The sequence below is a fragment of the Mycolicibacterium sp. P4_G11 genome (assembly GCF_056555145.1).
Genome location: NZ_JBFUJW010000001.1, coordinates 624,917 through 681,317, shown reverse-complemented (window position 1 = coordinate 681,317; position 56,401 = coordinate 624,917). Strand labels below are relative to the sequence as shown.

The 56,401-nt window shown below is 67.3% G+C and carries 57 protein-coding genes and 4 tRNA genes (1 of these 61 only partly in view); 23 read left to right on the top strand and 38 right to left on the bottom strand.

Annotated features, from left to right (window positions below; translation table 11 throughout):
- Position 1: 1 nt before the first annotated feature.
- Positions 2-703 carry an SDR family oxidoreductase gene (locus AC1U2B_RS03355; protein ID WP_480215644.1) on the bottom strand — a complete coding sequence of 234 codons (702 nt, stop codon included), beginning with the start codon at positions 701-703 and terminating at the stop codon, positions 2-4.
- A gap of 94 nt (positions 704-797) precedes the next feature.
- Between AC1U2B_RS03355 and AC1U2B_RS03350 the strand changes: the two genes are divergently transcribed.
- Positions 798-1,265 carry a winged helix-turn-helix transcriptional regulator gene (locus tag AC1U2B_RS03350; RefSeq protein WP_480215643.1) on the top strand — a complete coding sequence of 156 codons (468 nt, stop codon included), beginning with the start codon at positions 798-800 and terminating at the stop codon, positions 1,263-1,265.
- A 53-nt stretch (positions 1,266-1,318) separates the two neighbouring features.
- Positions 1,319-2,146 carry a thioesterase family protein gene (locus tag AC1U2B_RS03345; RefSeq protein WP_480215642.1) on the top strand — a complete coding sequence of 276 codons (828 nt, stop codon included), beginning with the start codon at positions 1,319-1,321 and terminating at the stop codon, positions 2,144-2,146.
- Between the two features lie 2 nt (positions 2,147-2,148).
- Here the strand turns inward: AC1U2B_RS03345 and AC1U2B_RS03340 are convergent, their stop codons facing one another.
- The 17 genes from AC1U2B_RS03340 to AC1U2B_RS03260 all read right to left on the bottom strand — a co-directional run bounded on the left by AC1U2B_RS03340 (position 2,149) and on the right by AC1U2B_RS03260 (position 21,544).
- Positions 2,149-3,189, bottom strand: a complete 1,041-nt coding sequence (locus tag AC1U2B_RS03340) for an EspK C-terminal domain-containing protein (RefSeq protein WP_480215641.1) — start codon at positions 3,187-3,189, stop codon at positions 2,149-2,151.
- Positions 3,190-4,614: 1,425 nt separating this feature from the next.
- Positions 4,615-5,595, bottom strand: a complete 981-nt coding sequence (locus AC1U2B_RS03335) for an ESX-1 system-associated protein (protein WP_480215640.1) — start codon at positions 5,593-5,595, stop codon at positions 4,615-4,617.
- Positions 5,596-5,816: 221 nt separating this feature from the next.
- Positions 5,817-6,575: a hypothetical protein gene (locus AC1U2B_RS03330; RefSeq protein WP_480215639.1), complete on the bottom strand. Its 759-nt coding sequence runs from the start codon at positions 6,573-6,575 to the stop codon at positions 5,817-5,819.
- Positions 6,576-6,696: 121 nt separating this feature from the next.
- Positions 6,697-8,982, bottom strand: coding sequence for a RelA/SpoT family protein (locus AC1U2B_RS03325; RefSeq protein ID WP_234711458.1), 2,286 nt, complete (start codon positions 8,980-8,982; stop codon positions 6,697-6,699).
- Positions 8,983-9,080: 98 nt separating this feature from the next.
- Positions 9,081-9,605: an adenine phosphoribosyltransferase gene (locus AC1U2B_RS03320; protein WP_043399167.1), complete on the bottom strand. Its 525-nt coding sequence runs from the start codon at positions 9,603-9,605 to the stop codon at positions 9,081-9,083.
- Positions 9,602-11,242 carry an ABC transporter substrate-binding protein gene (locus AC1U2B_RS03315; RefSeq protein ID WP_480215638.1) on the bottom strand — a complete coding sequence of 547 codons (1,641 nt, stop codon included), beginning with the start codon at positions 11,240-11,242 and terminating at the stop codon, positions 9,602-9,604. The genes AC1U2B_RS03320 and AC1U2B_RS03315 overlap by 4 nt, the downstream gene beginning before the upstream one ends.
- 6 nt (positions 11,243-11,248) lie before the next feature.
- Positions 11,249-12,502 carry a protein translocase subunit SecF gene (secF, locus tag AC1U2B_RS03310; protein ID WP_260939236.1) on the bottom strand — a complete coding sequence of 418 codons (1,254 nt, stop codon included), beginning with the start codon at positions 12,500-12,502 and terminating at the stop codon, positions 11,249-11,251.
- 7 nt (positions 12,503-12,509) lie between these two features.
- The gene (secD, locus tag AC1U2B_RS03305) at positions 12,510-14,417 is read right to left on the bottom strand and encodes a protein translocase subunit SecD (protein WP_480215637.1); all 1,908 of its coding nucleotides are present in this window, start codon (positions 14,415-14,417) and stop codon (positions 12,510-12,512) included.
- A 66-nt stretch (positions 14,418-14,483) separates the two neighbouring features.
- The gene (gene yajC, locus AC1U2B_RS03300; RefSeq protein ID WP_480215636.1) at positions 14,484-14,816 is read right to left on the bottom strand and encodes a preprotein translocase subunit YajC; all 333 of its coding nucleotides are present in this window, start codon (positions 14,814-14,816) and stop codon (positions 14,484-14,486) included.
- A gap of 150 nt (positions 14,817-14,966) precedes the next feature.
- On the bottom strand, positions 14,967-15,722 hold the full coding sequence (locus tag AC1U2B_RS03295; RefSeq protein WP_480215753.1) for a lytic transglycosylase domain-containing protein: 756 nt from the start codon (positions 15,720-15,722) through the stop codon (positions 14,967-14,969).
- A 32-nt stretch (positions 15,723-15,754) separates the two neighbouring features.
- Positions 15,755-16,141: a DUF1304 domain-containing protein gene (locus AC1U2B_RS03290; protein WP_260939240.1), complete on the bottom strand. Its 387-nt coding sequence runs from the start codon at positions 16,139-16,141 to the stop codon at positions 15,755-15,757.
- A 5-nt stretch (positions 16,142-16,146) separates the two neighbouring features.
- Positions 16,147-17,205 (bottom strand): Holliday junction branch migration DNA helicase RuvB, encoded by a 1,059-nt coding sequence (gene ruvB, locus AC1U2B_RS03285; protein ID WP_043399180.1) that lies wholly within the window; start codon positions 17,203-17,205, stop codon positions 16,147-16,149.
- Complete coding sequence (gene ruvA / locus AC1U2B_RS03280) at positions 17,202-17,789, bottom strand: Holliday junction branch migration protein RuvA (protein ID WP_480215635.1); 588 nt, start codon at positions 17,787-17,789, stop codon at positions 17,202-17,204. The genes ruvB and ruvA overlap by 4 nt, the downstream gene beginning before the upstream one ends.
- Complete coding sequence (ruvC, locus tag AC1U2B_RS03275; RefSeq protein WP_043399186.1) at positions 17,786-18,343, bottom strand: crossover junction endodeoxyribonuclease RuvC; 558 nt, start codon at positions 18,341-18,343, stop codon at positions 17,786-17,788. The genes ruvA and ruvC overlap by 4 nt, the downstream gene beginning before the upstream one ends.
- 77 nt (positions 18,344-18,420) lie before the next feature.
- Positions 18,421-18,738 carry a hypothetical protein gene (locus AC1U2B_RS03270; RefSeq protein WP_480215634.1) on the bottom strand — a complete coding sequence of 106 codons (318 nt, stop codon included), beginning with the start codon at positions 18,736-18,738 and terminating at the stop codon, positions 18,421-18,423.
- An 11-nt stretch (positions 18,739-18,749) separates the two neighbouring features.
- Positions 18,750-19,505: a YebC/PmpR family DNA-binding transcriptional regulator gene (locus AC1U2B_RS03265; protein WP_043399196.1), complete on the bottom strand. Its 756-nt coding sequence runs from the start codon at positions 19,503-19,505 to the stop codon at positions 18,750-18,752.
- Positions 19,506-19,600: 95 nt separating this feature from the next.
- The gene (locus AC1U2B_RS03260) at positions 19,601-21,544 is read right to left on the bottom strand and encodes an ArnT family glycosyltransferase (RefSeq protein WP_480215633.1); all 1,944 of its coding nucleotides are present in this window, start codon (positions 21,542-21,544) and stop codon (positions 19,601-19,603) included.
- A gap of 149 nt (positions 21,545-21,693) precedes the next feature.
- Here AC1U2B_RS03260 and AC1U2B_RS03255 point away from each other — a divergent pair, with 149 nt between their 5' ends.
- Positions 21,694-22,899, top strand: coding sequence for an esterase/lipase family protein (locus AC1U2B_RS03255; protein ID WP_480215632.1), 1,206 nt, complete (start codon positions 21,694-21,696; stop codon positions 22,897-22,899).
- A 51-nt stretch (positions 22,900-22,950) separates the two neighbouring features.
- Here AC1U2B_RS03255 and pdxT read toward each other — a convergent pair whose 3' ends face one another.
- The 10 genes from pdxT to AC1U2B_RS03205 all read right to left on the bottom strand — a co-directional run bounded on the left by pdxT (position 22,951) and on the right by AC1U2B_RS03205 (position 32,523).
- Positions 22,951-23,532, bottom strand: a complete 582-nt coding sequence (gene pdxT / locus AC1U2B_RS03250) for a pyridoxal 5'-phosphate synthase glutaminase subunit PdxT (protein ID WP_480215631.1) — start codon at positions 23,530-23,532, stop codon at positions 22,951-22,953.
- Positions 23,529-24,374 (bottom strand): acyl-CoA thioesterase II, encoded by an 846-nt coding sequence (gene tesB, locus AC1U2B_RS03245; RefSeq protein WP_480215630.1) that lies wholly within the window; start codon positions 24,372-24,374, stop codon positions 23,529-23,531. Before tesB ends, pdxT begins: the two co-directional genes overlap by 4 nt.
- Before the next feature lie 9 nt (positions 24,375-24,383).
- Positions 24,384-25,289 (bottom strand): pyridoxal 5'-phosphate synthase lyase subunit PdxS, encoded by a 906-nt coding sequence (gene pdxS / locus AC1U2B_RS03240; protein ID WP_260939250.1) that lies wholly within the window; start codon positions 25,287-25,289, stop codon positions 24,384-24,386.
- Positions 25,290-25,368: 79 nt separating this feature from the next.
- Positions 25,369-26,409, bottom strand: a complete 1,041-nt coding sequence (locus AC1U2B_RS03235) for an NUDIX hydrolase (protein ID WP_043986264.1) — start codon at positions 26,407-26,409, stop codon at positions 25,369-25,371.
- Between the two features lie 22 nt (positions 26,410-26,431).
- Complete coding sequence (locus tag AC1U2B_RS03230; RefSeq protein WP_260939254.1) at positions 26,432-27,562, bottom strand: glycosyltransferase family 4 protein; 1,131 nt, start codon at positions 27,560-27,562, stop codon at positions 26,432-26,434.
- Complete coding sequence (locus AC1U2B_RS03225; protein ID WP_260939255.1) at positions 27,562-28,515, bottom strand: phosphatidylinositol mannoside acyltransferase; 954 nt, start codon at positions 28,513-28,515, stop codon at positions 27,562-27,564. The genes AC1U2B_RS03230 and AC1U2B_RS03225 overlap by 1 nt, the downstream gene beginning before the upstream one ends.
- The gene (gene pgsA, locus AC1U2B_RS03220; protein ID WP_260939257.1) at positions 28,512-29,171 is read right to left on the bottom strand and encodes a phosphatidylinositol phosphate synthase; all 660 of its coding nucleotides are present in this window, start codon (positions 29,169-29,171) and stop codon (positions 28,512-28,514) included. Before pgsA ends, AC1U2B_RS03225 begins: the two co-directional genes overlap by 4 nt.
- Positions 29,168-29,776 (bottom strand): ATP adenylyltransferase, encoded by a 609-nt coding sequence (locus AC1U2B_RS03215; protein ID WP_043986261.1) that lies wholly within the window; start codon positions 29,774-29,776, stop codon positions 29,168-29,170. Before AC1U2B_RS03215 ends, pgsA begins: the two co-directional genes overlap by 4 nt.
- A complete protein-coding gene (gene thrS, locus AC1U2B_RS03210) occupies positions 29,773-31,833 on the bottom strand; it encodes a threonine--tRNA ligase (protein WP_480215629.1) in 2,061 nt (686 codons plus the stop codon). Before thrS ends, AC1U2B_RS03215 begins: the two co-directional genes overlap by 4 nt.
- A 78-nt stretch (positions 31,834-31,911) precedes the next feature.
- Positions 31,912-32,523: a PaaI family thioesterase gene (locus tag AC1U2B_RS03205; RefSeq protein ID WP_480215628.1), complete on the bottom strand. Its 612-nt coding sequence runs from the start codon at positions 32,521-32,523 to the stop codon at positions 31,912-31,914.
- A gap of 33 nt (positions 32,524-32,556) precedes the next feature.
- Between AC1U2B_RS03205 and AC1U2B_RS03200 the strand changes: the two genes are divergently transcribed.
- Positions 32,557-33,054 (top strand): DUF1990 domain-containing protein, encoded by a 498-nt coding sequence (locus tag AC1U2B_RS03200; RefSeq protein WP_480215627.1) that lies wholly within the window; start codon positions 32,557-32,559, stop codon positions 33,052-33,054.
- 54 nt (positions 33,055-33,108) lie between these two features.
- On the opposite strand, the gene AC1U2B_RS03195 is transcribed toward AC1U2B_RS03200, so the two are convergent.
- Entirely contained in the window at positions 33,109-34,347 is a 1,239-nt protein-coding gene (locus tag AC1U2B_RS03195; RefSeq protein WP_480215626.1) for an HNH endonuclease, read from the bottom strand.
- Positions 34,348-34,718: 371 nt separating this feature from the next.
- On the opposite strand from AC1U2B_RS03195, the gene stpK7 reads away from it, so the two are divergent.
- Positions 34,719-36,497, top strand: a complete 1,779-nt coding sequence (gene stpK7, locus AC1U2B_RS03190) for a serine/threonine protein kinase StpK7 (RefSeq protein WP_480215625.1) — start codon at positions 34,719-34,721, stop codon at positions 36,495-36,497.
- A 4-nt stretch (positions 36,498-36,501) separates the two neighbouring features.
- Here stpK7 and AC1U2B_RS03185 read toward each other — a convergent pair whose 3' ends face one another.
- Entirely contained in the window at positions 36,502-37,275 is a 774-nt protein-coding gene (locus tag AC1U2B_RS03185; protein WP_480215624.1) for a transporter substrate-binding domain-containing protein, read from the bottom strand.
- Between the two features lie 45 nt (positions 37,276-37,320).
- Between AC1U2B_RS03185 and AC1U2B_RS03180 the strand changes: the two genes are divergently transcribed.
- Positions 37,321-37,767, top strand: a complete 447-nt coding sequence (locus AC1U2B_RS03180; protein ID WP_480215623.1) for a hypothetical protein — start codon at positions 37,321-37,323, stop codon at positions 37,765-37,767.
- A 92-nt stretch (positions 37,768-37,859) separates the two neighbouring features.
- The gene (locus AC1U2B_RS03175; RefSeq protein ID WP_480215622.1) at positions 37,860-39,257 is read left to right on the top strand and encodes a type II NADH:quinone oxidoreductase NdhA; all 1,398 of its coding nucleotides are present in this window, start codon (positions 37,860-37,862) and stop codon (positions 39,255-39,257) included.
- Positions 39,258-39,332: 75 nt separating this feature from the next.
- Here the strand turns inward: AC1U2B_RS03175 and AC1U2B_RS03170 are convergent, their stop codons facing one another.
- Positions 39,333-40,835: a PPE family protein gene (locus AC1U2B_RS03170; RefSeq protein WP_480215621.1), complete on the bottom strand. Its 1,503-nt coding sequence runs from the start codon at positions 40,833-40,835 to the stop codon at positions 39,333-39,335.
- 153 nt (positions 40,836-40,988) lie between these two features.
- Between AC1U2B_RS03170 and AC1U2B_RS03165 the strand changes: the two genes are divergently transcribed.
- Positions 40,989-41,726 (top strand): GNAT family N-acetyltransferase, encoded by a 738-nt coding sequence (locus tag AC1U2B_RS03165; RefSeq protein WP_480215620.1) that lies wholly within the window; start codon positions 40,989-40,991, stop codon positions 41,724-41,726.
- Positions 41,727-41,747: 21 nt separating this feature from the next.
- On the opposite strand, the gene AC1U2B_RS03160 is transcribed toward AC1U2B_RS03165, so the two are convergent.
- Positions 41,748-41,822 (bottom strand) — tRNA-Val (locus tag AC1U2B_RS03160).
- Positions 41,823-42,111: 289 nt separating this feature from the next.
- Here AC1U2B_RS03160 and AC1U2B_RS03155 point away from each other — a divergent pair.
- From AC1U2B_RS03155 to AC1U2B_RS03140, 4 genes are all read left to right on the top strand, one after another.
- A tRNA-Gly gene (locus tag AC1U2B_RS03155) sits at positions 42,112-42,184 on the top strand.
- Positions 42,185-42,211: 27 nt separating this feature from the next.
- A tRNA-Cys gene (locus AC1U2B_RS03150) sits at positions 42,212-42,285 on the top strand.
- A 15-nt stretch (positions 42,286-42,300) separates the two neighbouring features.
- Positions 42,301-42,375: transfer RNA gene (locus AC1U2B_RS03145), tRNA-Val, on the top strand.
- Between the two features lie 212 nt (positions 42,376-42,587).
- Positions 42,588-42,779, top strand: coding sequence for an excalibur calcium-binding domain-containing protein (locus AC1U2B_RS03140; protein WP_020101794.1), 192 nt, complete (start codon positions 42,588-42,590; stop codon positions 42,777-42,779).
- 22 nt (positions 42,780-42,801) lie between these two features.
- Here the strand turns inward: AC1U2B_RS03140 and AC1U2B_RS03135 are convergent, their stop codons facing one another.
- From AC1U2B_RS03135 to AC1U2B_RS03125, 3 genes are read right to left on the bottom strand one after another with little or no spacing between them, the layout of a single operon-like run.
- The gene (locus AC1U2B_RS03135; protein ID WP_260939276.1) at positions 42,802-43,014 is read right to left on the bottom strand and encodes a three-helix bundle dimerization domain-containing protein; all 213 of its coding nucleotides are present in this window, start codon (positions 43,012-43,014) and stop codon (positions 42,802-42,804) included.
- Between the two features lie 58 nt (positions 43,015-43,072).
- A complete protein-coding gene (locus AC1U2B_RS03130) occupies positions 43,073-43,552 on the bottom strand; it encodes a DUF6653 family protein (protein WP_480215619.1) in 480 nt (159 codons plus the stop codon).
- Positions 43,549-44,145 carry a TetR/AcrR family transcriptional regulator gene (locus AC1U2B_RS03125; protein ID WP_480215618.1) on the bottom strand — a complete coding sequence of 199 codons (597 nt, stop codon included), beginning with the start codon at positions 44,143-44,145 and terminating at the stop codon, positions 43,549-43,551. Before AC1U2B_RS03125 ends, AC1U2B_RS03130 begins: the two co-directional genes overlap by 4 nt.
- A 531-nt stretch (positions 44,146-44,676) precedes the next feature.
- Between AC1U2B_RS03125 and AC1U2B_RS03120 the strand changes: the two genes are divergently transcribed.
- The 6 genes from AC1U2B_RS03120 (at position 44,677) to AC1U2B_RS03095 (ending at position 48,321) form a co-directional block, all read left to right on the top strand.
- Complete coding sequence (locus tag AC1U2B_RS03120; RefSeq protein ID WP_480215617.1) at positions 44,677-45,000, top strand: hypothetical protein; 324 nt, start codon at positions 44,677-44,679, stop codon at positions 44,998-45,000.
- A 24-nt stretch (positions 45,001-45,024) separates the two neighbouring features.
- On the top strand, positions 45,025-45,546 hold the full coding sequence (locus AC1U2B_RS03115) for an Rv1352/Rv1906c domain-containing protein (RefSeq protein ID WP_480215616.1): 522 nt from the start codon (positions 45,025-45,027) through the stop codon (positions 45,544-45,546).
- An 18-nt stretch (positions 45,547-45,564) separates the two neighbouring features.
- The gene (locus tag AC1U2B_RS03110; protein WP_043399255.1) at positions 45,565-46,218 is read left to right on the top strand and encodes a DedA family protein; all 654 of its coding nucleotides are present in this window, start codon (positions 45,565-45,567) and stop codon (positions 46,216-46,218) included.
- A 52-nt stretch (positions 46,219-46,270) separates the two neighbouring features.
- On the top strand, positions 46,271-47,041 hold the full coding sequence (locus AC1U2B_RS03105) for a Clp protease N-terminal domain-containing protein (RefSeq protein WP_480215615.1): 771 nt from the start codon (positions 46,271-46,273) through the stop codon (positions 47,039-47,041).
- Between the two features lie 123 nt (positions 47,042-47,164).
- Complete coding sequence (locus tag AC1U2B_RS03100; protein WP_480215614.1) at positions 47,165-47,713, top strand: hypothetical protein; 549 nt, start codon at positions 47,165-47,167, stop codon at positions 47,711-47,713.
- A 77-nt stretch (positions 47,714-47,790) separates the two neighbouring features.
- Complete coding sequence (locus AC1U2B_RS03095) at positions 47,791-48,321, top strand: GNAT family N-acetyltransferase (RefSeq protein WP_480215613.1); 531 nt, start codon at positions 47,791-47,793, stop codon at positions 48,319-48,321.
- A gap of 3 nt (positions 48,322-48,324) precedes the next feature.
- On the opposite strand, the gene zapE is transcribed toward AC1U2B_RS03095, so the two are convergent.
- Positions 48,325-49,368, bottom strand: a complete 1,044-nt coding sequence (zapE, locus tag AC1U2B_RS03090) for a cell division protein ZapE (RefSeq protein ID WP_043399266.1) — start codon at positions 49,366-49,368, stop codon at positions 48,325-48,327.
- Positions 49,369-49,393: 25 nt separating this feature from the next.
- On the opposite strand from zapE, the gene AC1U2B_RS03085 reads away from it, so the two are divergent.
- The 5 genes from AC1U2B_RS03085 to AC1U2B_RS03065 are packed head-to-tail and all read left to right on the top strand — an operon-like array spanning position 49,394 to position 54,626.
- A complete protein-coding gene (locus AC1U2B_RS03085; RefSeq protein ID WP_133761873.1) occupies positions 49,394-50,194 on the top strand; it encodes a pyrimidine reductase family protein in 801 nt (266 codons plus the stop codon).
- A 36-nt stretch (positions 50,195-50,230) separates the two neighbouring features.
- Positions 50,231-51,799 (top strand): alpha/beta fold hydrolase, encoded by a 1,569-nt coding sequence (locus AC1U2B_RS03080; protein ID WP_260939293.1) that lies wholly within the window; start codon positions 50,231-50,233, stop codon positions 51,797-51,799.
- Positions 51,800-51,834: 35 nt separating this feature from the next.
- Positions 51,835-53,130: an arabinofuranan 3-O-arabinosyltransferase gene (gene aftC, locus AC1U2B_RS03075; protein WP_480215612.1), complete on the top strand. Its 1,296-nt coding sequence runs from the start codon at positions 51,835-51,837 to the stop codon at positions 53,128-53,130.
- The gene (gene msrB, locus AC1U2B_RS03070) at positions 53,127-53,543 is read left to right on the top strand and encodes a peptide-methionine (R)-S-oxide reductase MsrB (RefSeq protein WP_480215611.1); all 417 of its coding nucleotides are present in this window, start codon (positions 53,127-53,129) and stop codon (positions 53,541-53,543) included. The genes aftC and msrB overlap by 4 nt, the downstream gene beginning before the upstream one ends.
- 3 nt (positions 53,544-53,546) lie before the next feature.
- Entirely contained in the window at positions 53,547-54,626 is a 1,080-nt protein-coding gene (locus AC1U2B_RS03065) for a VIT1/CCC1 transporter family protein (RefSeq protein ID WP_480215610.1), read from the top strand.
- Positions 54,627-54,629: 3 nt separating this feature from the next.
- Here the strand turns inward: AC1U2B_RS03065 and hemQ are convergent, their stop codons facing one another.
- Together hemQ and AC1U2B_RS03055 are read right to left on the bottom strand one after the other, a co-directional pair.
- Complete coding sequence (gene hemQ / locus AC1U2B_RS03060; protein WP_043399282.1) at positions 54,630-55,331, bottom strand: hydrogen peroxide-dependent heme synthase; 702 nt, start codon at positions 55,329-55,331, stop codon at positions 54,630-54,632.
- Positions 55,332-55,345: 14 nt separating this feature from the next.
- Positions 55,346-56,401, bottom strand: the 3' portion of a protein-coding gene (locus AC1U2B_RS03055) for a protoporphyrinogen oxidase (RefSeq protein ID WP_480215609.1). Its footprint extends 306 nt past the window's final position; 1,056 of the gene's 1,362 nt are visible here — the last part of the coding sequence; its start codon lies off the right edge, out of view — the gene reads right to left on this strand; its stop codon occupies positions 55,346-55,348.

Below are 56,401 nucleotides of genomic sequence, written 5' to 3'. Positions count from 1 at the left end.
TTCACACTGCCATCGCGAAGGTCAGGTTCTCGACCGGGCCCGACAATGCTGACTTGACACCCACCGAGACGTCGTCGGCCAAGACCTCGACCGCGCCGGATTCCAGGCCGTCGAGGATGCGCGTCGCGATGTCGACGGCGGTGGTCTTGGGTCCGGGGATATCCGCGGCCATGTCGGTCTCGATCAATCCGGCGTGAACGCCAACCACCTGCGTGCCTTGGCCGGCGAGCTCGCCACGCAGCGAGTTGGTGACCGACCAGATCGCCGCCTTGGAGGCGCCGTATGCCGCGCTACCCGCGACCCACGACAGCACCGAGTGCATGTTGACCAGGGCGCCGCCGCCATTGGCCGCCAGGATCGGCGCGAAGGCCCGAGCCACGCGCAGCGGCCCGAAGACGTTGATGTCGAAGGTGGCCTCGATATCGTCGAAACCACCGGTCAGCAGCGAGCCGGGCAACAGGATTCCGGCGTTGTTGAACACGATCTCGGCGTCCGATGCGATGTCCGCGAACGCGGCGACCGACGCCTCCGAACGCACTTCGAGTTCGACGGGGACCACCTCCGGTCGTTCGTCAGTGAACGACGACCGGCCGGTCGAGTAGACCTTGCGCGCCCCCCTGGCCAGCAGTTCGTCCACCAGGGCGGCTCCCAGACCACGCCGACCGCCGGTTACCACGACCACTTTGCCTGCCACTGCGACCACGTGAACCACTCTCCCTTGCTGAATAACGATGTCGTTACTAAGATGGAAGCACGGATATCTGAGTAACGCAAGCGTTATCCAAAAAGAGGGTGTGATGGAGTTCGAAGAACGACTGCGCGACCGCCAGTGGACGATCGGCGATGGCTGCTCGGTGGCCAAGCTGCTGGACTTGCTCAGCACCAAGACGGTGTTCCTCGCGGTCCGCGAGAGCCTTTTCGGCACAACACGATTCGAAGACTTCGTCGACCGGATCGGAACATCGGCGCCCGCGGTGTCCCGCGCTCTCAAGCAGTTGGAAGCTGCGCAGCTGATGGTCCGGGTGCCCTATCAGGAGCCCGGCAAGCGCGTCCGAGACGAGTACCGACTGACCGCGGCCGGAGAAGATCTGCTGCCGGTGTACCTCGCGATGAGCCAGTGGGGCGACAAATATCTGCAGAACGGCCGGGGGCCGCTGTGCTTCGTCGACCGCGAATCCGGAAACCGGGTTGGCGTGATCGTCACCGATGATCCAAATGCTGCCACCGTTTCCGCAGGTGACATCGAGATTCGGGCCAATCGGTAGCGATCTTTGCCTGTTCCGGAATCAGCAACCACCACGTCACCGTTGGAGATGAAATGACTGCGCGCCCGTTCACCGACCTCACCACCGTCACCGCGGTGGGCGATGGCATCTTCACCGCCACCATCGACCCGGTGTGGACCATCGGCCCGAAGGTGCACGGCGGCTGCATGATGGCGGTGTGTGCCGCGGCCGCGCAGCGGGCCATCGGCTCCGAGTCCGAACTGGCTCCGGTAGCCGTGTCAGCCAATTACCTGAATGCGCCTGATCCCGGCGAGGTGCAGCTGACCACGACGGTTCGCAAGCACGGGCGCCAGGTCGCCCTGGTCGACGTGCAGCTGTCGCAGGATGGTCGCGCGGCGGTCAGCTGTGCGGTGACCCTCGGGCCGCTCGACGCCAAGCCGCCGCGTCTGCAGGAATCGCTGGCGGTGTCGTACCTACCGGTCGAACCGCCGGCGGATGCGGTGCGGGTCACCGCGGGCCAGGTGGTCGGCGAACTGGTGCACGTGGCGCAGGGCTGCGAATTCTTCCTGGACGCAGCGACACCGTTCCTCTCCGGCGAAGAGGGCGACCCCGTCAACCGAATGTGGTTGCGGCCCTTCGCCGATGACGAGGCCAATCCCGACACCGCTCTGCTGTTCGCCCTGATGGCGGGCGACATCACTCCCCCGGTCACCATGAATCAGGGGCATTTCGGTTGGACCCCCACCGTGCAGCTCACCACCTACGTGCGCCGGCGGCCCGCACCGGGCTGGCTGCGGGTGCAGGCCAGCTCGACGGTGGTCGGCGAGACCTGGTTCGAGGAAGACCACGTCATCCTCGACTCCACCGGTCAGGTCGTCGTGCAGAGCCGCCAGCTGGCAATGCTGCCCAAGGGCATGTAGGGCTAGGCGCCCAGTTCCACGAGCTGGGCGTCGCCCTGAATCGTCGAGAACTGTTGCCACCACACCCAATCGGTGATCGCTGCCCGCAGGTCGGCCGCATACGGCGCGGTGTACGCGCGGTACAGTGCTGCGGCCTCCTGCAGCCGGCCATAGGCGGCCAGCTTCTCCAGGTGCGCCGTCCGGTAGGTCTCGCCCGTCGTCTGCATCAACGGCCGGATCGATTCCATCCACGCCTTGCCGATGGCCGCCGGGTCCGGCGGTACCAGCTGAACAGGCTGCGGCGGCAGGGCTTCGTGCAGTTGCGCGTCCGGCCATTCGGCGAGCTTCGCCGCCGCCTCGGGCGCGATGATCTCCAGACGGGTACGGCCCTTCATCAGTCCGTCGGTCGGAATATCCTCCGGCGGAATGACTTTCGTCTGCAGGCTACCGGCAAACGGCTGCACTTCCTGCTCGGTGCCGATGACCACCTTCAGCGTCTTCTCGTAGAACGTGCACCACGCCTGGAGCGCGACAAACGGCTCACGAACCCAGCGGCCGCGCTGACCCGCCGGGACATTCTCGTCGGCGCTGACAAAGATGACCTGCGACGGAAGGCACATCCCGTCCGGAATGAACGACACCCCATAGGAATTCGCGGCGATGATCTCTCCATTGGTCGTCACGCCGACCGCCCACACGAAGTTCCACGCCATTGGCGGGATCGACGGCGGAGCGTGCAATGCCGCAGCGATCCGCTCGGCGAACTGCACATCCGCGTCGCCCGCCGACTTGCGCACCAAACCGGCCCGCGCTGCGGCCGCCATCGCGTCGCGCTCGGCCCGCGCCGCCGTCACCGGGATCGGCGCCGCCGCAGCGGCGTTCTGCTGCTGGTTTGCCGACATCGGCGCGACACCTGGGCCACCCGGACCGCCGGCACCCGCACCCGGCTGAGCGACGGGTGCGGCCGGGGACGGCGTCGGAGCCGGACCCAGCGGCGCAGCCGGCGCCGCGCCGGCCGGCGTGCCTGTCGGAGCGGCTGCGGTACTGGCCGACGCTTGTGACACGGGTGCCGAACCTGCGCCGCTGGTGCCGGTAGCTGCACCACCAGTGGCGGCCGGAGTGCCTGACCCCGCGCCTGTCTGCGTCGCTTGCTCGGGAGCCGCGAGAGGAACGGCGTTCGCGGCCGCTGCAAGTGGTTGCGTCGGCAGCTGGCCGAACGGGTTCTTCGGCGTCTGCTGGCCCTGACCTTGCTGTCCGGCTTGCTGTCCAGTGCCTTGCCCTGGCCCCTGGCCTGTCGGGGATCCTGACGGGCTGCCGGAGGCTGAACTGGAAGCAGACGACGCAGAGGTCGCACTGGTCGACGTCGTTCCGGGCGACGGTGAACGCGAACCCGGTGACCCCACCGCCGGGTTGCCGCCAACGACGGAAGGTGCTGACCCACCTGGGGGAGGCGCGCCTGATGCAGCTTGCGCACCGTCCCCGGATTGGGGTGCGGGTATCTGGTTGCCCTGCTGCTTTATTTCAGTCCCAGTAGCCCCCTGACCAGCACCCGAACCGCTGGAATGCGGTTGATTTGGAACGGGATCGTTCTGCTGCTTTATTTCAGTCCCGGTAGCGCCCTGACCAGCACCCGAACCGCTGGAATTCGACTGATTCGACGCAGGATTCTGCTGCTGCACTATTTCGGTCCCGGTAGCCCCCTGACCGCCACCACCGCCCGGCAACTTCCCTGGTAATTGCCCAACCGGCAAACTACTGGGATCGCCAGAATTCCGCGGAGGCGGAGGCGGCATCTCACCTTTCGCGCCAGGAGTGCCAGGCGGGACTCCCAAATCCTGCGCCAACCCGGTGGCACACGCCGCGACCGCGCGAGTGTTTTCGGCGAGACCCGCAGCAGTCAACGCTTGGATCGACTTCATGAACGTTACGGCCGAGTTGAAGAACGTATTGGCCGCTGCCGCATCCCCTGACTGTGCAGCGACGCAACCAGCCGCGAGCATCTGAAGGGCCGCCTTCGCGAATATCTGGCAGAGATGCTCAGTGGTCTCCGCGGTCTGATTCACCGCATTCTTGGTTTGAACCACTGCAGATTCAGCGCGAAACACCTTCCGGGCCGCCGCATAAACAGCCTCGCACGCGTCACCATACGAACCAAGAACGCCTTTGGCCGCCGCCTCCGCAAGCCGACCGGCCTCACCTTCCCAGTCTGCCAACTGCATCCGCTGGTGGGCGTGGTGCGGAATCACCTCACCGTCGAGGCGATCCCCCAAAGACATGAGTCGCACGGCCATATCGTTCAGTGCATTCTCATCAACGTCCGGAAATGCAGGACCCTCGACCGTCTTCGGACCGAAATCACCTGGGTGATACCGCTCAATCGCCATGAATCACCACCATTTCACCGCATCCACCGAGGCAATCTTGCGCTGCGGTGCCCACCCAATCGATGCTCTGTGGGTGATCGGAAATTCGGCAGTTCTTCGAATCACTCATCCGGAAACGGCTCCACAAGCAGCCACCACTACCAAAGGTGATATCTGGCCTGCGAGGTAAATACTTGAATCGCTTGGTTGATATGTCGGCATTGCCTGAACGTAAGTTCGGCGGTATTGAACACCCAGCATGATGAAATCCTGAACGATAGGGTTCGTACTTCGCTGCGCGAGCTTCTCCAGAGCGTCCGCTGTGGATGTCATGACTGGCGCGACCGCATCATTAAGCGACTGCTGTTCAGGCGTCCAATCACTCACCGGAACCTTTGGGTCCGTATTCGCCCAGTTCTTAAAGGCGGTATTCGATAGCAATTGATTAAGCGTCGGTGTCAAATCAGAACAAACGACATCAGGAGTTCCAAATATCCGCTGAGGATTCGCCAAATCACCGATTGGAGCGACGGAATTCGGGGCAGCTAATACTGATGCCATCGGCGCTCTAGCGGCTGCAGAACCCGAAGAAATGGCATCACATACATAGGCAATGGCGCTTCCCGCACTTGATACAGCTTGAGCCAATTTGTCATCAATGGGCGTATATGTCGCGACATTTAAAATCTTGTCCGCGTATGCGCGACCAAATGCAATGAACTGTCCATACAGTTCACGCATCACGCGATGAGTGGTCATCTTCGAGAGGGGCACAGCCTGATCTGCGGCTTTCCGCATCGCTTTAGCCACAGCCTCGTACTGCGCCCGCACCTCTACCGTCCACGCCGACGACGGGAGTGAAGAGTCTCGCTTGCCCCAACCGTTGTCTTCGACGCCAGCGAGCATTACCTGTATCGGATGCCAGGGCGCACACGACGGGTCCTCTGTGATGATCCCAACCGGACCGGTGTCGTTGGCGCTCGCGACGTCCGACGGAGCGGCCGAAGTCTTGGTGCCGCCTCCGCCACCGCCGTTGCTGTCGCCGCTGTTCTTGGTGCACGACACGGCAACCGTGGCCGTCACTGCGATCACCGCGACCAATGACACCGCTCCGATAGCCCACTTAGCGGCGCCGCTCTTCTTCGGCGGAACCGGAGCCGGCCACGGCTGCTGCGGGCCCCACTGCCCACCCGGACCAGGCTGACCTGGCAGAGGCTGGCCCGGCCAGCCACCCGGCTGTTGCGGCGGGGGCGCACCCCACGTCGGCGGTTGCGTCACAGATCGCCCTCCCTCAGAAACTCACAACGCAAAACAGTCAAGACCGAAAATTACACATCAACTGCAGGATTTGCGGCGTGCCGCCCCGACCGGGGCGCAGGTGCGGACGGCGGCACCGGTGCGGTGGGGCCGCTGGTCGGTCCGGCCGCGGCGTGCTTCTTGTCGGCCTCGCGGTCCTTCTTTTCCTCGGCCTTCTCGTCCTGCTTGTCCTCGCGGGCCTTTTCCTCGCCCGGTTTGCGGTCCTCCGGCTTGGCCTGCGGACCACCGGCCCCACCCGCTCCTGTTGCACCAGCGCCACCCTCGCCCGGCTTGCCGCCATCCTTGCCGGCCTGGCCAGCCAGCTGTTGGACCTGCTGCCCGATCTGCTGGGCGGCCTGCATCGCGGTCTGCGGCACCGAACCCAGCGCCTGCATCGCCTGCGCGGGGGCCTGGAAGGCCTGCATCGCCATGCCCATCATCTGGCCGAACTGGCCCATGCCGCCGTCAGCGCCGCCGCCCGATTTGCCTGCGCCGGAAGCCGGATTCAGATTCCCGTCGGCCTTTTGGATCGCCTGCGCGCCGGCGTCGTCCCCGCTCTGGTATGCACCCCGAGCAGACGAGACCTTGCCCGCAAACGCGTGATCGTTGGCCGTCGCCGCCGCGACCTTCTCATTCGCACCGTCGACCAATCCCGGCAGGTAGGAGGAAAGCATCAGGCTGACTGGATCGGCCTTAGCGGGGATGTTCGCCCCCTCCGCGGGCGGCACCGAAGCCGCCGACCACGACATGGTCTCAAGATCGACCTTCAATTCACCGCTCAACGCGTCCACCCCCACTTCTGGACAGTCCCGCATCTGAGATTACCCGCACCGCAGACCGCAGTCCTGCACCAATCTTGCGCAGCGCCGAGTACGGGTTTGCTCAAATCGCGAGCAACAGCGAAAAAGCCCGCTACGCGGCCGAAGTCACGCGGTAGACGTCGTACACGCCCTCGACGTTACGCACCACGTTCAGCACGTGACCGAGGTGCTTCGGATCGCCCATTTCAAAAGTGAAGCGGCTGATCGCAACTCGATCGTTGGAGGTGGTCACAGACGCCGACAGGATATTGACCTTCTCGTCGGCCAGCACCCGCGTGACGTCGGACAACAAGCGGTGGCGGTCCAACGCCTCGACCTGGATGGCTACCAGGAACACCGACGACGGCGACGGTGCCCACTTCACGTCGATGATGCGCTCGGCCTGCTCCTGCAGCGACGTGGCGTTGGTGCAGTCGGTCCGGTGCACGCTGACGCCACCGCCACGGGTCACGAAGCCCATGATGTTGTCGCCGGGCACCGGCGTGCAGCACTTCGCAAGTTTGCACAGCACGCCGGGCGCGCCCGGAACTGCCACGCCCACATCGTCATTCGTGCGGCGCCGCACCGGCATGGTGGCCGGCGTCGACCGTTCGGCGATCTCGTCGGCGGCTTCGTCGTCACCACCGAGCGTGGCCACCAGCCTCTGCACAACGTGCCGGGCCGAGACGTGTCCTTCACCGACTGCGGTGTACAGCGCCGAGACATCTGCGTAGCGCAGCTCGCGGGCCAGTGTGGCCATCAGTTCGGCGTTCATCAACCGCTGCAACGGCATTCCGCTGCGGCGCACTTCACGGGCAATGGCGTCTTTGCCGGTCTCCAGCGCCTCTTCGCGACGTTCCTTGGCGAACCACTGCCGGATCTTGGCCTTCGCCCGCGGTGACACCACGAACGTCTGCCAGTCCCGCGACGGGCCGGCGTTCTGCGCCTTGGAGGTGAAAACCTCGACCACTTCGCCGTTTTCGAGCTTGCGTTCGAGCGCCACCAGGCGCCCGTTGACCCGGGCGCCGATGCAGCGGTGCCCGACCTCGGTGTGCACCGCGTAGGCGAAGTCGACGGGCGTGGAACCAGCCGGCAGCGTGATCACGTCACCCTTGGGGGTGAACACGAAAATCTCTTGCACGGCAAGGTCGTAACGCAGCGACTCCAGGAACTCGCCCGGGTCCGCTGCTTCTCGCTGCCAGTCGAGCAGCTGGCGCATCCACGCCATGTCGTCGATTTCGGTGGCATGGCCACCCGCCGGTAACCCGTTGCGGCCCTTGGCTTCCTTGTACCGCCAGTGCGCCGCGATGCCGTACTCCGCGGTGCGGTGCATGTCGGTGGTGCGGATCTGCACCTCCAGCGGCTTGCCCTCCGGGCCGACGACCGTCGTGTGCAACGACTGATAGACGCCGAACCGCGGCTGCGCGATGTAGTCCTTGAACCGCCCTGCCATCGGCTGCCACAGCGAATGCACGACACCGACCGCGGCGTAACAGTCCCGGATCTCGTCGCAGAGGATGCGCACACCGACCAGGTCGTGGATGTCGTCGAAGTCGCGGCCCTTGACGATCATCTTCTGGTAGATGGACCAGTAGTGCTTGGGCCGGCCCTCGACCGTCGCGTTGATCTTCATCGACAGCAGCGAATTGGCGATCTCGGCGCGCACTTTGGCCAGATAGGTGTCACGCGACGGCGCCCGGTCGGCGACGAGCCGCACGATCTCCTCGTAGCGCTTGGGGTGCAGGATCGCGAAGGACAGATCCTCCAGCTCCCACTTGACGGTCGCCATACCGAGCCGATGAGCAAGCGGCGCAATGACTTCCAGCGTCTCGCGGGCCTTGCGGGCCTGCTTCTCCGGCGGCAGGAACCGCATGGTCCGCATGTTGTGCAGCCGGTCGGCGACCTTGATCACCAGCACGCGCGGATCGCGGGCCATGGCGATGATCATCTTGCGGATGGTCTCGGCCTCGGCCGCCGAACCGAGCACCACCTTGTCCAGCTTGGTGACGCCGTCGACCAGGTGACCGACCTCGGTGCCGAACTCGGCGGTCAGCGCCTCCAGGGTATATCCGGTGTCCTCGACGGTGTCGTGCAGCAACGCGGCGACCAGCGTCGTGGTGTCCATGCCGAGTTCGGCCAGGATGTTGGCCACGGCCAGCGGATGGGTGATGTACGGGTCGCCGGACTTGCGCAGCTGCGGCGCGTGCCGCTCCTCGGCAATCTCGTAGGCACGCTGCAGGATCGCCAGGTCGGCCTTCGGGTAGAACTCCCGATGCACCGCGACCAACGGCTCGAGGACCGGGTTGACCAGGCTGCGCTGAGCGGTCATCCGGCGGGCGAGCCGGGCGCGGACGCGGCGAGATGCACTGACCGTGCCCTTGGCCGTTTCCAGTGACATCCCCGGCGTCGACTCGGGCGGCGCCGATTGAACCTGCGTCACCTTGTCGTCAGCCAACGCCGCACACCTCCTACACCTGGTTTGTCGAGAATAGCCCCTCAGACTACGTACAGGCTGGTGACCGGCAGCGGTTCCAATACAGCACGTCCACCCAAGCCATTCAGCTCCAGCACGACCGCCGCGGCGGTCACCGTCGCACCTGCCGCCTGGAGCAGACGGACCGTCGCAGCAACCGTGCCACCGGTGGCGAGCACGTCGTCTATGACGACAACGCGCCGGCCGGTCAGATCGATCCCGTCGGCGGGAATCTCCAGCGTGGCGGTGCCGTACTCCAGCGCATAGGCCTGGCTGTGCACCGGCGGCGGCAACTTCCCGCCCTTGCGGACCGCAAGGACACCGGTACCCAACCGCGTCGCGACCGCCGCGCCCAGCAGGAAGCCGCGGGCGTCGATACCGGCGACCAGGTCCACGCCGTCGGCCACCTCGGCCAGCGCTGCCGTCACGGCCGCCAGTCCGCGACCGTCGGCCAGCAGCGGCGTCAGATCCTTGAACTGGATACCGGGCTCCGGGAAATCCGGCACCTCACGGACCAGTTCGGCGAAGAGGGTATTCAGGTCACTCATTTGCTCCCCCAACGGTCCATGTTCCAGCCGGCACCCCACCGCGTGGGGTTGGCGCGCACCAACGTCATGTCGTTCGTCACCAGCAGGGTCCGCTGCTGGCGGTACAGCGGCAGGGTCGGCACGTCGCCCCACAGCACCGTCGCCCCTTCGCCGAGCAGGCGCGCCTGCTCCTTGGGATCGGTGGTGATCGCCAGGGCGGCGATGACGCCGTCGACCCGCTCGTTGGCATATCCCGACAGGTTGTTGCCGTTGCCGCTGTGCAAGGCGTACGAATCCACCACCGACGAACCACTGGACCCGCTACCCGCGGCTCCCCCGCCACCGGACAGCAGCACGTCAATGTCGTTGGCGCGCAGGCTTTGTGCGCCCATCGTCGGCGACGCCACCTCCTGCACCGTGATGCCGGCAGCGCCGCACGACTTGGTGATCGCGGCGACCACCGACGCCAGCCGGGCATCCGGGCCGCGATAGCCCATCCGCACCGTCAGCGGCTGGCCGTTGACGGCAGTGCGCGCGCCGTCCACGTCGGCGGCGGCGAATTGTCCACTCGCATCCACGTTTTCGGCCACCGCGAGGGAATCGTCAGACGCGGTGTTCAGCCGGGCGTTGCTGACCGGCACCCCGACCGCGGCGGCGATGGCGTCCCGCGGCGTGCAGAGCGCGACGGCGCGGCGTGCACCGGGATCGGCCAGCACGCCCTGCGCCGCGAAGATCAACTGCTGGATGTCATCGGAGGCACTGTCCTTGCGGGTGTAACTCGCCGGCACATCGTCCTTGCCGATCACGCCGGCGGCGACGTCGACGATCTCGGCCTTGCCCGACTTGATCCGGCTCGCCAGGTCGGCGCCGCGCGGTGACACCGTGATCTTGCCGATCACGGGCTTGGCGCCCCACCATTTGTCGTTGGCCGCCAAGGTGATCGAGCCGTCCTTGGCCACCGACGCCAGCTTGTACGGGCCGGCCGACGGGAACCGTTTGAGGTCCGCATCGGGTTTCAGATCCCAGGTGGTGTTCCATGCCTCGGCGATCTTGTCGATGGTCGGTCCGTCGCCCGTTTGCAGCGCCTTCGCCACTCCGCCGTCGCCGAGGCCCAATGCGTCGTCCAGCACGTGCGCCGGCAGCATCGACGTCGCTGCGAACAACTGCCCGTAGTCCGTGACCGCGCGGTCACGGACGAAGACGGCGCGAGCCCGCTTCTGGCCCGGGGTGCAGTCGACGGCGGCGAGATCGGCGTATCCAGCACGGCTGGCCGCGTCGAACGCCGGGAACTGCCCCGACTGCGCGGCCCAGGCCAGCACCATGTCGTCGCAGGTGACGGGCTTGCCGTCGGAGTACACGGCACTGTCGTTGATCTTGTAGTCGAGGGTCAGCGGGGCGCGGCCGACGACAGAGACGGTGCCGAAGTCACGGTCGGCGACCACCTGCCCGTCGGGCCCGCGAAAGTTGAAGCCTGTCTGCACCCGCGAAAAGGCCTGCGGCGCACCGGATGCCGCGCCGACGACCGACGCGGTGTTGTAGGTGGGCAGAGCGCCGTCGACGATGTAGTCGACGGCGTCAGCCGAACTGTCACAACCGGTTAGGCCGAAACCGGCCACCAACATCACCGCACCGGCCAATGCGCGGAACCGCACAGGCATGGTGGGCTAGCCCCGGCTGTTTCGCTTACCCGACGGCTTACCGGTAGGCCGCAAGGGCTTGGCCCCCGGCGCCGGCTTGGCCGGTGCGTCCACCACACCGACCGTCACCTCGTCGCCACCGGAAGTGCCGCGCTCGGTCGACGACTTGCGGCGGTTGAGCACGCGGCGGGTGTGGTTCTTGACCAGGTCGGTGCGCTCGCGCATCGACACCAGCAGCGGAGTCGCGAAGAAGATCGACGAGTAGGTGCCGACGATGACACCGACCAGCTGAACGAGCGCCAGGTCCTTGAGCGTGCCCACGCCCAGCAGCCACACCGCGACCACCATCAGCGAGATGATCGGCAGCGCCGAGATGAGGCTGGTGTTGATGGACCGCATGAAGGTCTGGTTGACCGCCAGGTTGGCCTGCTCGGCGAAGGTCCGTCGAGTGGTGTGCTCGAAGCCGTGGGTGTTCTCCTCGACCTTGTCGAACACGATGACGGTGTCGTACAGCGAGAAGCCCAGAATCGTCAACAGGCCGATCACCGTGGCCGGCGTGACCTCGAACCCGACGAGCGAGTACACACCCGCCGTACTGACCAGGTCGAACGCCAGTGAGGCCAATGCCGCCAACGCCATGTACCGCTCATAGCGAATGGTGATGTAGATGGCGACGATGACGACGAACACCACCAGCGCGATCAACGCCTTCTTGGTGATCTGATCACCCCAGGTCGACGAGACCGCGGAGTCGCTGATCACGTTCTTGGAGGCCTTGCCGTCCTCGCCCTTCGGCTGGAACGCATCGAACAGCGCGTTGCGCAGCTTCTCGGTGTCCGCGGTCGACAGCGTCGAGGTGCGGATCTGCAGGGTGGCCGAGTCGCCGTTACCGACCCGCACGACCGACTCCGGCGCGTGGCCGAGGGTCTTGCTGAAGACGTCCTCGACGCCCTGCGGGGTGGCAGTGGCACTGACACCCGCGACGGGCATGGCGACCTTGGTACCGCCCTCGAAGTCGATACCGAAGTTGAATCCACGGATACCGATGCTGGCGATCGCGATGAGCATGATCAGCGCGCTGATCGCGTACCACATGCGGCGCTTGCCGATCACCTCGAAGGCGCCGGTACCGGTGTAGAGCCGGACGAAGAAGCTGTGGTGCGGCAGGTTGCCGTCCGGCTCCGAGGCAGTGGTTTCCGCGACCTCGGTGGCCGAATCCTCTTCGGCCGCAGCCGATTCGGTCAGCTCCAACTCGGTGTCATCTGCTGAATGCTTCGACATATCGGTGTTACCCCCGTCCCGTCAGGCTGGCCGCTCGCCGTTCGCGCGCAATCTGCTGCACGGCGCCGAGGCCGTTGTACGAAGGCTTGGCCAGGGTGGCCGACTTTGATGCCAGGAAGACCAGCGGCCAGGTCACCAGGAACACCACCACGACGTCGAGGATCGTGGTCAGGCCCAAGGTGAACGCGAAGCCCTTCACCTGGCCGACGGCCAGGACGTACAGCACCAGGGCGGCCAGGAAGGTCACCGCGTTGCCGGACAGAATCGTCTTGCGGGCCCGGGCCCAACCGCGCGGCACCGCCGAGCGGAAGCTGCGGCCTTCCCGGATCTCGTCCTTGATGCGTTCGAAGAACACCACGAACGAGTCGGCGGTCGTACCGATACCGATGATCAGACCGGCGATACCGGCCAGGTCCAGCGTGTAGTTGATGTACCTGCCCAGGAGCACCAGGATCGCGAACACCATGGCGCCCGACGCGACCAGCGACAGCGCGGTCAGGACTCCGAGGACCCGGTAGTAGGCCAGCGAGTACAGCAGCACCAGACCGAGGCCGATCAGACCGGCCCAGAGCCCGGCGCGCAACGACGTCAGACCCAGGGTGGCCGACACCGTCTCAGCCTCGGACGACTCGAACGACAGCGGCAGCGAGCCGTACTTCAGCACGTTGGCCAGGTCCTTCGCCGTGGTGGCGTTGAAGTGGCCGGTGATCTGCGTGCGTCCACCCGGGATCGCTTCCTGGATGGCCGGGGCGCTGACCACCTGGGAGTCGAGAACGAAGGCGGTCTGGGTGCCGATGTTGGCGGCGGTGAAGGTGGCCCAGACGTCGGCGGCCTTCTCCTTGAACGTGACGTCGACGACGTACTCGCCCTGCTGCTGATTCAGGCCCGACGACGCGTCCTTGATCTCGTCGCCGCTGATGATCGACTTGTCCAGCAGGTAGACCTCTTTGTGGTCCTTGGAGCAGGTCACGAGCGGCAGGTTCGGGTCGTCGTTGCCGGCCAGCACGTCCTGCTGGTCGCAACGGGTGGCCTGGAACTGCAGCGCGAGCAGCTGGATCTGCGGCTGCGTGCTCTGACGCAGGGCCTTCTCATCGGCGATGCGCTGAGCCAACTCGGCCTTGGGGCCGTGCGCATCGGGCGCGCCCGGTGCCGGAGCACCAGGGGCGGGGGCACCCGGAGCCGGAGCACCAGGAGCGGGTGCGGCCGGAGCGCCAGGCGCGGGCGCGCCGGGTTCTGCGGGCGCGGGCGCCGGAGCAGTCGGGCTGTCCGACGGTGCCGGGGTCGGCTCCTCGGGGAACGGCCGCGGCTGCGGGGCCGGCGCGGGCGCCGGAGCGGTGGATGCCGGGTGCGCGGGCACGCCCGGCGTCGGCTGGGTGACCGGGGCCTCGGGCTCGGCCGGGGCGATCAGCGGCGGCATACCGCCGCCGCCGGGACCACCGGGCATCGGCAGGATGCCCGGAGGCAGACCAGGAGCTCCGGGAGCGCCAGGTGCGCCGGGAGCCGGCGCGGCGGGCTTCGCGGGCTGCGCGCCCTGAGCCGGGATGACGTGCACGACGGGCCGGATGTACAGCCGCGCGGTCTGGCCCAGGTTGCGGGCCTCGCTGCCGTCCTGGCCGGGCACGGTGATGATCAGGTTCGAACCGTCGATCACGACCTCAGAGCCGGAGACACCGAGACCGTTCACCCGGGAGCCGATGATCTCCTGGGCCTGGATCAGCGCCTCGCGGGTGGGTGTCGAGCCGTCAGGGGTACGTGCTGTCAGGGTGACCCGGGTACCGCCCTGCAGGTCGATGCCCAGCTTGGGCTTGGCCTGCTTGTCGCCGGTGAGAAACACCAGTAGGTAGGCACCGACGAGCAGCGCCAGGAAGAACGACAAATAGCGGTATGGGTGCACCGGCGCCGAAGACGATGCCACGGTTCTAGGGTCTCCTTGAGATCGGTACGGTCAGCCCCGCAAAGGGTACGTGCTGGTGCGGGAATGTCAGCCTTCGGTCTTCGGCGCGCCCTCTTCGGCCGACGCCGCAGTCAATTCTTCGGAGTCCTCAGCCGAGTCCTCAGTGGCCTCGATGCGGTCGCGCACGGCCAGCTTCATCCAGGTGGTGACGACGCCGGGGGCGATCTCCAGATCCACGTTGTCGTCGTCGATCCGGGCGATGGTGCCCAGCAGACCGGAGGTGGTGTGCACGCGGTCGCCGACATTCAGCGAGTTGTGCAGGTCGATGGTGGCCTGCATCTGCTTCCGCTGACGCCGCGATGCGAAGAACATGAACGCACCCATGACCAGGAGCAGCGGCAGAAAGACAACCAAATCCATGACAGCGAAAATCTTTCGTTCTGTTGAGTCTGTGAACAGGCAGGCGAGCCGGACCAGCCGATCGCCGTGCCGCGGTACTGACCAGTGTGCCATCACGGACGTCAGTGCCCGCAACCGGCGCAATCGCTGACCCGCCGAAACGGCAGGCGCCTAGCGCGTGGCGGGGTATCCGACGGGCAGCAGCACGTCGCCCGACGTGGTGCGGAAGTAGACCTGCCATTGGTAGTAGCCGGCGAACGCGGCGGGATCGGCGGCCAGCACCGCCGCGTAATCGTTGACCGCGCGGACATAGGCGCCGGAATGGTTGTAGTGGTGCACGGCGCGGTCGTGGTCGGCGGCGAAACCGTTGGCGGCCAGGTAGCGACCGGCCGCCAGGATCGAATCACGGGGTGCGCGGATGTCGCCGGAGCCGTACGCGGCGAACGTCGACGGCAGGAACTGCATGGGGCCCTGCGCCCCGGCCGTACTGTCGCCGTTGATCCGGCCGAACCGCGACTCGATCAGGTTGATCGCCGCGAGGTAGGTCCAGTCGACCCCGGAGGCCGCCTCGGCGTCGCGGTAGTAGCCGAGCAGTTCGTCGGCGGGCGCCGGCGGCTGAATGGTCCACGGCGGGATGGCGTCGCGCGGCGGTGTCATGCCGAACAGCTGGCGGCCGGCGTCGACGTTGCGGTCGTAGGCCGCGGCCAGCGTCGGCGGGATGCGCGGGGCGATGACCGCATCCCACTCCGGATGCCGGGCGATCTCGCGGTACGCCGTCTGTTGCCGGTGCGCAGCGGCGATCAGTGCGGGTTCCGGCGTCGCCGGATCGCGCACGGCCTGTTCGTCGGCGACCAGGCCGTCGGCGAGTTGCACCGGGTCAGGACCGGGATCCGCGGCAGACGTGCCGCCACCGGTGAACGCCAGCACGACGGCAACAACGACGGTCGCGCAGCGGTGGATCACCCCAGGGATCCGATCAGCAACGCCGCGATGCCGAGCACCGGCAAGGTGCCCTGGGTGATGGCCGCCCGCGCCTTGTCCGGGGACGACAGCAGCAGCACCAGCGCCGCGGCGGCCATGGACCCGATGCCCGCGAAGATCAGCGCCAGGCCGATTCCCTTGCACCCCATGATGATTGCCGCGATCCCGACGGCGGTGACGATGGCCAGGAACAGGTTGTAGAACCCCTGGTTGAAGGCCAGCTCCTTGGTGTCCACCGCCTGCTGCTCAGTGAGGCCGAAGGTGGCCCTGGTCCGCGGTGAAGTCCAGGTGAGCGACTCCATCACGAAGATGTACACGTGCAACAGCGCGGCCAGGCCGGCAACGATCAACCCTGCAGTCAGCATGGGTCCTATTCAAACAGCCCGGACTGCCCAAATCCGTTTATCGGCGGTTGCAGGCCCAGATGCGTCCATGCCTGCGGGGTCGCCACGCGCCCCCGTGGAGTCCGCGCGATCATCCCCGCCCGCACCAGGAACGGCTCGCACACCTCCTCGACGGTGGTGGCCTCCTCCCCGACCGCGACCGCCAACGTCGAGACACCGACCGGCCCGCCCCCGAAACTCTTTGTCAGAGCGGTCAATACGGCGCGATCCAGCCGATCCAGGCCGAGCTCGTCGACGTCATACACCGCCAGCGCCGCCTTGGCGACGTCGCGGGTGATGACGCCGTCCGCGCGGACCTCGGCGTAGTCACGGACCCGGCGCAGCAGCCGGTTGGCGATACGGGGCGTGCCTCGGGACCGCCGGGCCACCTCGGCGCCGGCCTCCACACCGAGCTCGATACCGAGGATGCCGGCCGAACGGGCCAGCACGCGCTCCAGTTCGGGCGGTTCGTAGAAGTCCATGTGCGCGGTGAAACCGAACCGGTCGCGCAGCGGGCCGGTCAACGCGCCCGACCGGGTCGTCGCGCCGACCAGGGTGAACGGCGCGACCTCCAGCGGAATCGACGTCGCCCCCGGGCCCTTGCCGACCACCACGTCGACCCGGAAGTCCTCCATGGCGAGGTACAGCATCTCCTCGGCGGGCCGGGCGATGCGGTGAATCTCGTCGATGAACAGGACGTCGCCCTCGACCAGGTTGCTGAGCATGGCGGCCAGGTCACCGGCACGTTCCAGGGCGGGGCCCGAGGTGACGCGCAGCGAGGTACTCAGCTCGGCGGCGATGATCATGGCCAGCGACGTCTTGCCGAGACCGGGCGGGCCGGACAGCAGGATGTGGTCGGGTGTGCCGCCGCGGTTCTTGGCGCCTTCGAGGACCAGTTGCAGCTGTTCCCGGACCCGGGGCTGGCCGATGAACTCGCGCAGCGACTTGGGCCGCAGGCTGGCGTCGACGTCGCCTTCACCGACGGTCAGCGCGGGTGAGACGTCCCGCTCGTCGGGTTCGACGCCGTCGTCCTCGAACCGGCTCACTTCTTACCCAACATCGACAGGGCCGACCGCAACGCGGTCGCGGTGTTGGCCTCGGGATCGTTGGCCAGCACCTTGTCGGTGGCCTCTTCGGCCTGCTTGGCCGGAAAGCCAAGTCCGATAAGGGCTTCCACGACGGGACCGCGAATGGAATGCCCGCCGGCAACACCGACGCCGGCACCTGCCGTCGCGCCGATCTTGTCGCGCAGTTCCAGGACCATGCGCTCGGCGCCGCGCTTGCCGATGCCGGGCACCCGGGTCAGCGCCGTGACGTCACCATCGGCCAGGGCCTGCCGCAACGTCGGGGCGTCATAGACCGCCAACGTCGCCAGCGCGATCTTCGGACCGACGCCGGACACCCCGAGCAGGACGTTGAACAGGTCCCGGGCGTCGGAGTCGGCGAAGCCGTACAGCGTCTGGGAATCCTCGCGCACGATCATCGCGGTGATCAGTCGGGACTCGGCGCCGCGGCGCAGGGTGGACAGGGTCGACGGGGTGGCCATGATCTTGTAGCCGACGCCGGCTGCCTCGATCACCGCGTGATCGAGTGCGATGTCGATGACCTCGCCACGGACCGATGCGATCATGCGCGCGCCGCCTTCACCTTCGCTGCGTACTGCTTCTTGAATTCGGCCGCCTTGGCCTCCGCCTCGGCCATCCGGGCGATCATGGGCGCCCGCCAGCAGTGGCAGATGGCCAGAGCCAGGGCGTCGGCGGCGTCGGCCGGAGTTGGTTTCTGTTGCAGCCCAAGAATTTTGGTGACCATGGTGGTGACCTGAGCCTTGTCCGCGCGACCGTTGCCGGTGACTGCGGCCTTCACCTCACTGGGCGTGTGGAAATGCACGTCGATCCCCCGCCGCGCCGCCGCCAGCGCGATGACGCCGCCGGCCTGCGCGGTGCCCATCGCGGTGTTCGCGTTCTGGTTGGCGAACACCCGCTCGATGGCGATGACGTCGGGACGATGCGTGTCCATCCAGTGCTCGACGGTGTCGCTGATGGTCAGCAGCCGGCGGTGCAACTCGACGTCGGACGGGGTACGCACCACGTCGACATCGAGCGCGGTGACCTTGCGCCCTGTGCCTCCCTCGACCATCGAGAGGCCACAGCGCGTCAGACCGGGGTCGACGCCCATCACCCGCACGCCTACTCCTCACTAGATCCCGAACAGCTGTTCGATAGCTTAGCGGGCAGCGGCGACAGGACGCGCCAGGGACACGCTCAGATCTGGAAGTAGCCGGACCGCGAGCCCCGCTGAATCTCCTGAGCCAGCTCGGCGATGCGCGCTTCGGACGCTCCCCACCAGCGGACCAGTTCACGGTCCGCCTGGACGCCCTCGCGTTCGACGATGATCGACCAGCGTGCCCCGAACAGCTTGGCCAGCAGCCAGAACGGCCAGACCAACAGGAACGGCAACACCAGCGCGACTGCCAACCAATCCAGCAACGCGAAGTCGAGCGCGTCGAGCGCGTCCGAGTACGGCCACCAGCGCCGACGCACGCGCCACTGCGTCCCGTCGGGGTCCTTGACTACCGGCATGCCGAAGCCGACTACTCCTCGTCGAGCTGCGCGGCGACGTCGTCGGGGATGTCGACGTTGGTGTAGACGTTCTGCACGTCGTCACTGTCCTCGAGGGCGTCGACCAGTTTGAACACCTTGCGGGCGCCCTCGATGTCGACCGTGACCGACACCGACGGCTGGAAACCGGACTCGGCCGAGTCGTAGTCGATGCCGGCGTCCTGCAGTGCGGTGCGCACGGCGACCAGGTCGGTCGGCTCGCAGATCACTTCGAACGCCTCACCAAGGTCGTTGACCTCTTCGGCACCGGCGTCCAGGACGGCCATCAGCACGTCGTCCTCGGTCTGGCCGTTCTTCTCCAGGGTGATGATGCCCTTGCGGGAGAACAGGTAGGACACCGAACCGGGGTCGGCCATGTTGCCGCCGTTGCGGGTCATGGCGACGCGGACCTCACCGGCGGCGCGGTTGCGGTTGTCGCTCAGGCACTCGATCAGCACCGCGACACCGTTGGGGCCGTAGCCCTCGTACATGATGGTCTGCCAGTCGGCGCCACCGGCTTCTTCGCCGGCACCGCGCTTGCGCGCGCGCTCGATGTTGTCGTTCGGGACCGAGGTCTTCTTGGCCTTCTGGATGGCGTCGTACAGCGTCGGGTTGCCACCGGGGTCACCACCGCCGGTGCGCGCCGCGACCTCGATGTTCTTGATCAGCTTGGCGAACTCTTTACCTCGGCGCGCGTCCTTTACGGCCTTCTGGTGCTTGGTTGTCGCCCACTTGGAATGGCCGCTCATGCGTGTCCGCCCTCTTTCTGATCAAACGTCAGCTGACCAGTTTACGTGGACGGGTGACGCGCCCTGACCGGCCTGGTCGATCGCAGAATCGGAGGCTATTTCTTGACCGGTTGCGTCAGGTTGTAGACGGTGTCGGAACCGACCTTCAGCGGCGCGAAGTTGGCGCTCACCCAGTCGGCGATGTCACTGTGCGCGTCGGCACCCCAGTGCCCCTTGGCGTCGGACACGATGTAGTACGCCACTTCGTGATCGGCCACGTAGGACTGGAATTGCTGCAGCGTCGGCGCCGGGTCGCTGCCGCCGAACCCGCCGATCGCGATGACGGGCGTGCGGGTGTCGAGCTCCAGACCGGCAGCCGGCGACGACCGGTCGATCGCGGCGGACCACTTCGTCGTGGTGGCCTTGAGCAGCGCGTTCAGTTGGGGGTTGTCGTCACGCTGGCCGAAGCCGCCGTGTCCCTTGTCGTCCTTGTCCGCCGGGCCGACGGACGGGCCGCCACCGAGATGCGGCTGACCGAAGGTCGCAAGCGAGTAGGCCACCGATCCCCCGGCCGCGCCGAACATCGCGAGACCCAGCGCCAGCGTCGCGAAGCGCTTGCGGTTGTCCCCGGCACCGGCCCACACGAGTGCCGCGGCGCCGACAATGGCGGCGACCAGGAGCACCCAGCGCAATGCGGGCAACCAGTCGGCGTTACGGCCCAGGATCACGAAACCCCACACCCCGCTGGCCAAAAGGACTGTCGTCAAACCGATCCGGTGGAACAGGGAATCCCGGCGGCGCCAGAACTCGATGACGAAGATCGCGAACATCGCGGCCATCGCCGGAGCCAGCGCGAGGCAGTAGTACGGGTGCACGTTGGTCTTCATGAAGCTCAGCACCAGGCCGACGCTCACCAGCCAGCCGCCGAACAGGATGGCGCCGGCGCGGACCCGATCGGTGCGGGGCGCCCGCCCGCGAGAGATCAGCACCAGCACGGTGGCCAGTAGCGCGGCCGGCACCAGCCAGCCGATCTCGAAGCCGAACTCGCCGGTGAACAATCGCGGCAGGCCCTGGGTCTGATCGCCGAAGCCGCCGTGGTGCCCTGCCGTTTTCATCGCCTCGCCGGCGGCATGCCCGGCGTGCTCACCGGTGAGCGTGTGCACGGTCGACGGCTTGTCGGGGTCGGTCTTGCCCATGTGGTTCTTGCCGAGCACGCGACCAAAGCCGTTGTAGCCCAACACCAGATTCATGAAGCTGTTGTCGGTCGAGCCCGCCATGTACGGGCGCGACGACGCAGGCCACTGGATCGTCAGCACCACAAACCAGCCGGCGGAGACGAGCAGCGCGCCCAACGCACCCAGCAGGTGCCACAGCCGGCTGCGCAGCGCGACCGGCGCGGCGATCAGGTAGGTCAGACCGAGGGCCGGCGCCACCATCACGCCTTCGAGCATCTTGGCCAGGAACGCGAACCCGAGTGCGACACCGGCCAGCGCCATCCATTTGGCGCCCTTGTCGTTCAACGCCCGGACGGTGAAGTAGGCGGCCAGCGTCATCAGCAGCACCATGGCCGCGTCCGGATTGTTGAAGCGGAACATCATCGCGGACACCGGGGTCAGGGCGAGAACCGCGCCGGCGAGCAGGCCGGCGGCCGGACCACTGATCCGTCGTACCGCGGCGTAGAGCAGCCAGACCGAGCCGACCGCCATCAGCGCCTCGGGGATCAGCATGCTCGCGCTGCTGAAGCCGAAGATCTGGCCGGACAGGGCCATCACCCACTGCGACAGCGGCGGCTTGTCGACGGTGATGACGTTGTTCGGGTCGATGGACCCGAACAGCAGCGCCTCCCAGTTCCGCGAACCGGCCCACACCGCGGCGGCGTAGAACTGGTTGCCCATGCCGTTGACGGTGATGTTCCACAGGTAGCCGATCGCGGTGACGATCAGGAGCAGGGCCAGCGCCGAGCGCTCACCGGTCTTGGTGGCGAGACTCCAGCGACGCGGCGCCGGGGTCTGCGGCTCGTCCGTCGGGGCGTCCAGAACGGCAGCGGATGTCGTACTCACCCGACCATTAAGGCAGCTCCAGCTATGGCCGAGCTGTGAAGCCGGCGAGCCACCGCTATGACTTGGGGATAGCCCCGCACTAGATGAATCTGCTCACAATCAGCAGATTCATCGCCAGCATATCCAGTGAACACTCGTACACTCACCGCATGGACGACCCCACTGCCAGCGAAGCCGGCGCCCTCGCCGAGCTCGGCCTCAATGAGCTGGGCACCGCCGTCGATGGCATCCACAAGATCCAGCGCGCCATCTCCGAGCGGGTGTTCCGGCTGGTGGGCTTCGGCGTCGGCCCGGCCGCCAAGCCCGTGAAGATCGTCTACGACGCCATCACCGACGGCGTCTACTCCACCATCAGTCACACGATGACGACCGCCGCGCCCATCGCCGGCAAGGCAGTCCACGGACAGGCCGCCGGCAAGCTGTCAGATCACGCCGGTGGCGCCCGGGTGCTCGGCGCGCTGCAAGGGTTCATCGGCGACAAGCTCCACGAGCAGGGCTCTGTCCTGGCGACCACCATGTCGGTGCGCGTCGAGGGCCGGCCGGTGGCTCTCGAGCCCGACAGCCTGCGGGCTGCCTATCCCGCCGCGACAGGCGACATCGTGGTGTTTCTCCACGGTTTGATCGAGACCGAGGCGTTCTGGGCGCTCGGCAAGCGGCCGACGTACAGCCAGCGGCTCGGGGCCGACATCGGCATCACCGGTGTCGAAATCCGCTACAACACCGGGCTGCACATCTCTGACAACGGCCGGCTGCTCGCCGAACTGCTGGACCAACTGGTGGCCGCGTGGCCGGTCCCGGTGACGACGATCTCGCTGGTCGGCCACTCGATGGGCGGCCTGGTGATCCGGTCGGCCTGCGCGGTGCCCGACCGGTCGTGGGTGGAGCGGGTGCGCACCGTCGTCACGCTCGGCACCCCGCATACCGGCGCCCCGCTGGAGAAGGTCGCGCATTTCGGGTCGGCGGCGCTCAGCGCGCTGCCCGAGACCCGACCGTTCGGCAGCCTGTTGCGGCGGCGCAGCACCGGGATCCGCGACCTGCGGTTCGGCTCCCTCGACGAACGCGACTGGCGCGACCGGGATGCCGATGCCCTGCGCGCCGAGGCGCAAACCGACGTCCCGCTGCTCGACGGGGTCGACTACTACTGCGTGAGCGCGACCCTCGCCCGCACGCCGGCCAACCCGATCGGCTGGGTGCTCGGCGACGGACTGGTGCAGGTGCGCAGCGCGCAAGGCCGAAGCAAGAAGCGCGACATGGGATTTGCGCGCGACAACCGCCTGCACCTACCGGAGGCGAACCATTTCACCCTGCTCAACGACGAACGGATCTACGACCGGCTGCGCGTCTGGCTGGCGTGATCTGTGCACGAAAATCCGCGGTGGGCGCGGAAAATCGTGCACAAAATCGCGCTACAGGGAGTCGACGAAGAGCTTGTGGATGCGGCGGTCGCCGGTGACCTCGGGATGGAACGACGTGGCCAGCATGCGGCCCTGACGGACCGCGACGGGATGGCCGGCCGCGCGGGCCAGCACCTCGACGTCGGGGCCTACGCGCTCGACCCACGGCGCCCGGATGAACACCGCGTGCACCGGATCGTCCAGCCCGACGAAGTCGAGGTCGCCTTCGAAGGAATCGACCTGACGGCCGAAAGCGTTGCGCCGCACCGTCATATCGATCCCACGCAGCGGCAGGGCCTCGCGCCCCGGCACGCCCGCGTCGTTGATCTCGGTGGCCAGCAGGATCATTCCGGCGCAGGACCCGTAGCAGGGCATGCCCGCCGCCAGCCGGGCGCGCAACGGCTCCAGCAGTTCCAGCTCGCGCAGCAGATGACTCATCGCGGTGGATTCGCCGCCCGGAATCACCAGGGCGTCAACCGCATTCAGCTCCGTGAGGCGGCGGACCGTGGACACCTCGGCACCTGCGTCACGCAGGGCAGCCAGATGCTCTCGGGTGTCCCCCTGCAAGGCCAGGACACCGACGTGCGGGCTCACTCGGCCGGTGGGACGAAACCACGCTGGTAGCGAGTCAGCCCCTCCTGCATCACAGCGGCCACCATCTCGCCGTACTGGTTGAAAATCTTGCCCTGGGTCAGCGCACGGCCGCCGCACGCCGACGGCGACGACTGGTCGTACAGCAGCCATTCGTCGGCCCGGAACGGCCGCATGAACCACATGGCGTGGTCCAGCGAAGCGATGTTCATATGTTTGCGTGCCTCAAGATGATTCACCTGCGCCGAACCCAGCAGGGTCAGGTCGCTCATGTAGGCCAGGGCGCAGATGTGCAGGACATGGTCGTCGGGCAGCGGGTCGCGGTGCCGGAACCAGACCTGCTGCTGCGACGCCTTGCCGGGCACCCGGGCCACCTGGTCGCGCGGCACGATGCGCACGTCCCACTCGGCGAACTGGGCGAACCCGGCGTCGTCGAACGCGCCGGCGGACCGGAAGCCCTTCGACAGATCGGGCGGCGGCGGCACCGGCATGACGTCCTGATGCTCGATGCCGGACTGATCGGTCTGGAAGGACGCCGACATCGAGAAAATGGTCTCGCCGTGCTGGATGGCACTCACGCGGCGGGTACAGAACGACCCACCGTCGCGAATGCGCTCCACCATGTACACCGTCGGTGCGCGGGCGTCACCGGGACGCAGGAAGTACCCGTGCAGCGAGTGCACCTGGTACTTCGGTTCCACGGTGCGCACCGCGGACACCAACGACTGACCGGCTACGTGGCCACCGAAAGTGCGCTGCAGGAAACCCGATTCCGGGCTGAAGACACTGCCGCGATAGATGTTGACCTCGAGTTGCTCGAGGTCGAGTATCTGCTCGATTGCCACGTGTTGGTTTTACCAGCCCCGCTCGGCGAGCCGATGCGGCTCCGGCACATCCTCCACGTTGATGCCGACCATGGCCTCGCCCAGACCGCGCGACACCTTGGCCAGCGTGTCGGGGTCGTCGTAGAACGTCGTCGCCTTGACGATGGCCGCGGCGCGGGCCGCCGGGTCGCCGGACTTGAAGATGCCCGAGCCGACGAACACGCCCTCGGCGCCCAGCTGCATCATCATCGCGGCGTCGGCCGGGGTGGCGATGCCACCGGCGGTGAACATCGTCACGGGCAGCTTGCCGGCCCGCGCGACCTCGACCACCAGCTCGTACGGCGCCTGCAATTCCTTTGCGGCAACGTACAGTTCGTCCTCCGACAGCGACGACAGCCGACGGATTTCGCCGCCGATCTTGCGCATGTGCGTGGTGGCGTTCGAGACGTCACCGGTGCCGGCCTCACCCTTGGAACGGATCATGGCCGCGCCCTCGTTGATGCGGCGCAGCGCCTCACCCAGGTTGGTGGCGCCGCACACGAACGGCACGGTGAACTTCCACTTGTCGATGTGGTGGGTGTAGTCGGCCGGGGTCAGCACCTCGGACTCGTCGATGTAGTCCACCCCGAGGCTCTGCAGAATCTGCGCCTCGACGAAGTGGCCGATGCGGGCCTTCGCCATCACCGGGATGGTGACGGCGTCGATGATGCCCTCGATCATGTCCGGATCGCTCATCCGCGAGACGCCGCCCTGCGCGCGGATATCGGCGGGTACGCGCTCGAGCGCCATGACGGCTACGGCGCCTGAGCCTTCGGCGATACGTGCCTGCTCGGGTGTGACGACGTCCATGATGACGCCGCCCTTCAGCATCTCGGCCATGCCGCGCTTGACCCGGGCTGTGCCCGTCTGACCGCTGTTATCCGCTGCGGTATCCACTGCAATCTCCCTCAAGAATTTGGTACACGCCAAGTCTAGTGGCCGGTCCAAATCGGTTATCCGCGCAGGTCACCCGACGTCATCGGATCGGCTGAGGCTCCGGGCCCGCCAGTCCCAATTCGCGCTTGCCGTCCGCCAATTCGCCTGCGAGCGAAAGGTATTCACCGAGCTGCAATGGATAGACAATCTCACCATCTGCGGCCAGCCGAGCGATGACCGCCGCGTCGCACCAGCGATGAGCGTGGATCGACTGCCGTTCCACCGTGGTGTGGCCACTGGTCACCGGTTCGAAGCGTGAGGTGCGGTACACGAAGAAGAACTCCTCGCTGCGGATCACAGATCCGTTGAACTCGAACACCGCCTCGCGACGCCACACCGGGCCGGTCAGGTCGGCCGGGTCGACCTTCAGTCCGGTCTCCTCGGCGATCTCCCGGGCGGCGGCGTCGGGCAGCGACTCGTCCGGTTCGACCGCTCCCCCGACGGTGAACCACCACCGCGGCGCCATCAGCGGGTCGGCGGCCGGGTCGCTGCCGCAGAACAGCAGGACCTGCCCGTCCTGGTCCAGCAGCACCACCCGGGCCGACGTGCGTCGACCGGCGCCGGCCTCGTGCCGCGAGGCCCGTTCGACGATCTCGAAATACGTTGGCATGGCGGCGGTTCCGCCCAGATGCAGCCAGCGCACCAGGGTTCGCTCGCGCAGCGCCAGGGTGTCACGGACAGCGTCGTTGTGGAAGCGGCGGGCCAGCAACACGCGGGCCTCGGCGTCAGCGAGCTCGGCGACCAACGACACGGGGATGGACGCCGGATCGACCTGCGCCAGGGCCGCCGACAGTTCGTTCTCGGCGGCCTCGCGGGCCGCCCGGGGTGCCAGTTCTGCGTCGGCCGCGAGCCCTGCCAGCCGGCGTCCGGCCGGGCGGGACCCGTACGCATCGACGGCGACAGCCCGGGCCACCACCGCCCGCCGCGCCAGCGCCCCGTCCAGGGCCTGCCACGACAGGTCGTAGCGCACGTGCAGCCGGTCCAGCCGGTGCGCGGTCTGATATGCCCAGACCACGGTGATCAGGACCGTCAGCGCCAGCCAGACCAGCGCGATCCAAAGGAACCAGTGCACGCCGGTCATTTCTTCTTCGCGCAAGCGCTCATCAGGCCTCCACCCGGACCTTCGTCCCCGACCCGGCCACCGTCTCGTAGACCAGCATGATCTGCTGCGCGACCACCGACCAGTCGTAGCGGCGCACCGCCTGGGTGGCTGCCTCGGCGTATCGGCGGCGGGCCGCGTCGTTCGACAACATCTCGACCAGCGCATCGCCGAGCGCCTCGGCGTCGTCGACAGGTACCAGTCGGCCCGCCTCGCCCTGATCGAGCACGCGCCGGAAGGCATCCAGATCGCTGGCCACCACGGGGGTGCCCGCGGCCATGGCCTCGACCAGCACGATGCCGAAACTCTCGCCGCCGGTGTTCGGGGCGCAGTAGACATCGGCGCTACGCATGGCCGACGCCTTCTCGGCGTCGTCGACCAGGCCGAGGAACCTCAGGTGCCCCGCGTGCTCGCCGACGGTCTCCTTGAGCGCGTCCTCGTCGCCGCGGCCGACGATCAGCACCTCGACGTCCGGGCAGGCAGCCACCAGTTTGGGCAGCGCACCGACGAGCACCTGCATGCCCTTGCGCGGCTCGTCGAACCGGCCGAGGAACAGCACGGTGCGGCCGGGCCGCGGATAGCCGGGCAGCAGCGGGGCGTGGTCGAACGCCGACACGTCGACGCCGTTGGGAATCTCCACGGCGTCCGAGCCGAGGGCCTCCATCTGCCAGCGCCGCGCCAGATCGGACACCGCGATGCGGCCCATGATCTTCTCGTTCCAGGGCCGCAGAATCCCCTGAAAGACGTTGAGCGTCAACGATTTCGTGGTCGAGGTGTGGAACGTCGCGACGATCGGTCCGCTGGCCACCATCAGCGCCAGCAGTGACAGGCTCGGCGCGTTGGGCTCGTGCAGGTGCAGCACGTCGAACTCGCCGTCGATGATCCAGCGCTTGACCATCCGGCGTGTCGCGGGGCCGAACCGCAGCCGCGCCACGGACCCGTTGTACGGGATGGGCACGGCCTTGCCGCCGGAGACGACGTAGTCGGGCAGGTCGGCGTGCGTCTCCGCCGACGACGGTGCCAGCACGCTGACCTCGTGGCCGTAGCCGCGCATCACCTCGGCCAGCTGCAGCACGTGTGCCTGAACGCCACCCGGTACGTCGAACGAGTACGGGCACACCATGCCGATGCGCATCAGTCGTTCCCGGCCAACCGGGCCCGACGTTCCTCGGACAAGTCGGCCAACCACTGCGGTTGCAGCATGTGCCAGTCGGTGGGGTGCGCGGCGATGCCTGCCTCAAAGCGCGTGGCCAGGTCCTGAGTGATGGCAGCGACGTCGCCGCTGGACGTGTCGAGCGGCGACGAGACGTCGAACTGCCAGTCGTTGGGTTTGTTCCAGCACTGCACCGTCAGCAGCGTCGCACCCGTCGTCACGGCGAGCTTGGCCGGACCCGCCGGCAGCCGGGTCGGCTCGCCGAAGAGGTTGACCTGCACGCCATTTCGGGACAGGTCACGATCGGCCATGAGGCAGACGACGCGGCCCTCCTGCAGCCGTTCGGTGAGCACCTCGAACGGCGGACGCACGCCCCCGGTCAGCGGCAGAATCTCGAATCCCAGCGATTCGCGGTACTCGACGAAACGGTTGTACAGCGACTCGGGTTTCAGCCGCTCGGCAACCGTGGTGAACTTCCCGTACTGGTGCACCACCGAGACACCGGCCATGTCCCAGTTGCCACTGTGCGGCACCGCCAGGATGACGCCCTTACCGTTTTCGAGCCCCCGGGCAATGTGCTCAGTCCCGACCAGGCAGTGCCGCAGCTTCTCACCGAGGGTGCGCTGGTTCATCGACGGCAGCCGGAACGCCTCCCGCCAGTACCGGCCGTACGACGCGAGCGAGGCACGGATCATGCGGCCGGGCACCTTGGCCGGCCGGACGCCCAGCACCCGGGCCAGATTCTTGCGTAGCTGCTCGGGGCCGCCGCCGCGCGCCGCGTACAGCGCACCCGCGTCGAACATGTTGCGGGCGGCGAACTCCGGCATCGTCCGGATCAGGCCCCACCCGGCTGCGTAGCCGAGGTCCTTGATCTGCTCGCCCATCGGGACGTCGAAGCCCCCGAAGGACGGAACACCGCCGGTGGGAACGCTCATGGCTGCTCCTTGGTGGGCGAGCTCGACGGGAGTGGCGCATCGGCGCCCGGCGAGCGGCGCACCGAGGCGACGCGCTGCCCCAGCGTGATGACGCTGGCGACGGCGAGCACCCACATCGCGATGGGCAGCGCCAGTGGCAGCGGATGGATCGGCAGGTCCGAGAACCCGGCGCCCACCAGGACGATGATCAGCCGCTCCGGGCGTTCGATGAAGCCGCCGTCGGCGTTCAGTCCGCTGGCCTCGGCGCGGGCCTTGATGTACGAGATGACCTGCGAGGTGACCAGGCAGATCAACGTGGCGATGACCAGCGGCTTGTCGTGCATCTCGAACGCGATCCACCACAGCAGGCCGCAGAACACCGCGCCGTCACCGATGCGGTCGCACGTCGCGTCGAGCACGGCGCCGAGGCGCGTGCCGTAGCCGCGTTCGCGCGCCATGGCGCCATCGAGCATGTCGGCCAGCACGAAGAACCAGACCGTCACGGCGCCGTACCAGAGGTGTCCGGTCGGGAACAGTGTCAGCGCGCCGACGACCGATGCGGTGGTACCGATGACGGTGACGGCATCCGGCGTCAGCCCGATGCGCAGCGCTCCCCGGGCCAGCGGGCGGCTCAGCTTGGTGTAGGCCGCGCGGGTCAGCAGGTAGAAGTCGCTCACGGCTGGGTGGCTTTCCCGTCGCTGCGCTCGCCCCGGGTGGCTTTCCCGTCCTGCGCCGCCCACTCGTCGGCCAGCAGCTTGCGGGTGTCACGCAGCAGCTGCGGGATCACCTTGGTGCCGCCGATGACGGTGATGAAGTTGGCGTCGCCGCCCCAGCGCGGCACCACGTGCATGTGCAGGTGATCGGCGAGCGAGCCGCCGGCGGAGGTGCCCAGGTTGAGGCCGACGTTGAAGGCATGCGGGTTGGAGATGGACTTCATCACCCGAATCGCCTTCTGGGTGAACGCCATCAGCTCGCTGCTCTCGGCCTCGGTGAGGTCTTCGAGCTCGGACACCTTCCGGTAGGGCACCACCATGAGGTGCCCCGGGTTGTACGGGTACAGGTTGAGCACCGCGTAGACCTGCTCGCCGCGCGCGACGATCAGGCCTTCCTCGTCGGACATGGTGGGGATGTCGATGAACGGCTGCTTCGAGCCGGCCGACGTGCCCTCACCGCCCTTCATCGGAGCGTCGACGATGTAGCTCATCCGGTGCGGCGTCCACAGCCGCTGCAGATGGTCCACGTCACCGACCCCCCGGTCCACGATGCTCCGATCCTCGGTCACGCCTGCGCGCCCCGCGCTTCGTTCACCAATTCGGCTGTCGGGATGGCGTTTTCGCGGCGGCCGATCCACCCCGTGAGGATCTCGATGGCCTCGGCCACCGGGACGCCGTTGACCTGGGTGCGGTCGCCGAAACGGAACGACACCGCACCGGACTCGATGTCCTTGTCGCCCGCGAGCAACATGAACGGCACCTTCTGGTTGGTGTGGTTGACGATCTTCTTGGCCATCCGGTCGTCGCTGCCGTCGACCTCGACCCGCACGCCGCGCGACTTCAGTTGCGCCGCAACGTCATACAGGTAGTCCAGGTGCGCGTCGGCAACCGGGATACCGACGACCTGCACGGGGGCCAGCCAGGCCGGGAACGCGCCGGCATAGTGCTCGGTGAGCACACCGAAGAACCGCTCGATGGAGCCGAACAGGGCGCGGTGGATCAGCACCGGGCGCTGACGGCTGCCGTCGGCCGCGGTGTACTCCAGCTCGAACCGGTCGGGCATGTTGAAGTCCAGCTGGATGGTCGACATCTGCCAGCTTCGGCCCAGCGCATCCTTGACCTGGACGGAGATCTTGGGGCCGTAGAACGCGGCGCCGCCCGGGTCCGGCACCAGGTCCAGGCCGGAGGCCTCGGCCACCTCGCGGAGGGTCTCGGTGGCCTCATCCCAGAGCTCGTCGGAGCCGACGTACTTGTCCGGGTCCTTGGTGGACAGCTCCAGGTAGTAGTCGTCGAGGCCGTAGTCGCTGAGGAGATCCAGCACGAACTGCAACAGCGTGGTCAGCTCGTCGCGCATCTGCTCGCGGGTGACGTAGATGTGCGCGTCGTCCTGCGTCATACCGCGCACGCGGGTCAGGCCGTGGACGACGCCCGACTTCTCGTACCGGTACACGCTGCCGAACTCGAAGAGCCGCAGCGGCAGCTCGCGGTACGACCGCCCCCGCGACCGGAAGATCAGGTGGTGCATGGGGCAGTTCATGGGCTTGAGGTAGTAGTTCTGCCCCGGCTTGCGCAGCGTGCCGTCCTCGTTGAACTCCGCGTCGATGTGCATCGGCGGGTACATGCCGTCGGCGTACCACTCCAGGTGCCCGGAGGTGATGTACAGCTGCTCTTTGGTGATGTGCGGGGTGTTGACGAACTCGTAGCCGGCCTCTTGGTGCTTGCGCCGCGAGTAGTCCTCCAGCTCACGCCGGATGATGCCGCCCTTGGGATGGAACACCGGCAGACCCGAGCCCAGCTCGTCGGGGAAGCTGAACAGGTCCAGCTCCACGCCCAGCTTGCGGTGGTCGCGGCGCAGCGCTTCCTCGATCAGTTCGAGGTGCTTGTCGAGCGCCTCCTGCGACTCCCACGCGGTGCCGTAGACGCGCTGCAGGCTGGCGTTCTTCTGGTCGCCGCGCCAGTACGCGGCGCTGCTGCGGGTGAGCTTGAACGCCGGGATGTGCTTCGTGGTCGGGATGTGCGGGCCGCGGCACAGGTCGCCCCAAACCCGTTCGCGGGTACGGGGATTGAGGTTGTCGTAGGCCGTCAGCTCGTCGCCGCCGACCTCCATGATGTCGGCGTCGCCGGACTTGTCGTCGACGAGTTCGAGCTTGTACGGCTCCTTGGCCAGCTCTTCGCGGGCCTGGTCCTTGGACTCGTACACCCGCCGGTCGAACAGCTGACCGTCCTTGACGATCTTTTGCATGCGCTTCTCGAGCTTGGCCAGATCTTCGGGCGTGAACGGCTCGGCGACATCGAAGTCGTAGTAGAAGCCGTCGGTGATCGGCGGGCCGATGCCGAGCTTGGCGTCGGGGAACAGATCCTGGACGGCCTGGGCCAGCACGTGGGCGCATGAGTGGCGGATGACGCTGCGGCCGTCCTCGGTGTTGGCGGCCACCGGGATGACCTCGACGTCGACGTCCGGGGTCCAGGACAGGTCGCGCAGGCGGCCGTCGGCGTCCTTGACCACCACGATGGCGTCGACCTCGCCGCGCTGCGGGAGCCCGGCCTCGCGGACCGCGGCGCCGGCGGTAGTCCCGGCAGCGACCCGGATCGGGGCTGCTGGTGCGGGGCTGGCGACGGCGGTCATCGAGACACTCCTACGGGTTAGGTGACGATCGCGACCATGCTATCGGCACCGGTCATCGCTTCGCGGCCCAGCGCCACCTCAGGGCTGACCCGGCTTGAGCTTGACGAAGAGGGCCTCGGCGTCGGCGAGGACGGTGGCGCCGTCCAGCAGCGCGCCGGTGATGAAGATCTTGCGGCCTTCGACACGTTCCAGGGTCGCCGTCGCCTGCAGGTCCCGCTCGACCGGAACGATCTGCCGGTAGTTGATGTGCAGGTAGGCGGTGCGCTGGAACGGGCTGTCCGTGAGCCGGTAGGCGGCGTGCCCCAGCACCGAGTCGAACAGCAGCCCGATGGCCCCGCCGTGCGCGGCCCCGTTGCGGCCCAGGTGGAAGCGCCGGAACCGCACGGGACCGGCAATCCGGCCGTCGTCGGTGACCTTGAGGTTCGACGGCACGTTCAGGATGTTGCCCCGATTGGGCAGGTCGAGGCGACGGCCCGACGGTGAGTGCCATTCGTCGGCGCGGTAGGGCGCCAGGAGCGCGTTGGCCTGCTCGATGAGGTTCGCCGCCTGGGCGATGACGTCGTCGGGTGCGTCGGCGCCACGCGCATGGTCGCTGACCATGCGGACCGATTCGACGAACCGGCCGTAGTCCGGGCCGCCCTGGGTGGTGGGTTTGGGCGGGTTGAACCCACCACCGGCATGCTTATCCACCTGCTTCTCTTACCACGGTGGCAAGGTGGCCCCATGAGACTGAGCGACCTGGCCGGGCTGGCGTTCACCTACCCCGACGTCGGCGCGACGGCCGGAGAGCTGCCCGACGGCTACCACCACGTGCGTGTGGCGGCCCAGATCGGCACGGGCCGAGCACGATTCGACGCGGCGGCCGACGCGGTGCTGCGCTGGGGCATGCAGCGGGGCGTGGGCATGCGGGTCGACGCGACGACGGTGACCGCAGCTCCCGGAACCGACATGCTGGGCCGTCTCGGGCCGATGCGGGTCCCCTGCCGCGTGGTGTACGTCGTCGACGAACCCGACCGGCGCGGGTTCGCGTACGGGACACTGCCAGGCCACCCGGAGTCCGGCGAGGAGCTGTTCTGCGTGCGCCACGACCCGACGACCGACAAGGTGTATGCCGAGATCAGCGCGTTTTCACGGCCCGCCACCTGGTGGAGCCGCCTCGGCTCGCCTGCCGCACGAGTGGCACAGCGGGTGATCACCCAGCGCTATCTGCGCGCCGTCTGAGCGATTTGCCGTTCGGCCCCAACACTGTTCAGTTGTCAAACAGCAGGTCGGGTGTCAGGCGGCCACATCCAGGCGCATGGTGCGCCGGTTATAGGCGGGAATGGCTCGCCGGTGCGGGTCGACGCTGGCCGGCGGGATCAGCCACGGATGCTTGTCCAGGCCCATGACCACGTCCCAGCCGTCGTGATGAATGTTGGCGTGGCAAACCGGGCACAGCAGACAGCCATTGCCCAAGCTGGTTTCGCCGTGGTGGCTCCAATGCACGATGTGGTGCGCATGGGTGCGTCCCGGTGGTGCGCCGCATTTGATGCAGCACTGATCACGCAGATACAGCGCTTTACGTAGGTGGGCCGGGAACAGGCGCTTCTCCCGCCCCATGTCGAGGGGCACGTGCTCGCCGTCCACCAGCACCGTGGTGACTGTGGTGTCGCAGGTCAGCCGGTCCAGGGTCAAGGCGGTGATCGGCCCCATGAACTCCAACTCGGCCAGGTCCGGGGTGTCCGCGGGCACCGTCAGCAGTAGTTGTGTGCGCGGCGCGCTGGCGACGTCACCACCGCGGGCGGCGATATCCAACACCGCCTCCAACGCATCAGCACGCCGCCGCCCCGCCGACCGCACATCCGGGCTGCCGTCGGGTTCGGGTCGCGGCGGCGACAACTCCTCCATCGCCGCCACGTACTTGGCACCGACCTCGGCATCCAGGTCCGCGCGGATCTGCAACCGGCCGTCACTGGTCACGCGATGGTCGACGGTGTTGATCGACCGGTCCTCGGCCGCGGGCACACCACCCTCGGCCGCGGCCACCCGATTCCCCAGCCGGCGGGCCCGGTCACCGATCTGGGCCGGAGTGGCCCCTGAGAAGAACTGCCCCAGCAGATCGGTGACCTGTTCAAACCGGGCCGCCTCATCAACAGGCCCTGGCGACCGTGCCCGAATGTGATTGATGCCCTTCACGACCGCATCGACATGCTCACCAGAAATCGCCCCATCAGCAGCATGCGCCACCAAGGTCGGCAGCAACGGCAACGCACCACCAACACGCACCAACCGCTCAGCCACCGACGGTGCACACCCCAGACCGATCAACAGCTCACGCGGCGTCCGACCCTGCGCGGCCGCCACCCCACACCGATCCAGCGCCCCCGCCACCGCGGCCGCCAGATGATCAACCACATTCCGCAACGCCACCAGCAGCCGCATCACCGCCAGGGCGTCACCCCCGGCCATCTCGTCGGGGACATGCGCCCCTCGGATGATGTTGAGGCTGGTGGTGAGTTCTCCCGTGATCCCCATACCTCATTCTATCGAACACCTGTTCGAACAGCAAGGGTTCTGGTGTTCGAAGTTCAGCGAAATCATGTCCACGACGACACCCGGTTCCACGTTTCCGACGACGCGGTGACCATCGAATTGGATTGGCTTGGAATGAATTTCGATCGGTTCGACAGTCTGCCGCCCATCGGCGAAGCGCTCCAGGGCCGATCATCGACGAGCACATCTACTTCGACAGCGCCACCCAGGTCACCCAGATCAGCCAAGGCGAACTGCCGACCCTGGCCTGGAACTCGGCGACACCGGCCAGACACGTGAGCGTCATTCACTCAGACACCGCTGACCACGTGTTGTAGCTTTCACACGACACTGACACGGCCAAGGAGTGCTGCGTGGAGCCGACACGATTCGGGCAGTACGAGCTGCGCGAACTGATAGGCCGCGGCGGCATGGGCGAGGTGTACGTCGCCTACGACACCAACACCCAGCGCACCGTGGCGCTCAAGGTACTGCCGCCGCACCTCGCCAAGGACCCCGTGTTCCAGGAACGGTTCAAGCGCGAGTCCCAGGCCGCTGCCGGTCTGAACGAGCCGCACGTCGTCCCCATTCACGGTTTCGGCGAGATCGACAATCAGCTCTACCTGGACATGCGGCTCATCGAAGGCCGCACCCTGGCCGAGATCCTGGCCGACACCGAACACCGTCCGAGCCCCGAGTTCTCCGTCGGGGTCATCGAGCAGATCGCCGCGGCCCTCGACGCGGCGCATGCGACGGGGCTGATCCACCGCGACATCAAGCCGTCCAACATCCTGGTGACCGACCACAACTTCGCCTACCTGATCGACTTCGGCCTCGCCCGCACCGCCGGCGAGCACGGATTGACCACGGCCGGAAGCACTCTCGGCACGCTGGCCTACATGGCGCCCGAGCGGTTCGAGGGCGGCCAGGCGGACCCGCGCTCGGACATCTACGCGCTGACCTGCGTGCTGTACGAATGCCTCACCGGCAAGCGGCCGTATCCGGCGGACAGCCTCGAGCACCAGATCGCCGGGCACATCAGCGCTCCCGCGCCGAAGCCGTCCGACGTCGATCGCCGCCTCGCCGCGTTCGACGACGTGATCGCCGAAGGAATGGCCAAGAAGCCCGGCAAGCGCTATCAGCACGCCGGTGAACTCGCCGCGGACGCCCGCGCCGCGCTGAGCGCCCAAGGCCGTGTCTCGGGCCGAATGGGCCGGACTGGCCCGCGAACGGGATCTGGACGCCATGCAGTGCAGACCGCCGAACCGAAGCGCCGCACCCGGCGGGTCGTCGTCGCCGTCGGCGCGGTCATCGTGTTGGCCGCCGGAGCCGGAACAGCCTGGCTCTACTGGTCCCGGCAGTACGAGGTCGGGCCGTCGGGCTCGGTCCCGTCGATCGCCGCCAAGGTGCCTGCCGATCTCAAGGATTCCGGCCGGCTGGTGGTCGGGGTCAACATTCCTTATGCGCCAAACGAATTCAAAGGCCCGGACGGCAAGTTCACCGGATTCGACGTCGACCTGATAACGGCGGTGAGCCGCGTGCTGGGGCTCGAGCCGGAGTTCCGGGAGATCGGCATCTCCAAGATCGTGGCCTCGGTCCGCGACGGCATCATCTCGGTCGGGGCATCGTCGACCACCGACACGAAACAACGGGAGAAGTCAGCCGATTTCGTGACGTACTTCAAAGCCGGTGTGCTGTGGGCGCGGCGGGCCGGATCGAGCGTGGACCCCAACGCGGCGTGTGGACTTCGCGTGGGTGTGCACCTGGGCTCCGTCGAGGAGACCGACCATCTGCCGGCCCGCAGCGCAGCGTGTGTAGCGGCCGGGGTCGCGCCGATCGAGATCGTCCCCATCGCCGGCCAGGACGGCGTCACCGCGGCCCTGCTGGCCGGCACCGTCGACGCGATGGCCGCCGACTCGCCCGTCACCGGCTACGCGATCAAACTCAGCGGAGGCAAGCTCGAGGCGGCCGGCGGGATCGTCGACGCGCAGCCCTACGGGTGGCCCGTGCCCAAGGGCTCGTCTCTTGCGTCCGCACTGCAAGCGGCGCTGAAGCATCTGATGCAGACCGGCGAATATCGGCAGATCGCCACCAAATGGGGTGTGGAGATGGGCGTCATCGACAAGCCCGTCATCAACGGCGCGCTGCGTTAGACCTTCACTTCGGCCCGATATCCGCGCCCAGCCACGTGCGGCTGACGGCTGCGTAGCTGCCATTGCCTTGAATGGCGCTGAGCCACTGGTTGATTCGCCGCTGCAGCGCCGTCGCATCCTTGGGCATCAAGTAGGCCTTCTGTGCGTCCGTGAATGGCCGGTCGGTCGACACCCCGCACAGTTGCGGATGTTGCGTGACCTGCCAACGGATTTCGCTGCCGTCGGTGATCATGACGTCGGCCTTGCCGTCGATGACCTGATCGAAAATGGTGTTGTTGTCGGGGTAGCCGACGATGGTCGCGTGGTGCAGGTTGGCCCGGTCGAATTGTTCGTTGGTGCCACCGGGATTGACGACCACCCGGACTCCCCCGCGGTCGATATCGGCCAGGGAACGGTATTTCGCGGCATCGGTGCACCGCACGACGGCGGCCTTGCCATCGCGCAGATACGGGTCCGAGAACAGCGCCCTCGCAGCCCGCTCGGCGGTGACGGTGATGCCACCGACCGCCAGGTCGCATTTCTGGCCAAGGTCGGCCATGAGCGTCGGCCAGGTGGTCGGCAACAAATCCAGATCGGCACCGGTACTCCGGGCGAAATCCCGGACCAGATCGATGTCCATGCCGCTCCACTGGCCGTCGGCGTCGCGGTAGGTGAACGGGCGGTAGTCACCGGTGCTGCATACCTTCAGCGTCTGACGCGACTCCCCGTCAGGCGATCCGCACGCCGCGGCCGCCGCGATGACCAGCGCCAACGCGCTGCAGATCACTGTGCGCCTCATTCAGCCAGGCTCTCACGCGACCACGAGGTCGCCTACGCTGGCCGTATGCGTCGAGTCGCGGCACTGGCAGTGGCAGGTGCGCTGCTCAGTGCCTGCACGCAAACCGTGTCGGGGCAGGCCGGCGCGCCAGCCGAGCTCACCTGGCAGCGCCCCATCACCAACGCGGTATCCAGCCTGGGTGGCACGCTCGGCACCGTCGGCGAAGCGATGACCGCGCACGACTTCGTCGCCATGTCGCGGGACTGCACGAAGCTGCAACGGACTTTGGACGATCTCGGCAAGAACCTGCCGACCCCCGACCAGGACGTCAATTCATCGTTGCAGGACAGCATCGACAACTTCCGCTCGTTCGCCCGCGTTTGCATGATGATGACGCCGGGCACCGCGGACGCGGCACTCGATCAGCTGAGCGGCTACCTGGAACGCGGCGACAGCTCCATGCGAAAAGCATTGCAGCAGATGGGAATCGAGCTGCCAGCAGCAGGGCGCTGACGTCCGGACGTCAGTTGTCACCCACGGCGGAGCGATTGCCAGTATGTTTGCCCTGTCGTTCGGTCCTCACGGTTGTGCCCCGAAGGAGCAACATGACCCTCGCGTCCCAGCGTCACCGCGTCGTCGTCATCGGATCGGGATTCGGTGGCCTACAGGCCGCCAAGGCCCTCAAGCGCGCCGACGTCGACGTCACCTTGATCTCGCGCACGACCACCCATCTCTTCCAGCCGCTGCTGTACCAAGTCGCCACCGGCATCCTGTCGGAAGGCGAGATCGCGCCGACGACACGATTGGTGCTGCGCAAGCAGAAGAACGTCACCGTCCGCCTCGGCGAGGTCGAACACATCGACCTGGAGGCGCAGACCGTCACCTCCAAGCTCATGTCGCAGGAGACCGTCACCCCATTCGACAGCCTGATCGTCGCCGCCGGCGCCCAGCAGTCCTACTTCGGCAACGACCATTTCGCGACGTTCGCACCGGGCATGAAGACCATCGACGACGCCCTCGAGCTACGCGGCCGCATCCTGGGCGCGTTCGAGGCCGCCGAAGTGGTCACCGACCCGGCAGAGCGGGATCGCCGGCTGACCTTCGTCGTCGTCGGCGCCGGCCCGACCGGCGTCGAACTGGCCGGGCAGATCGCCGAGCTGGCCGAACGCACCCTGGCCGGGGCGTTCCGCAGCATCAAGCCACAGGACTGCCGGGTGATCCTGCTGGACGCGGCACCTGCGGTGCTGCCGCCGATGGGCGCCAAGCTCGGCGCCAAGGCGCAGAAACGCCTGGAGAAGCTCGGCGTCGAGATCCAGCTCAACGCGATGGTCAGCGATGTCGACTACAAGGGCATCACCGTCAAGGACAAGGACGGCACCGAGCGTCGTATCGACTGCGCCTGCAAGGTCTGGTCGGCCGGTGTGCAGGCGAGCCCACTGGGCAAGCTCATCGCCGAGCAGTCCGACGGCACCCAGACCGACCGTGCGGGCCGCGTCATGGTCGAACCCGACCTCACCGTCAAGGGACACCCGAACGTGTTCGTCGTCGGCGATCTGATGGCCGTCCAGGGCGTGCCAGGCATGGCGCAGGGCGCGATCCAGGGCGCCGCCTACGCCGCCGGCATCATCAAGCAGCACCTGGCAGGCCAGGACGACCCCGCCAACCGTGAGCCTTTCAAGTACTGGGACAAGGGCAGCATGGCGACCGTGTCGCGGTTCGATGCCGTCGCGCAGGTACCGATTCCGTTGACCAAGAAGAAGCTCGAATTCGCCGGCGTGCTCGCCTGGCTGTCGTGGCTGGTGCTGCACCTGGTCTATCTGGTCGGCTACAAGAACCGGGTGACGACGCTGTTCACCTGGTTCGTCACGTTCCTGGGCCGCGGGCGCGCCCAGATGGCGATCACCAGCCAGATGATCTACGCGCGGACGTCGATGCAGCTGCTGCAGAATCAGTTGAATGCGTTGTCCGCGGCCGACAAGGCCGAGAAGGACGAGTCGGCCTAGCGGTTCTCTGTAGAAATCCGTTGGGACACAATCCATACGGAACGGCTGCGCGGTGGCTGACTTCCGGCCTGATCGTCAGTTTTCGGTGTCGGGGTTCCAGGTGCCCGGAAGCATGGGCGTACGCGCGCCGTCGCTGAATTGATCAGGGGCCAACGCCGTCAATCCCGCGGGCGTCGCACCCGATCTGGACACGGCGCCGGTGAACCCCATCGGGCCCGCGCCGTGGTTCGAGGCCCGCGCGGCAGACGCGTCGTCGTCGGGATCTGGGCCCGAGTCCCATTCGGGAGTGACGTCCAGGTCCATGTATTCGACTGCGCGGCCTTCTTGCTTGCTCCGACCGCGCCGGCGGCGTGCCTGCCGTGCCGCAGCCGCCGCGCTGGATGCTGCCTGAGCGGTCGTGGACACTCGCGACGACGCGCCGGCGTCAGCGCGCGCCTGACGCTGAAGCCATGTGGTTGCGCCGACGCCGGCACCGTCACCGACCGCGTACGGGAAACCCGGGTCGCCGATGGGCGGCGGTGATGTGGGCGTGGGTGCGGGTGCCGACACGCTACCGGCCGCCGTCGACGCGGGGGCACTTGCCGGAGCGGTGGCCGAGGCCGACGGCGACGACGGACTGGGCGCGGGGGCCGACGTGGCGACCGGCGTGGACGGTTCCTGCGAGGCAGGAGGCGGCTCCGCACCAACAGCCTCCGGGGACACCTGGATTCCGGCCAGCCCCGCGAACCCGGCCACCCAGCCGAGGTTGGCGATCGCCAGCCCCAATGCCGGCTGGATCAGGGCCGGCGCGAACTGACCGAGTACCGAAGCCAATTGGGAGGCATGGAAGGTCACGTCCGCCAACACCAGCGGCAGGTTGGTCAGCAGCGCAGCCGGATCGGTCAGCAAGTTGTTCCAGAGCAGTTCGAGATGCTCGCCCATCTCGGCGCCCACGTCCAGCCACCACTCCCAGTGGGTCGGGTCTAGATCGCCGTGGCCATGGTCGTGATCATGGCCGTGATCGTGGTCATGGTCGTGGTCATGGTCGTGATCGTCGTGCTCCACGATCGATGGCGCGGGCGTGGAGTGCGGCGCGGACGTCATCGCACCGTCCGACACGGCTTCGTAGGTCGCCATTGCGGTGGCAGCCTGCACCCACATGCGGACGTAGTCGGCCTCGGTGACCGCAATGGGAATTGTGTTGATACCAAAGAAGTTCGTGGCCACCAGCGCGGCCTGCGTGGCATGGTTGGCAGCCAATTCGACAAGAGTGGGCATCGTGGCCAGAGCGGCGCTGTACGCGCCGGCAATGGCCTCGTGTTGGACCGCGCGGGCATTGCTTTCGAGGCCGCTCTGAGTCAGCCACGCCAAGTACGGGACGTGTGCGGCCACGTACATCTCCGCACTCGGTCCCTGCCACGAGCCGGCGTTCGTTGCGGCGAGGACTGCTCGAAGTTCCTCGGCAACCGCCTCGTAAGTCGCGCCAAGCAAAGACCATTCGGCTGCGGCGGCGAGCAATGGACCCGGGCCTGGACCGCTACTGAGCAAGGCCGAATGCACCTCCGGCGGCGACGCCATCCACACCGGCATTGCCATCACGCATCCCCTCCGACCGCTAACGATAATGAAAACTATGTTCATTAAGGTAGCAGCCGAGTGGTGGGGCTCGAGAAAATGCGTTGCCGATCGAGTGGAGCCGCAGAAAGATGCGACCTGCCCACCCCATGCTTCTAGCGCTCCAGGAGTTCTGTCATGCCCGAATTCGCACCGGTCATCACCGACTACTGGGCCGCTGCATTCAGCGGGAAACCGTTGCACAGCAACGGACATGCCACGATCACCGTCAACCCCGAGCTCGACGACAACGAACGCGCCGCCATCCTGTGGACCGCCGAAGACGACCGCTTCTCGATCGCCATCACCCCGGCCATTGCCGATTCACTGACCAAAAGCATTGCCACACTCAGCAATCCGACAGTGGCCGACATCCGCGCCGCGCTCGCCACCCAAGGCGTCGTACTGAACGGCGCCGACAATGTGTTTTATCTCTCAGATTCGATGGCCGACGACGTCCTCGGCGACACGGAATCCATCAACATCCGCCGGCTCACCGACAAGGACGCCGAGATGTTTGCGGCATTCAAAGCGACTGTGTCCGAGGAAGACTGGGACGGTGCATACGTCGAGCTCGATCACTGGGCCGTGTTCGGCGCGTTCGACGAACATGGACAGCTGGTCAGCATCGGCAGCATGTATCCGTGGGACGACGAGCATCCGTTGGCCGATCTCGGCGTGCTCACCACCAGCGCCGCGCGGGGCCGAGGGCACGCAAAGACGTTGGTGCGTGGGATGTTTCGCTACGCTCTCACCGAAGGATACGAGCCGCAGTACCGGTGCCAGCTGGACAATGTCGCCTCGAACAAGCTGGCCGCGAGCCTGGACCTACGGCTGTTCGGCCGTTGGGAAATCGTCTTGCCCGACGATGAATGAGTGTCACCGTGCGGGTTTGTGTGGTGGTCCCGACTGGGATCGAACCAGTGACCTTCCGCGTGTGAGGCGGACGCTCTCCCCCTGAGCTACGAGACCGGGGAATCTCACCGACCGAATCGGTGCGACGACAGACACTAACACGTCCCGTGACCCGAACGGGAATCGCGCCCCGCGGCGTCCGACCGCACCCACCTGGGTCACCCGAACCCGCCACCGCACCGCCTCAGGAGTCACAGGACGCAACGCCTGAAACACCGGCCATGACTCGGTCAGCTCCCCGAACCGGCCTGTTTACCAGCGGTTTTCACGCGATTTGTGTCTGCTCGCATTCGTGCACTAATGTCTTGCATCGCAACGGACGAACAAAGTTCAACCGAAGCGAAACGCGGATGTAGCGCAGTTGGTAGCGCATCACCTTGCCAAGGTGAGGGTCGCGGGTTCGAATCCCGTCATCCGCTCGAAGGTGCGAAGGCATCAGCCCCAGTGGTGGAGTGGCCGAGTGGTGAGGCAACGGCCTGCAAAGCCGTGCACACGGGTTCGATTCCCGTCTCCACCTCCACAAGTTTTCAACCCGGCGCGATTAGCTCAGCGGGAGAGCGCTTCCCTGACACGGAAGAGGTCACTGGTTCAATCCCAGTATCGCGCACCAGCGCTTCACGACAGGCCCGGTTTTCGAACCGGGCCTTTCTTTTGTTTCGCGGCGGCACAGGTGGACGGGTTACCGAATCCAGCAATCCACAATATATTCGTACCGATGCGCTGCGTTTTTCTCAATTCGCATACAGACCAGCAGTGACAGCAGTAGCGTCCAGCTCGCAATATCGGCATATTGCCGATCCGAGCTAACTCTCCGAGGTCGAAATGTTGCGTGCGTTGATCGTTGCTGCCCTGATCACATCTGCCGGGGTCGCCATCGCCCCCGCCGCCCAGGCATCCGGCTACAAGAACTGTTCGGCAGCCCACGCCGACGGCCGGTACAACATCCCTCAGGGCGATCCCGACTACAAGGCGTCCCAGGACCGCGACGGCGACGGCATCGCTTGCGAAGGCTGATCAGAGCCCGCAGGAATACGGCTCAGACCGCGGCGGCTCGCAGGCCTTGATCGAGTTCCTCGCGGACGTGTCGCTCCACCAGGAGGGGCACGAAATCCCGCACCGCGCTCGACGCGAAACCCTCGTGCGCGTGTCGAACTGCGGCGGCGATCCGGTCGGGATCGAGTGACGGGTATCGGGTCGTCAGGCGTGCCACGACTTGGCCGATCGCTCGCTCTTCGCTGAACTCGCGCATCGGATTATTCTCGCGCAGCACTCCCCCGTGCGCGACCAAAAACGAGATAAGAGTCCGGTCACTGGCCGGCGGTCACCTCGTCATAGAAGATGCCGAGCCGGTCGATGCGCCACAGCTGCCCGTAGACGACGAGCACGGCGCCGAACACCGTCGGCCAGATGAGCAGCGCGGCGAGTCCCCACACCAGCAGCCCTGCACCGACCAGGGCGCCGACGATCCAAATCCTTTGCGCCACAGCGAAACCCGCCGGCATACGCGAGCGGTCCTGCAGCCACAGCCGCTCGCCGTAGATGCCACGGGACGACCAGGCAACGGGTTTGTCGACGGGGGCGAACGCGTGCGGATTCCACCACAGCCACAGGATGACGACGCCGATCGGCGCCAGCGCCCACCACCCGACCCAAATGCGACTCCAGATGGCCAGCATCATCAGCGGGATGGCGGCGAATCGGGTCCATACGCTCCACGGGTTGGCGTGACGGCGCCAGGCCTCGTCGCTCATGCCGGCGGCGCTGGCGTACTTGTCCAGCAGCTTCATCGGAGCATCCCCCTTGCCAGAGTGCGGATGGTCGCATCGAGCACGTCGTCGTATTCGGCGCCGAACCGGTCACGGCTCATCACCACCAGCCCGACAGACCGCATGACGCCCAGCAGGGCCGTCGGCGCGATGTCGTCGACCAGGACGCCGGCCCGCTGCCCGGCCGTGAGGTAATCGAGCACCGGGCTGACGACCTGCGGCACGACCCGGGCGAGCTGTTCGGGCCCGACGCGACGGGTGACCGCCGTCAGCTCGTCGGCGCGCATCAGCAGCCGCCGATAGAACGGATCGTCGACGAGCACATCGGTCATGGCACGCATGAGGCCGATCAGGTTCTCCTCGTCGACCGGACGGCTCAGCGCTTCGCTCAGCCCCGAGGCCACCAGAGGCGCACGCCGCAGCATCACTTCGAGATACAGCGACTCCTTCGAGTCGAAGAACACGTAGAAGCTGCCCTTGCTGATCCCCGCCGCCTGCACGAGCTCGTCCAACGACGTCTTCTTCAGGCCCTGGGTGGCGAACAACTGCTCGGCCGTCTCGACCAGAACACGGGCAATGCCGTCCTTCTCGTCCGCGGTAAACGCCACCGCCATAGCTATGACTCCTTTGGTCAATCAGTCATAGCCTACCCGTTTGAAAGCCCCTCCACCAGGGCATCCCAATACCACCGCGCAGTCGCGAAGGCGCGGCGCCAGTGAACACGCTCGGATAGCCATTGCCCAGCGCGTAACGCTTTACTGCTATTCGTCGATGTAGTAGACCGATGCGCCTCATTCAATAGCTATGCGGCGAAATCGACCCGCCGTGCAGCTAATTTGGTTGACGTAATGTTCTCAGCCTCGTTCCCGGTGGGCGCGCTGCCCACTCAAAAGGTCCAACGAGACAGACATCAGCACTGCTCAACGCCTTGCCAACGAGTTCCTGCAGTTCGGCCCACGATCCGGCCGCGACACCACACCCGCCCCACCCGTCGACACGTCGACGATGACCCTCTTAGTCCACAGCAAATCCAAAATCGCAAAGTGAACATTTTCAAGAAGTTCGCTCATATGGTTGCGCAAGGCGGGAATGTGGACTACAAATGTTTGCTGTAAGCGAGTTTCGCTCCAGGAGGGACCCTCATCATGGCTAACATCACTACTCGTCGCATCGCAGGATCGATCGCGCTCGCCGGAGGCGCCGCGATCGTCGCGCTCGCCGGTGCCGGCGCCGCCTCGGCCGCCCCGACCCCGCCGCCGAACCCGATCCAGCAGATCGGCCAGTTCGGCACCCAGCTCAACCAGGCCGTCGGCCAGTTCGGCACGGCGAACGAGCAGGCCCTGGGCCAGGCCGGCACCTACTACAACCAGGCCGCCGGCACCGCGGGCACCTACTACAACCACAACACCCCCCCCCCCCCCCCCCCCCCTTCGCTGTTTTCTTGGCCACTCATCGCCCCATGCACATAGCTAGAAGAGCTAAACTTTGACCTCATGAGCTCAAAGACGTCGATCGCCGCCGCCGCGGCACTGGCCGTGGTGAGCTGGGGCGCATCGACGGCCGTCGCCGTGGCCGACCCCACGCCGACCCCTCCGGGCCCTGCCGCGCCGAACGCCGGAGGCCCGAAGACCAGCATCGACGGTGACGGACTGTTCATCGTCGGCAAGGACATCGCACCCGGCACCTACGCCACCGCCGGACCCGTCGGCGACAAACGCTGCTACTGGCGTCGGATGAACAACGCAGACCCGCACGCCAAGAACAACGTCATCGACAGCGCCATGACCGCCAAGCCGCAGGTCGTGCTCATCGATGCCACCGACAAGGCGTTCAAGACCAGCGGCTGCCAGCCGTGGCACGTCACCGATGCCGCCCCGGACTCCCCCGGACCCGGTCCGAACATCTCCCCGCAGGCCCGCGCCGCGATCGCGATTCTCGGCACCCTCGGCGGAGGCGGCGGTGCTCCCGCCCCGGCTCCCGCACCGGCACCGCCTGCGCCGACACCTGCGCCGTAGTAGTGCATCCTTAGCGGCATGGACGTCGACGCGCTGCTGCAATCGATCCCACCGCTGGCGGTGTACCTCGTGGTCGGGCTCGTGATCGGGCTCGAAAGTCTGGGCATCCCGCTGCCGGGCGAGATCATTCTCGTCACGGCCGCGGTCATGTCATCGCGGCACACTCTCGACATCGACCCGGTGGGCGTCGGGCTCTCGGCCGCCGCCGGCGCCATCATCGGCGACTCGATCGGATACAGCATCGGCCGACGCTTCGGCATGTCACTGTTCGAACGTCTCGGCCGCCGGTTCCCCAAACATTTCGGTCCCGGCCACGTCGCACTCGCCCGCCGGCTCTTCAGCCGCTGGGGCGTCTGGGCCGTGTTCTTCGGCCGCTTCGTCGCACTGCTGCGCATCTTCGCCGGGCCGCTGGCAGGTGCTCTCAAGATGCACTACACGCGCTTCCTGGCCGCCAACGCGGCCGGCGGAATCGTGTGGGCGTGCGGCACCACGGCCGTCGTCTACTACCTGGGCGTGGCCGCCGAGAAGTGGCTGGCCCGGTTCTCCTGGGTGGCCCTGCTGGTGGGCGGCCTGCTCGCCTTGACCGTGACCCTGGTACTGAAAGAGCGCACCGCGAAGGCCATCGAGCAACTGGAAACCGAGCACGACTGGGACACCCTGCGCCACTCGTAATTTTCGTCAACTACCGGTTGACGACTTCCCATCGTCAACCTATGGTTGACGCATGTCCGAATCCGCGCATACGTCGACCCCCAATCCGATTGCCGGCACCATCCGCCTAGATGACCTGATCGTGGCGATCAAGAAGGTGCACACCGAACCGCTCGATCAACTCACCGATGCGATGCTGGCCGCCGAACACCTCGGCGACATCGCCGACCACCTCATCGGCCATTTCGTCGACCAGGCCCGGCGCTCGGGCGCGTCGTGGACCGACATCGGCAGCAGCATGGGCGTCACCAAGCAGGCGGCGCAGAAGCGCTTCGTACCCAAGGAACCCCGGCTCGACACCATGGATCCCAAGGACGGGTTCAGCCGGTTCACCCCGCGCGCCCGCACCGTCGTCGTCGAAGCCCAGCAGGCCGCGCATACGTCCCGCAGCACCGAGATCACCCCAGACCACCTATTGCTCGGACTGCTCACCGATCCGGGATCACTGGCCATGGTCCTGCTGGCCAACCAGGGCATCACCGCCGACCAGATCCGCACGGCCGCAGCCGTTGCCGTCGGCACCGCCGAACCCAAGGCGCTGATCCCGTTCGACGGCGCCGCCAAGAAGGTGCTGGAACTGACCTTCCGCGAAGCACTTCGGTTGGGACACAACTACATCGGGACCGAACACATCCTGCTGGCGCTGCTCGAATCCGAGGACGCCGACGGACCGCTGCACCGTCTCGGCGTCGACAAGGGCCACCTCGAAACCGAGCTCGAGAAGATGCTCGCCGACTTCGTCGCCGCCGGGCAGGCAGCCGGAGAACAGGCCGGGCCGGCGTGAGTGTCCACTGACAGGGACAAATCGACCCACTGACCTCGACGAAGTGGCCAGATCTACTCCATTCGGACGAGGCCGTGATGGCGGTATGCCATCATGCGAGGCAGTCATTACGGAGAGGACGCGATGAGCACGGGCGTGAGCGGCAACAGGACCTACCGATGGTTGGCGGGTTTGCTCGGTGCGTTGACCCTGCTGGCCGCCACGCTGGCGCCGTCGGCGGCGGCCGAGACGACCATCGGCAACGTCGGCGATACCTTGCGGGTGAACTACAAGGGCCTGGTCGCCGACGTGACCGTGCACAACGTGCTCCCGTCTGACGAACCGCCGGGCTGGACCTGGAACGGCACCCCACGGTGGCGTAATCAGGGTGGGCCGTGGAAGTCCGACGTCACGGTCCACGTCATCTCGACACCGAACCCCTACTGGATGGCATCCGGCGCCACCTTCACCGGCGTCACCCCCTTCGCCGACGCCTACGTGTCCAAGCACACCGACGACCCCAATGCGCTGGAGCTCAAGCTGCTGAGCGCGCCCGCCGGGTCCACCGTCGACGGCGTCGTCTACTGGGACGTCTACCGCGGTCTGGTCAGCAATGTGGTCATGCTCAACCCGGCCACCGGCACGCACCTCGCGCAGTGGAATCTCTGGCAGCCGGGCACACCGATCCCCTGAGCCGCCGTCGATCCGACATAAACTGCCCCTGCCCCCTAGGACAGGGGCAGTTTTGTGTCTGCGGCAAGGAGATTCCGATGACGGTTCAGGTGCGGCCCGCGCAGGCCGCGGATGTCCCCGAACTCGCTGACGTGGCCGCCGCCACGTTCCCGCTGGCCTGCCCGCCGTCGTCGGCGCCGGACGACATCGCCGCCTTCATCGCCGGCAACCTGTCCGCCGATCGCTTCGACTCGTACCTGCGCGATCCCGAGCGCGCCGTGTTCGTCGCCCACGACGAAGCCCGAATCCTGGGCTACACCATGCTCATTCGTGGCGTGGCCGACGACGCCGAGGTGCAGCGCGCCGTGCCGGCACGGCCGGCCGTCGAACTGTCCAAGTGCTACGTGCTGCCCGACGTGCACGGCGGCAAGGTTGCCGCGACGCTCATGGATGCGTCGGTCGGGTTCGCCCGGGACCTGGGCGCCCGCTGCGTGTGGCTCGGCGTCAATCAGGAAAACCAACGTGCCCAACGGTTTTACCGCAAGCACGGGTTCGAGATCAGCGGCACCAAGACCTTTCAGCTCGGCGGGCGGATCGAGAGCGACTACGTCCTGGTGCGCTCTCTGTAGCCACTAGGCGTGGAGCTGGGTGCCCTCGTGGGTCAGCGCGAGCAGGCGCGACGTGGCACGCAGGTACTTCTTGCGGAAGCCACCGGCGAGCATCTCTTCACTGAAGACGGTGTTCATCTTCTCCCCCGACGCGACCACGGGGATGCCCGCGTCGTAGAGCCGGTCGATCAGCGACACCAGCCGCAGCGCGACGGCCTGGTCGTACACCATGTGCACGCCGGTGATGAAAACCCGTTGCACGCCTTCGATCAACGCGTGATAGCGCGACGGGTGCATGGTCGCCAGGTGCGCGCACAAGGCGTCGAACTCGTCGAGGGTGGCGTCTTCGACGCCGAGTGCCCAGGACCGCACCTCGTCGTCGGACGGCGGCACCGGAGCCGACGGCAGGGCGCGCTGCCGGTAGTCGGGGCCTTCGACCCGGACCGTGGTGAAAATGCTTGACAGCGTGTTGATTTCCCGCAGGAAATCCTGGGCGGCGAAGCGGCCCTCACCGAGCTGTTCGGGCAGCGTGTTCGACGTCGCGGCGATCGACACGCCGCGCTCCACCAAAGCCGACAGCAGCCGGGAGATCAGCGTGGTGTTGCCGGGATCGTCGAGCTCGAACTCGTCGATGCAGACCACCACATATTCGGACAGCAGGTCGATGCACTCGGTGAAGCCGAAGACGCCGGCCAGCTGGGTCAGCTCACCGAACGTGGCGAACGCGGCTGGGCCGGCGTTGGCCCCGGCCAGCGTGTAGTAGGTCGACGCCAGGAGGTGGGTCTTGCCGACACCGAAACCGCCGTCGAGGTACATCCCGACGCCGGGCAGCGCCTCCCGCTTGCCGAACAGTTTCTTCTTGCCCGCGCGCTGACGCGTCGCGTCCTCGCAGAATTTGCGCGCCGAAACCACCGCCGCGGTCTGCGACGGCTCATTCGGATCGGGCCGGTACGAGTCGTAGCTGACGTCGGCGAAGGTGGGTGGCGGAACCAGCTCTGCGATCAGTCTTTCCGGCGTCACGGTCGGATGGCGATCGGTCAGGTGCGCGACTTCGCTGGCCCCAGGCATGAAGGCACCTTAGCGGCGTGCTGGAATGATTCACGTGTCCGATCCCGACGCTGCGACGCAGCTCACAGAGCTCAGTGCGGTCGGCGCTGCCTTCCTGACCGACTCCGCCACCAACGACGAATCGCTGCTGACGCCGCTCTACTCATACCCCGATCAGCTGGACCGGCCGTGGGTGCGGGCCAACATGATCACCAGCCTCGACGGCGGGGCCACCGACGACGGCAGTTCCGGTGGCCTGGCCGGTCCCGGTGACCGGGCGCTGTTCGGCCTCATGCGCCAGCACGCCGACGTCATTCTGGTCGGTGCAGCCACGGTCCGCATCGAGAACTACTCCGGCGCGCAGATGTCCGCTGCGCAACGGCAGGCCCGCCAGCTGCGCGGCCAGGCCGAGGTGCCGCCGATCGCGGTGATCACCCACAGCGCCGACATTCCGCACGACGCCAAGCTGTTCACCCGCACCGAAGTGCCGCCGCTGCTGCTCACCAGCCGCGACAGCATCGACGACACCTACCACCGGTTCACGGGCCTCGCCGAGGTCATCGACGCCTCGGGCGCCGCGCCCGACCGCGTCGACCCGCACGCCGTCCTGCGCATCTTCGCCGAACGCGGGCTCCTTCGGGTGCTGACCGAAGGCGGCCCGTCACTGCTGAACATGTTGATCGAGGACGACCTGATCGACGAGATGTGCGTGACCATCGCCCCGATCCTGGTCGGCGGGCAGGCCCGGCGGATCGCGTCCGGCCCCGGCGAGGCGCACACCCGGCTGCGCCGCAGCCACGTGCTCACCGACACGGCCGGCTACCTGTACACGCGCTACGTCCGCTGACGGGTGCAGCCTGCGGGCATCGCTACTGTGGTGGCCATGCGTCGCCGCCACCTGCTCCCGGCCCTGAGCCTGTCGACCGTGGTGCTGTCGACGGTCGTGGCGGGATGCGCTCCGCTGCTGGCCGCCAACCCCCGGTACGTCACCGACTCGGGTGCCCGCCCGCAGGGCGCCGCCACCACCTCCAAGGCACCTGAAGGCCCACCCGCGATCTCGGTGCCCAAGAAGGACCTGACGTGGCACGAGTGCACGTCGCGGGTGTTCGGTGATGCGACAGTGCCCGCCGTGCCCGGCGTCATCCTGGACTGCTCCGACTACGACGCCGACCTCGACTCCCTGGGCGGCTCCTCCGGGACCGTCAGCATCGGTGTGGTGCGCGCCCGCCTGGCCAGTACACCGGCCGACGCCGGACCGATCGTCATGACCACCGGATCGGACATCCCCACCTCGCATCAGCTGCCGGTGTGGCTGCAGCGCGGCGGCGTCGACCTGCTCAAGACGCGTCCGGTCGTGGCCGTCGACCGCCGCGGCATGGGCATGTCCGGACCGCTGAGCTGTGTGTCCTCCAATGACCGCCAGGACCTGCTGGACCAGGCCCAGTTCCTGTCGGGTGACGACCAGGTTGCCAACCTGGCGAAGGTCGCCACCTCGGCCACCACCGACTGCACCGACAGCATCGCGCCGGGTGAGTCGGCCTACGACAACGCGCACTCGGCCGAGGACCTGGAGCGGCTGCGCAGCACCTGGGACGTGCCCGCGCTGGCCGTCCTCGGCATCGGCAACGGTGCCCAGGTCGCCCTCGCCTACGCGGCGTCGCATCCCACCAAGGTCGCCCGGCTGGTACTGGACTCCCCCTTGCCGCTGGGCATCTCGGCGGAAGCCACCGCCGAACAGCGGATCAAGGGCCAGCAGGCGGCGCTCGACGCATTCGCCGCACAGTGCGTGGCCAACAACTGCCCGCTCGGCCCGGATCCCAAGGGCGCCATCGACGGCATGCTGGCCGACGCACGCGCCGGACGCGGTGCCGGCGGCGCCTCGACGGCCGGGCTGGTCGAGTCCATCACCACCGCGCTGGGCTACCCGCGCGGCGACGGACTGGCCAACACACTGTCCCTCGCCGGTGCGCTGGCCGCCGCCCGCAGCGGCGACGCAACCGCGCTCAACGCACTCAGCACGACGGCCGAGGAGACGCGCCAGTCCGACGGTCAGTTCGTCAACCGATGCGACGACTCCATCAACCGGCCCACGCCGGACCGCGTCCGCGAGCTGCTGGTGGCCTGGCCCAAGAAGTACCCGCAGTTCGGCGCCGTCGGGGCGCTCAGCCTGGCACCGTGCCTGAGCTGGCCCAGCAGCCCCGCGCCCGCGCCCCCCAAGGACCTGAAGGTGCCGATCCTGTTGCTGGGCACCCACAACGACGCGATCGTCGGCGGCGACGGCGTCGCGGCTGTCGCGGCCATGGCGATCAACGCGGGCAACAACAGCCGTCGCGTGATGTGGCAGGGCACCGGCCACGGCACCATCGTCTACACGGGATGCGCCCTGCCGCCGGTGCAGGCGTACCTGAACACCGGCAAGCTGCCGGAGACCGACACGTTCTGCCCGGCCTAACCAGGCGGTCCGACGCCCCGTTATAGGGTTCGGTGGTGACGCGCCCTCTCTCGCTCCTGAGCGTCTTCGGTCCCCGCACCGGCCCGCAGAGCACCGCGGATATCGTTCGCAATGCACTGTGGCCCATCGCGATCGTGTCGATCATCCACCGCAGCTACGTGCTGACGACCAACGGCTACATCACCGACGACTTCGGTCCGGTGTACCGCGCGGTGTCGAACTTCCGGCGGCACTGGGCCATCTACAACGAGCACTTCAACTACGTCGACCCGCACTACCTGTACCCGCCCGGCGGCACGCTGCTGCTGTCGCCGTTCGGCTTTCTGCCGGAGTTCGCGTCGCGGTTCTGGTTCGTCGCGATCAACTCCGTGGCGATCATCATCGCCGCCTGCCTTCTGGTACGGCTGTTCAAGTTCTCGCTGACGTCGGTGGCGTTGCCCGCTCTGCTGCTGGCCATGTACTGCACCGAATCGGTCACCAACACTTTGGTTTTCACCAACGTGAACGGCTGCATCCTGCTGGCCGAGGTGTTGTTCTTCACCTGGCTGCTGGACGGCAAGAAGAACCACGAGTGGCTGGCCGGAGCCGCGATCGGCCTGACGCTGGTGCTCAAGCCGCTGCTGGGCGTCCTACTACTGCTGCCGCTGCTCAACCGGCAGTGGCGGGCGCTGGTCGCCGCGTTCGCGGTGCCTGTCGTCTTCAACGCGGTGGCCTGGCCGCTGTCGGCGGACCCCATGGGCTTCGTGCGCAACACCGTGCCGTACATCTTCCAGACCCGCGACTACTTCAACAGTTCGTTGCTGGGCAACGGCATCTACTACGGGCTGCCCATGTGGCTGATCATGGCGCTGCGCGTCGCCTTCGTGCTGCTGGCCGCGGCCAGCCTGTGGCTGCTGTACCGCTACTACCGCGAGCGCGACCAGCTGTTCTGGATGCTGACGTCGTCGGGCGTCCTGCTGATCGCCTCGTGGCTGGTGCTGTCGCTGGCGCAGGGCTACTACTCGATGATGCTGTTCCCGTTCCTGATGACGGTCGTGCTGCCGCGCTCGACGATCCGCAGCTGGCCGGCCTGGCTCGCGGTGTACGGCTTCCTCACCATGGACCGCTGGCTCATGTGGCGCTGGCCGACCACCGGCCGGTTCCTCGAATACATCAAGATCACCTACGGCTGGTCGCTGATGCTGGTCGTGGTGTTCTGCGTGCTGTACTTCCGCTACCTCGACGCCAAGAAGGACGGCCGGCTGGAGCAGGGCATCGACCCGTTGTGGCTGACGGAATCCGAGCGCAAGTCCGAGCCCACCGCGCCAGCCGCGGGTAGCGTGAGCGCATGAGCATCCCGCCGCCGAAGGTTGAACTCTCCGACTCCCAGTGGCGCGAGAAGCTGTCGGCCGAGGAATTCCACGTCCTGCGTGAAGCCGGGACGGAACGCCCGTTCGTCGGCGAATACACCGACACCAAGACCGAGGGCGTCTACCAATGCCGGGCCTGCGGTGCCGAGCTGTTCCGCAGCACCGAGAAGTTCGAATCCCATTGCGGCTGGCCGTCGTTCTTCGACCCGGCCGACTCGGACGCAGTGATCCTGCGGGCCGACAACACCCTCGGCATGCGGCGCGTCGAGGTCCTGTGCGCCAACTGCCACAGCCACCTCGGGCACGTCTTCGAGGGCGAGGGCTACCCCACGCCGACCGACCAGCGCTACTGCATCAACTCGATCTCGCTTCGCCTGGTCCCGGCCGAGAGCTGACACGTGGTCGCGCAGCCCACCGACGCGCAGTTGCGTCGGTGGCGACAGCACCTGGCCAACGAACGTGCCGAGGCTGCCGTCTATAGGGATCTGGCGCAGCGCCGTGAGGGCGCCGAACGCGACATCCTGCTGGAGCTGGCCACCGCGGAAGGCCGACACGAGAAGCACTGGCTGACACTGCTCGGCGATCAGGTCGGCAAACCCCACCGGCCCGATCTGCGGACCCGGGCCCTCGGGTTCCTGGCCCGTCACCTCGGATCGGTGTTCACGCTGGCCCTGGCGCAACGGGCCGAAGCACGCTCGGAGTACGACACCGACGTCGACGCCACACCCACCATGGCCGCCGACGAACGCATCCACATGGAGGTCGTCCGCGCCCTCGCCAGCCGCGGCCGCGACCAGCTGTCCGGCAGCTTCCGCGCCGCGGTGTTCGGCGCCAACGACGGGCTGGTCAGCAATCTGGCGCTGGTGCTGGGTATCGGCGCCACCGGCGTGTCGAGCGCCACGATCCTGGCCACCGGGCTGGCCGGGTTGATCGCGGGTGCGCTGTCCATGGGCGCCGGCGAGTACGTCTCCGTCAACTCCCAGCTCGAACTGCTGGAGGCCTCGACACCCAGCGCCACGGCCGGCACCGCGGTGCGCGCGCTCGACGTCGACGCCAACGAATTGGAGCTGGTGTACCGCGCCCGCGGGATGAGCCCGGAAGCGGCCGCAGACCGCGCCTCCGACGTGTTCGCGAGCCTGCGTGCGGGCGCACTGGCCGACTCGCCACTGGGCGAGGTGTCGACCGAGAAGCACGAAGCCGTCGGCACCGGGCTGCAGGCAGCCGCGTCCAGCTTCATGTTCTTCGCTTCCGGGGCGCTGATCCCCGTGCTGCCCTACCTGTTCGGGCTCACCGGCGTCACGGCCGTCGTCGTGTCCGCCCTGCTGGTCGGGCTGGCGCTGCTCACCACGGGAATGGTCGTCGGCCTGCTCTCCGGCGGACCGCCGCTACGACGGGCGTTGCGCCAGTTGATGATCGGCTACGGCGCCGCCGCGGTGACCTACCTGCTGGGGCTGTTGTTCGGCACCGCAGTCGGCTGAGCCCTACGGCAGGTTGGCGACCAACTGCTCGATGCCGACCCGCGGGCCGGTGAAGAACGGGGTCTCCTCGCGGACGTGGCGGCGCGCGTCGGTGTAGCGCAGCTTCCACATCAGCTCGACGATGCGGGCCAGGTCCGGACCTTCGAAGGCCAGGATCCACTCGTAGTCGCCGAGCGCGAACGCCGGGACGGTGTTGGCGCGCACGTCGGGGTATTCGCGGCCGGCCATGCCGTGCTCGACGAGCATCCGGCGGCGGTCCTCGTCGGCCAGCAGGTACCAGTCCAGCGACCGCACGAACGGGTAGACGCAGACGTAGTCGCCCGGGTCTTCGCCCGCGATGAACGCCGGCAGGTGGCTCTTGTTGAACTCGGCCGGACGGTGCAGCGCGACGACGCTCCACACCGGTTCGGTGGCGGCGCCGAGCGCGGTGCGACGGAAGCCGGTGTAGGTGGCCTGCAGGTCCTCGACGCGCTCGGCGTGGGTCCACATCATGAAGTCGGCGTCGGCCCGGAAGCCGGCGACGTCGTAGAGCCCGCGGACCACGACACCCGCGTCCTCGCGCTTCTTGAGGTACGCGGCGGTGTCCGCGGCGATGGCGGCCCGCGACTTCTCGTCCGCGGGCAGCTCATCCGGCTGCACGGCGAAGACCGAGATCATCATGTACCTGGTCACCGCATTGAGGGCGTCGTAGTCGAGCTTGGCCATGGCTCTATCGTGCCTTATCGCGGAAGGCCGCCGCCGACCACCTCATGGGCCGCCCGGATTCCCGACGCGACGCACGCCGGCACCCCGATCCCATCCAGATACCCACCCGCGACGGCCAGCCCCGCGGGCAGTCCGGCCCGCAACTCGTCGACCAGTTCGAGGTGGCCGGGACCGTACTGCGGCATGGCGTCGATCCAGCGCTGCACCAGGTAATCCACCGGCTCGGCGGTGATGCCGAACAGCGTCCGCAGGTCCTCCAGCGACCACGCCAACAGCCGGTCGTCGCCGACGTTGCGCGCGAGGTCGTCACCGAACCGGCCGAACGACAGCCGCAGCAACTCGACGTTGCCGCCGCGGCCCCACTTGCGCGACGTGAGGGTGATCGCCTTGGCGTGCAACGATTCTCCCGCGGCCATCAGGACCCCCGACTGCTGCGGCAACGGCGTCCCACCGGGTAGCGCCAGGGCGACGACCGCTGCCGAAGCGACCGGGATCAACCGGGCCATCGCCGCACTGCCCGGCGCGATGTCGGCGAGCAGCTTGGCCACTCGTGGTGCCGGCAGCGCCAGCACCACCGCGTCGGCCGACCAGTACTTGCCTTCGTCGTCGCGCAGTTGCCAGGCGCGGCCGACCGGGGTCAGCCCTTCGACGGCGACCTGTGCCCACTGGGCACCGGTGCGCCGCACCAGTTCGTCGACCAGGACGGTGTAGCCGCCGTCGACGGCACCGAAGACCGAAGGGCTCGTCGTGCTTGTCTGTGGGGCCGCCGACAGCACCGAGGCGACGGCGGCGGTCAGGCTCGGGGCACCGCGATCCAGCGCGGCGGCCAGTGCCGGGATGGCTGAGCGGATGCCGATGGTCTTGGCCGAACCGGCGTAGACGCCGGCCAACAGCGGGTCGACGGACCGGGTCACCACCTGGGTGCCGAACCGATCACCGACCAGTTGCGCGACGTTCGGGTCGGCGTCGAGCTGCCAGTGCAGCGGCCGGGTCGGCTCGCTCGCGATCTGGGCCAGCGTCGCGTCGTCGACCAGCCCACGCAGGTTGGCGCCCGGCCCGGGGATGCCCTG

Coding starts and splice junctions, on each gene's coding strand:
- AC1U2B_RS03350 (WP_480215643.1), top strand. CDS start 798: ATGGAGTTCGAAGAACGACTGCGCGACCGCCAGTGGACGATCGGCGAT.
- AC1U2B_RS03345 (WP_480215642.1), top strand. CDS start 1,319: ATGACTGCGCGCCCGTTCACCGACCTCACCACCGTCACCGCGGTGGGC.
- AC1U2B_RS03325 (WP_234711458.1), bottom strand. CDS start 8,982: ATGTCACTGGAAACGGCCAAGGGCACGGTCAGTGCATCTCGCCGCGTC.
- AC1U2B_RS03320 (WP_043399167.1), bottom strand. CDS start 9,605: ATGAGTGACCTGAATACCCTCTTCGCCGAACTGGTCCGTGAGGTGCCG.
- AC1U2B_RS03315 (WP_480215638.1), bottom strand. CDS start 11,242: ATGCCTGTGCGGTTCCGCGCATTGGCCGGTGCGGTGATGTTGGTGGCC.
- secF (WP_260939236.1), bottom strand. CDS start 12,502: ATGTCGAAGCATTCAGCAGATGACACCGAGTTGGAGCTGACCGAATCG.
- yajC (WP_480215636.1), bottom strand. CDS start 14,816: ATGGATTTGGTTGTCTTTCTGCCGCTGCTCCTGGTCATGGGTGCGTTC.
- AC1U2B_RS03290 (WP_260939240.1), bottom strand. CDS start 16,141: ATGCTGACTGCAGGGTTGATCGTTGCCGGCCTGGCCGCGCTGTTGCAC.
- ruvA (WP_480215635.1), bottom strand. CDS start 17,789: ATGATCGCATCGGTCCGTGGCGAGGTCATCGACATCGCACTCGATCAC.
- AC1U2B_RS03270 (WP_480215634.1), bottom strand. CDS start 18,738: ATGCCGGTAGTCAAGGACCCCGACGGGACGCAGTGGCGCGTGCGTCGG.
- AC1U2B_RS03265 (WP_043399196.1), bottom strand. CDS start 19,505: ATGAGCGGCCATTCCAAGTGGGCGACAACCAAGCACCAGAAGGCCGTA.
- AC1U2B_RS03255 (WP_480215632.1), top strand. CDS start 21,694: ATGGACGACCCCACTGCCAGCGAAGCCGGCGCCCTCGCCGAGCTCGGC.
- AC1U2B_RS03235 (WP_043986264.1), bottom strand. CDS start 26,409: ATGACCGGCGTGCACTGGTTCCTTTGGATCGCGCTGGTCTGGCTGGCG.
- AC1U2B_RS03230 (WP_260939254.1), bottom strand. CDS start 27,562: ATGCGCATCGGCATGGTGTGCCCGTACTCGTTCGACGTACCGGGTGGC.
- AC1U2B_RS03225 (WP_260939255.1), bottom strand. CDS start 28,515: ATGAGCGTTCCCACCGGCGGTGTTCCGTCCTTCGGGGGCTTCGACGTC.
- thrS (WP_480215629.1), bottom strand. CDS start 31,833: ATGACCGCCGTCGCCAGCCCCGCACCAGCAGCCCCGATCCGGGTCGCT.
- AC1U2B_RS03200 (WP_480215627.1), top strand. CDS start 32,557: ATGAGACTGAGCGACCTGGCCGGGCTGGCGTTCACCTACCCCGACGTC.
- AC1U2B_RS03195 (WP_480215626.1), bottom strand. CDS start 34,347: ATGGGGATCACGGGAGAACTCACCACCAGCCTCAACATCATCCGAGGG.
- AC1U2B_RS03185 (WP_480215624.1), bottom strand. CDS start 37,275: ATGAGGCGCACAGTGATCTGCAGCGCGTTGGCGCTGGTCATCGCGGCG.
- AC1U2B_RS03180 (WP_480215623.1), top strand. CDS start 37,321: ATGCGTCGAGTCGCGGCACTGGCAGTGGCAGGTGCGCTGCTCAGTGCC.
- AC1U2B_RS03175 (WP_480215622.1), top strand. CDS start 37,860: ATGACCCTCGCGTCCCAGCGTCACCGCGTCGTCGTCATCGGATCGGGA.
- AC1U2B_RS03165 (WP_480215620.1), top strand. CDS start 40,989: ATGCCCGAATTCGCACCGGTCATCACCGACTACTGGGCCGCTGCATTC.
- AC1U2B_RS03140 (WP_020101794.1), top strand. CDS start 42,588: ATGTTGCGTGCGTTGATCGTTGCTGCCCTGATCACATCTGCCGGGGTC.
- AC1U2B_RS03135 (WP_260939276.1), bottom strand. CDS start 43,014: ATGCGCGAGTTCAGCGAAGAGCGAGCGATCGGCCAAGTCGTGGCACGC.
- AC1U2B_RS03130 (WP_480215619.1), bottom strand. CDS start 43,552: ATGAAGCTGCTGGACAAGTACGCCAGCGCCGCCGGCATGAGCGACGAG.
- AC1U2B_RS03125 (WP_480215618.1), bottom strand. CDS start 44,145: ATGGCGGTGGCGTTTACCGCGGACGAGAAGGACGGCATTGCCCGTGTT.
- AC1U2B_RS03120 (WP_480215617.1), top strand. CDS start 44,677: ATGGCTAACATCACTACTCGTCGCATCGCAGGATCGATCGCGCTCGCC.
- AC1U2B_RS03115 (WP_480215616.1), top strand. CDS start 45,025: ATGAGCTCAAAGACGTCGATCGCCGCCGCCGCGGCACTGGCCGTGGTG.
- AC1U2B_RS03110 (WP_043399255.1), top strand. CDS start 45,565: ATGGACGTCGACGCGCTGCTGCAATCGATCCCACCGCTGGCGGTGTAC.
- AC1U2B_RS03105 (WP_480215615.1), top strand. CDS start 46,271: ATGTCCGAATCCGCGCATACGTCGACCCCCAATCCGATTGCCGGCACC.
- AC1U2B_RS03100 (WP_480215614.1), top strand. CDS start 47,165: ATGAGCACGGGCGTGAGCGGCAACAGGACCTACCGATGGTTGGCGGGT.
- AC1U2B_RS03095 (WP_480215613.1), top strand. CDS start 47,791: ATGACGGTTCAGGTGCGGCCCGCGCAGGCCGCGGATGTCCCCGAACTC.
- zapE (WP_043399266.1), bottom strand. CDS start 49,368: ATGCCTGGGGCCAGCGAAGTCGCGCACCTGACCGATCGCCATCCGACC.
- AC1U2B_RS03085 (WP_133761873.1), top strand. CDS start 49,394: ATGATTCACGTGTCCGATCCCGACGCTGCGACGCAGCTCACAGAGCTC.
- AC1U2B_RS03080 (WP_260939293.1), top strand. CDS start 50,231: ATGCGTCGCCGCCACCTGCTCCCGGCCCTGAGCCTGTCGACCGTGGTG.
- msrB (WP_480215611.1), top strand. CDS start 53,127: ATGAGCATCCCGCCGCCGAAGGTTGAACTCTCCGACTCCCAGTGGCGC.
- hemQ (WP_043399282.1), bottom strand. CDS start 55,331: ATGGCCAAGCTCGACTACGACGCCCTCAATGCGGTGACCAGGTACATG.